57 protein-coding genes, 3 tRNA genes and 1 pseudogene (2 of these 61 cut by a window edge) are annotated in these 55,680 nt (G+C 67.4%); 42 read left to right on the plus strand and 19 right to left on the minus strand.

What is annotated here, in order from left to right; translation table 11 throughout:
- On the minus strand, positions 1 to 1,467 hold the 5' portion of the coding sequence (locus GVV86_RS00790) for a catalase (protein WP_159800852.1). It extends 21 nt beyond the left edge of the window; 1,467 of the gene's 1,488 nt are visible here — the first part of the coding sequence; it begins with the start codon at positions 1,465 to 1,467; the stop codon falls past the left edge of the window.
- On the minus strand, positions 1,464 to 1,970 hold the full coding sequence (locus GVV86_RS00795) for a Fur family transcriptional regulator (RefSeq protein WP_159800854.1): 507 nt from the start codon (positions 1,968 to 1,970) through the stop codon (positions 1,464 to 1,466). Before GVV86_RS00795 ends, GVV86_RS00790 begins: the two co-directional genes overlap by 4 nt.
- Before the next feature lie 91 nt (positions 1,971 to 2,061).
- Between GVV86_RS00795 and GVV86_RS00800 the strand changes: the two genes are divergently transcribed.
- The 3 genes from GVV86_RS00800 (at position 2,062) to htpX (ending at position 5,111) form a co-directional block, all read left to right on the plus strand.
- On the plus strand, positions 2,062 to 2,754 hold the full coding sequence (locus tag GVV86_RS00800) for an esterase/lipase family protein (RefSeq protein ID WP_159800856.1): 693 nt from the start codon (positions 2,062 to 2,064) through the stop codon (positions 2,752 to 2,754).
- Positions 2,755 to 2,832: 78 nt separating this feature from the next.
- Positions 2,833 to 4,113, plus strand: a complete 1,281-nt coding sequence (locus tag GVV86_RS00805) for an MFS transporter (protein WP_159617750.1) — start codon at positions 2,833 to 2,835, stop codon at positions 4,111 to 4,113.
- Between the two features lie 116 nt (positions 4,114 to 4,229).
- The gene (htpX, locus tag GVV86_RS00810; protein ID WP_159617749.1) at positions 4,230 to 5,111 is read left to right on the plus strand and encodes a zinc metalloprotease HtpX; all 882 of its coding nucleotides are present in this window, start codon (positions 4,230 to 4,232) and stop codon (positions 5,109 to 5,111) included.
- Positions 5,112 to 5,252: 141 nt separating this feature from the next.
- Here htpX and GVV86_RS00815 read toward each other — a convergent pair whose 3' ends face one another.
- Positions 5,253 to 6,251 carry a glycosyltransferase family 2 protein gene (locus tag GVV86_RS00815; RefSeq protein ID WP_159800858.1) on the minus strand — a complete coding sequence of 333 codons (999 nt, stop codon included), beginning with the start codon at positions 6,249 to 6,251 and terminating at the stop codon, positions 5,253 to 5,255.
- A gap of 1 nt (position 6,252) precedes the next feature.
- Entirely contained in the window at positions 6,253 to 7,104 is an 852-nt protein-coding gene (locus GVV86_RS00820) for a glycosyltransferase family 2 protein (protein WP_246669829.1), read from the minus strand.
- A 1,102-nt stretch (positions 7,105 to 8,206) separates the two neighbouring features.
- Here GVV86_RS00820 and GVV86_RS00825 point away from each other — a divergent pair.
- From GVV86_RS00825 to GVV86_RS00865, 9 genes are all read left to right on the plus strand, one after another.
- Positions 8,207 to 9,058: a glycosyltransferase family 2 protein gene (locus GVV86_RS00825; protein ID WP_246199712.1), complete on the plus strand. Its 852-nt coding sequence runs from the start codon at positions 8,207 to 8,209 to the stop codon at positions 9,056 to 9,058.
- A 106-nt stretch (positions 9,059 to 9,164) separates the two neighbouring features.
- Positions 9,165 to 10,256, plus strand: coding sequence for a hypothetical protein (locus GVV86_RS00830; protein ID WP_159617747.1), 1,092 nt, complete (start codon positions 9,165 to 9,167; stop codon positions 10,254 to 10,256).
- A gap of 10 nt (positions 10,257 to 10,266) precedes the next feature.
- Complete coding sequence (locus GVV86_RS00835; protein ID WP_159800860.1) at positions 10,267 to 11,085, plus strand: glycosyltransferase; 819 nt, start codon at positions 10,267 to 10,269, stop codon at positions 11,083 to 11,085.
- Entirely contained in the window at positions 11,075 to 12,364 is a 1,290-nt protein-coding gene (locus GVV86_RS00840) for a lipopolysaccharide biosynthesis protein (RefSeq protein WP_159800862.1), read from the plus strand. Before GVV86_RS00835 ends, GVV86_RS00840 begins: the two co-directional genes overlap by 11 nt.
- Entirely contained in the window at positions 12,361 to 14,139 is a 1,779-nt protein-coding gene (locus GVV86_RS00845) for a glycosyltransferase (protein ID WP_159800864.1), read from the plus strand. Before GVV86_RS00840 ends, GVV86_RS00845 begins: the two co-directional genes overlap by 4 nt.
- Complete coding sequence (locus GVV86_RS00850) at positions 14,136 to 14,471, plus strand: hypothetical protein (protein WP_159800866.1); 336 nt, start codon at positions 14,136 to 14,138, stop codon at positions 14,469 to 14,471. Before GVV86_RS00845 ends, GVV86_RS00850 begins: the two co-directional genes overlap by 4 nt.
- Positions 14,468 to 14,725 (plus strand): hypothetical protein, encoded by a 258-nt coding sequence (locus GVV86_RS00855; RefSeq protein ID WP_159617742.1) that lies wholly within the window; start codon positions 14,468 to 14,470, stop codon positions 14,723 to 14,725. Before GVV86_RS00850 ends, GVV86_RS00855 begins: the two co-directional genes overlap by 4 nt.
- Positions 14,722 to 15,774 (plus strand): metallophosphoesterase family protein, encoded by a 1,053-nt coding sequence (locus GVV86_RS00860; protein WP_159800868.1) that lies wholly within the window; start codon positions 14,722 to 14,724, stop codon positions 15,772 to 15,774. Before GVV86_RS00855 ends, GVV86_RS00860 begins: the two co-directional genes overlap by 4 nt.
- A 116-nt stretch (positions 15,775 to 15,890) precedes the next feature.
- Positions 15,891 to 16,877, plus strand: a complete 987-nt coding sequence (locus GVV86_RS00865; RefSeq protein ID WP_159800870.1) for a metallophosphoesterase family protein — start codon at positions 15,891 to 15,893, stop codon at positions 16,875 to 16,877.
- Positions 16,878 to 17,003: 126 nt separating this feature from the next.
- Here the strand turns inward: GVV86_RS00865 and GVV86_RS00870 are convergent, their stop codons facing one another.
- A complete protein-coding gene (locus GVV86_RS00870; protein ID WP_120164599.1) occupies positions 17,004 to 17,492 on the minus strand; it encodes a YajQ family cyclic di-GMP-binding protein in 489 nt (162 codons plus the stop codon).
- Positions 17,493 to 17,728: 236 nt separating this feature from the next.
- On the opposite strand from GVV86_RS00870, the gene GVV86_RS00875 reads away from it, so the two are divergent.
- Positions 17,729 to 17,810 (plus strand) — tRNA-Tyr (locus GVV86_RS00875).
- Between the two features lie 65 nt (positions 17,811 to 17,875).
- Here the strand turns inward: GVV86_RS00875 and GVV86_RS00880 are convergent.
- Positions 17,876 to 18,997: a tyrosine-type recombinase/integrase gene (locus tag GVV86_RS00880; RefSeq protein WP_159800872.1), complete on the minus strand. Its 1,122-nt coding sequence runs from the start codon at positions 18,995 to 18,997 to the stop codon at positions 17,876 to 17,878.
- Complete coding sequence (locus GVV86_RS00885) at positions 18,984 to 19,565, minus strand: helix-turn-helix domain-containing protein (RefSeq protein WP_159800874.1); 582 nt, start codon at positions 19,563 to 19,565, stop codon at positions 18,984 to 18,986. The genes GVV86_RS00880 and GVV86_RS00885 overlap by 14 nt, the downstream gene beginning before the upstream one ends.
- A gap of 87 nt (positions 19,566 to 19,652) precedes the next feature.
- Here GVV86_RS00885 and GVV86_RS00890 point away from each other — a divergent pair, with 87 nt between their 5' ends.
- The 7 genes from GVV86_RS00890 to GVV86_RS00920 all read left to right on the plus strand — a co-directional run bounded on the left by GVV86_RS00890 (position 19,653) and on the right by GVV86_RS00920 (position 25,730).
- The gene (locus GVV86_RS00890) at positions 19,653 to 19,856 is read left to right on the plus strand and encodes a helix-turn-helix transcriptional regulator (protein WP_159800876.1); all 204 of its coding nucleotides are present in this window, start codon (positions 19,653 to 19,655) and stop codon (positions 19,854 to 19,856) included.
- A 100-nt stretch (positions 19,857 to 19,956) separates the two neighbouring features.
- Positions 19,957 to 20,289: a hypothetical protein gene (locus GVV86_RS00895; protein ID WP_159800878.1), complete on the plus strand. Its 333-nt coding sequence runs from the start codon at positions 19,957 to 19,959 to the stop codon at positions 20,287 to 20,289.
- Positions 20,286 to 21,254, plus strand: a complete 969-nt coding sequence (locus GVV86_RS00900) for a tyrosine-type recombinase/integrase (RefSeq protein WP_159800880.1) — start codon at positions 20,286 to 20,288, stop codon at positions 21,252 to 21,254. The genes GVV86_RS00895 and GVV86_RS00900 overlap by 4 nt, the downstream gene beginning before the upstream one ends.
- Positions 21,255 to 21,298: 44 nt before the next feature.
- Entirely contained in the window at positions 21,299 to 22,306 is a 1,008-nt protein-coding gene (locus GVV86_RS00905) for a hypothetical protein (protein ID WP_159800882.1), read from the plus strand.
- Positions 22,307 to 23,407: 1,101 nt separating this feature from the next.
- Positions 23,408 to 24,238 (plus strand): hypothetical protein, encoded by an 831-nt coding sequence (locus tag GVV86_RS00910; RefSeq protein WP_159800884.1) that lies wholly within the window; start codon positions 23,408 to 23,410, stop codon positions 24,236 to 24,238.
- A 30-nt stretch (positions 24,239 to 24,268) separates the two neighbouring features.
- The gene (locus tag GVV86_RS00915; RefSeq protein ID WP_159800886.1) at positions 24,269 to 24,652 is read left to right on the plus strand and encodes a hypothetical protein; all 384 of its coding nucleotides are present in this window, start codon (positions 24,269 to 24,271) and stop codon (positions 24,650 to 24,652) included.
- A 346-nt stretch (positions 24,653 to 24,998) separates the two neighbouring features.
- A complete protein-coding gene (locus GVV86_RS00920; RefSeq protein WP_159800887.1) occupies positions 24,999 to 25,730 on the plus strand; it encodes a phage integrase SAM-like domain-containing protein in 732 nt (243 codons plus the stop codon).
- Positions 25,731 to 25,812: 82 nt separating this feature from the next.
- On the opposite strand, the gene GVV86_RS00925 is transcribed toward GVV86_RS00920, so the two are convergent.
- Complete coding sequence (locus GVV86_RS00925; protein WP_159800889.1) at positions 25,813 to 26,166, minus strand: hypothetical protein; 354 nt, start codon at positions 26,164 to 26,166, stop codon at positions 25,813 to 25,815.
- Between the two features lie 263 nt (positions 26,167 to 26,429).
- Between GVV86_RS00925 and GVV86_RS00930 the strand changes: the two genes are divergently transcribed.
- From GVV86_RS00930 to GVV86_RS00955, 6 genes and pseudogenes are all read left to right on the plus strand, one after another.
- Positions 26,430 to 27,029, plus strand: coding sequence for a Panacea domain-containing protein (locus tag GVV86_RS00930; RefSeq protein WP_159800891.1), 600 nt, complete (start codon positions 26,430 to 26,432; stop codon positions 27,027 to 27,029).
- Positions 27,030 to 27,047: 18 nt separating this feature from the next.
- On the plus strand, positions 27,048 to 27,539 hold the full coding sequence (locus GVV86_RS00935) for a GNAT family N-acetyltransferase (protein ID WP_159800893.1): 492 nt from the start codon (positions 27,048 to 27,050) through the stop codon (positions 27,537 to 27,539).
- 389 nt (positions 27,540 to 27,928) lie between these two features.
- Entirely contained in the window at positions 27,929 to 30,073 is a 2,145-nt protein-coding gene (locus tag GVV86_RS00940) for an acyltransferase family protein (RefSeq protein ID WP_246669830.1), read from the plus strand.
- A gap of 114 nt (positions 30,074 to 30,187) precedes the next feature.
- Positions 30,188 to 30,865, plus strand: a complete 678-nt coding sequence (locus GVV86_RS00945) for an HNH endonuclease family protein (RefSeq protein WP_246669831.1) — start codon at positions 30,188 to 30,190, stop codon at positions 30,863 to 30,865.
- Positions 30,866 to 31,179: 314 nt separating this feature from the next.
- Positions 31,180 to 31,566 (plus strand): annotated as a pseudogene (locus GVV86_RS18945) (M15 family metallopeptidase); the annotation flags it as partial.
- Positions 31,567 to 32,542: 976 nt separating this feature from the next.
- Positions 32,543 to 32,887, plus strand: a complete 345-nt coding sequence (locus GVV86_RS00955) for a YtxH domain-containing protein (RefSeq protein WP_159800897.1) — start codon at positions 32,543 to 32,545, stop codon at positions 32,885 to 32,887.
- 57 nt (positions 32,888 to 32,944) lie between these two features.
- Here GVV86_RS00955 and GVV86_RS00960 read toward each other — a convergent pair whose 3' ends face one another.
- Positions 32,945 to 33,166 carry a hypothetical protein gene (locus GVV86_RS00960; RefSeq protein ID WP_159617736.1) on the minus strand — a complete coding sequence of 74 codons (222 nt, stop codon included), beginning with the start codon at positions 33,164 to 33,166 and terminating at the stop codon, positions 32,945 to 32,947.
- Between the two features lie 121 nt (positions 33,167 to 33,287).
- Between GVV86_RS00960 and GVV86_RS00965 the strand changes: the two genes are divergently transcribed.
- The gene (locus tag GVV86_RS00965) at positions 33,288 to 33,584 is read left to right on the plus strand and encodes a hypothetical protein (protein WP_159617735.1); all 297 of its coding nucleotides are present in this window, start codon (positions 33,288 to 33,290) and stop codon (positions 33,582 to 33,584) included.
- Here the strand turns inward: GVV86_RS00965 and GVV86_RS00970 are convergent, their stop codons facing one another.
- Positions 33,585 to 34,088: a DUF6314 family protein gene (locus GVV86_RS00970; RefSeq protein WP_159800898.1), complete on the minus strand. Its 504-nt coding sequence runs from the start codon at positions 34,086 to 34,088 to the stop codon at positions 33,585 to 33,587.
- Between the two features lie 11 nt (positions 34,089 to 34,099).
- Positions 34,100 to 34,882: a helix-turn-helix domain-containing protein gene (locus tag GVV86_RS00975; protein WP_159800900.1), complete on the minus strand. Its 783-nt coding sequence runs from the start codon at positions 34,880 to 34,882 to the stop codon at positions 34,100 to 34,102.
- A 196-nt stretch (positions 34,883 to 35,078) separates the two neighbouring features.
- On the opposite strand from GVV86_RS00975, the gene GVV86_RS00980 reads away from it, so the two are divergent.
- Positions 35,079 to 35,471: a thioredoxin family protein gene (locus GVV86_RS00980; protein WP_159617732.1), complete on the plus strand. Its 393-nt coding sequence runs from the start codon at positions 35,079 to 35,081 to the stop codon at positions 35,469 to 35,471.
- A gap of 147 nt (positions 35,472 to 35,618) precedes the next feature.
- On the opposite strand, the gene GVV86_RS00985 is transcribed toward GVV86_RS00980, so the two are convergent.
- Positions 35,619 to 36,593, minus strand: coding sequence for a DNA-3-methyladenine glycosylase family protein (locus tag GVV86_RS00985; RefSeq protein ID WP_159617731.1), 975 nt, complete (start codon positions 36,591 to 36,593; stop codon positions 35,619 to 35,621).
- 263 nt (positions 36,594 to 36,856) lie between these two features.
- Between GVV86_RS00985 and GVV86_RS00990 the strand changes: the two genes are divergently transcribed.
- Both GVV86_RS00990 and GVV86_RS00995 read left to right on the plus strand, forming a co-directional pair.
- The gene (locus GVV86_RS00990; protein WP_159800902.1) at positions 36,857 to 38,233 is read left to right on the plus strand and encodes a cystathionine beta-synthase; all 1,377 of its coding nucleotides are present in this window, start codon (positions 36,857 to 36,859) and stop codon (positions 38,231 to 38,233) included.
- A 22-nt stretch (positions 38,234 to 38,255) separates the two neighbouring features.
- Positions 38,256 to 39,422: a cystathionine gamma-synthase gene (locus GVV86_RS00995; protein ID WP_159617729.1), complete on the plus strand. Its 1,167-nt coding sequence runs from the start codon at positions 38,256 to 38,258 to the stop codon at positions 39,420 to 39,422.
- A 32-nt stretch (positions 39,423 to 39,454) separates the two neighbouring features.
- Here GVV86_RS00995 and GVV86_RS01000 read toward each other — a convergent pair whose 3' ends face one another.
- A complete protein-coding gene (locus GVV86_RS01000) occupies positions 39,455 to 39,895 on the minus strand; it encodes a hypothetical protein (protein ID WP_159800904.1) in 441 nt (146 codons plus the stop codon).
- Positions 39,892 to 41,103 carry an amidohydrolase gene (locus GVV86_RS01005; protein WP_159800906.1) on the minus strand — a complete coding sequence of 404 codons (1,212 nt, stop codon included), beginning with the start codon at positions 41,101 to 41,103 and terminating at the stop codon, positions 39,892 to 39,894. The genes GVV86_RS01000 and GVV86_RS01005 overlap by 4 nt, the downstream gene beginning before the upstream one ends.
- 98 nt (positions 41,104 to 41,201) lie before the next feature.
- On the opposite strand from GVV86_RS01005, the gene GVV86_RS01010 reads away from it, so the two are divergent.
- From GVV86_RS01010 to GVV86_RS01030, 5 genes are all read left to right on the plus strand, one after another.
- Positions 41,202 to 41,843, plus strand: coding sequence for an MOSC domain-containing protein (locus GVV86_RS01010; protein WP_159800908.1), 642 nt, complete (start codon positions 41,202 to 41,204; stop codon positions 41,841 to 41,843).
- Positions 41,844 to 42,181: 338 nt separating this feature from the next.
- Entirely contained in the window at positions 42,182 to 44,089 is a 1,908-nt protein-coding gene (locus GVV86_RS01015) for a DEAD/DEAH box helicase (protein ID WP_159800910.1), read from the plus strand.
- Between the two features lie 128 nt (positions 44,090 to 44,217).
- Positions 44,218 to 44,289: transfer RNA gene (locus GVV86_RS01020), tRNA-Thr, on the plus strand.
- A gap of 54 nt (positions 44,290 to 44,343) precedes the next feature.
- Positions 44,344 to 44,417: transfer RNA gene (locus tag GVV86_RS01025), tRNA-Met, on the plus strand.
- Between the two features lie 569 nt (positions 44,418 to 44,986).
- Positions 44,987 to 45,979 carry a hypothetical protein gene (locus GVV86_RS01030; protein ID WP_159800912.1) on the plus strand — a complete coding sequence of 331 codons (993 nt, stop codon included), beginning with the start codon at positions 44,987 to 44,989 and terminating at the stop codon, positions 45,977 to 45,979.
- A gap of 119 nt (positions 45,980 to 46,098) precedes the next feature.
- On the opposite strand, the gene GVV86_RS01035 is transcribed toward GVV86_RS01030, so the two are convergent.
- Entirely contained in the window at positions 46,099 to 46,773 is a 675-nt protein-coding gene (locus tag GVV86_RS01035) for a class I SAM-dependent methyltransferase (RefSeq protein WP_159800914.1), read from the minus strand.
- Positions 46,770 to 47,798 (minus strand): NAD(P)/FAD-dependent oxidoreductase, encoded by a 1,029-nt coding sequence (locus tag GVV86_RS01040; protein WP_159800916.1) that lies wholly within the window; start codon positions 47,796 to 47,798, stop codon positions 46,770 to 46,772. The genes GVV86_RS01035 and GVV86_RS01040 overlap by 4 nt, the downstream gene beginning before the upstream one ends.
- Before the next feature lie 106 nt (positions 47,799 to 47,904).
- Here GVV86_RS01040 and GVV86_RS01045 point away from each other — a divergent pair, with 106 nt between their 5' ends.
- Entirely contained in the window at positions 47,905 to 48,486 is a 582-nt protein-coding gene (locus GVV86_RS01045; RefSeq protein WP_159800918.1) for a helix-turn-helix domain-containing protein, read from the plus strand.
- A 79-nt stretch (positions 48,487 to 48,565) separates the two neighbouring features.
- Here GVV86_RS01045 and GVV86_RS01050 read toward each other — a convergent pair whose 3' ends face one another.
- Positions 48,566 to 49,714: a low temperature requirement protein A gene (locus GVV86_RS01050; RefSeq protein WP_159800920.1), complete on the minus strand. Its 1,149-nt coding sequence runs from the start codon at positions 49,712 to 49,714 to the stop codon at positions 48,566 to 48,568.
- A gap of 209 nt (positions 49,715 to 49,923) precedes the next feature.
- Here GVV86_RS01050 and GVV86_RS18430 point away from each other — a divergent pair, with 209 nt between their 5' ends.
- The 6 genes from GVV86_RS18430 (at position 49,924) to GVV86_RS01080 (ending at position 54,747) form a co-directional block, all read left to right on the plus strand.
- Positions 49,924 to 51,375: an ATPase gene (locus GVV86_RS18430; protein WP_201291317.1), complete on the plus strand. Its 1,452-nt coding sequence runs from the start codon at positions 49,924 to 49,926 to the stop codon at positions 51,373 to 51,375.
- A 119-nt stretch (positions 51,376 to 51,494) separates the two neighbouring features.
- Positions 51,495 to 52,418, plus strand: coding sequence for a DUF2797 domain-containing protein (locus GVV86_RS01060; protein ID WP_246669832.1), 924 nt, complete (start codon positions 51,495 to 51,497; stop codon positions 52,416 to 52,418).
- A gap of 20 nt (positions 52,419 to 52,438) precedes the next feature.
- A complete protein-coding gene (locus GVV86_RS01065) occupies positions 52,439 to 52,675 on the plus strand; it encodes a hypothetical protein (protein WP_159617719.1) in 237 nt (78 codons plus the stop codon).
- A 76-nt stretch (positions 52,676 to 52,751) separates the two neighbouring features.
- Entirely contained in the window at positions 52,752 to 53,204 is a 453-nt protein-coding gene (locus tag GVV86_RS01070) for a MaoC family dehydratase N-terminal domain-containing protein (protein WP_159617718.1), read from the plus strand.
- On the plus strand, positions 53,201 to 53,641 hold the full coding sequence (locus GVV86_RS01075) for a MaoC family dehydratase (RefSeq protein ID WP_159617717.1): 441 nt from the start codon (positions 53,201 to 53,203) through the stop codon (positions 53,639 to 53,641). Before GVV86_RS01070 ends, GVV86_RS01075 begins: the two co-directional genes overlap by 4 nt.
- Entirely contained in the window at positions 53,638 to 54,747 is a 1,110-nt protein-coding gene (locus GVV86_RS01080; RefSeq protein WP_159800922.1) for a UDP-N-acetylmuramate dehydrogenase, read from the plus strand. Before GVV86_RS01075 ends, GVV86_RS01080 begins: the two co-directional genes overlap by 4 nt.
- A gap of 124 nt (positions 54,748 to 54,871) precedes the next feature.
- Here the strand turns inward: GVV86_RS01080 and GVV86_RS01085 are convergent, their stop codons facing one another.
- Positions 54,872 to 55,300: a hypothetical protein gene (locus GVV86_RS01085; RefSeq protein ID WP_159800924.1), complete on the minus strand. Its 429-nt coding sequence runs from the start codon at positions 55,298 to 55,300 to the stop codon at positions 54,872 to 54,874.
- 48 nt (positions 55,301 to 55,348) lie between these two features.
- Positions 55,349 to 55,680 carry the final stretch of an aspartate-semialdehyde dehydrogenase gene (gene asd, locus GVV86_RS01090; protein WP_159800926.1) on the minus strand. It continues 814 nt past the right edge of the window, so 332 of the gene's 1,146 nt are visible here — the last part of the coding sequence; the start codon falls outside the window, past its right edge; it ends in the stop codon at positions 55,349 to 55,351.

Below are 55,680 nucleotides of genomic sequence, written 5' to 3' on the forward strand. Positions count from 1 at the left end.
CTCCGACGCCGGGGTTTCGCCGGAGCCGAGGTTGGCCCGCAGTTTGGCACCGAGGTCGGCGTCGACGTTGGTCCAGTACTGGATGGCCCGCTCGCGGATCTCGGAGCTGACCACGCCGCCGACGGCGCCGGTGATCGTCTCAAGGAACCGGGCCCGGGCCGCGTCGTCGAAGACTTCGCGGTAGAGCGTGCCGGCCTGGCCGAAGTCGTCGTCCTCGGCGTGCAGGGTGTGGGCGGCGCGCACGAGCTCGCCGTCATTCTCCCAGCCGCCGTGCGGACCGTAGATCGCCGGGTCGGCCGCGGGGCCGCCCACCGAGTTCGGCGCGTACACCGGGGTGGAGGCGGAGTTGAAGTGGTACCGGCCCGCGCCGTCCTTGGAGTAGTTGCGCACCTCGCTCTTGGGCATGTTCACCGGCAGCTGGGCGTGGTTGGTGCCCACACGGTAGCGGTGCGCATCGGCGTAGGAGAAGATGCGAGCCTGCAGCATGCGGTCGGGGCTGGCGGCGATGCCCGGCACGAAGTTTGACGGCGCGAAGGTCGCCTGCTCGATCTGCGCGAAGTAGTTCTCCGGGTTGCGGTTCAGGGTGAGCTTCCCGACCGGGATCAGCGGGTAGTCGCCCTGTGGCCAGACCTTCGTGAGGTCGAACGGGTTGAACCGGTAGTCCTTCGCGTCGTCGTAGGGCATGACCTGGACCTTGAGGTCCCAGCTCGGGTGGTTGCCCTTGGCGATGTTCTCGGCGAGGTCGCGCAGGTGGTGGTCGGCGTCCGAGCCGGCCAGCGACTCGGCCTCGTCCACGGTAAGGGTCTCGTGGCCCTGGTTGGACTTGAAGTGGTACTTGACCCAGAACTTCTCGCCGGCCTCATTGATCCACATGTAGGTGTGCGACCCGTAGCCGTTCATGGTGCGCCAGGAAGCGGGCAGGCCGCGGTCGCCCATCAGCCAGGTCACCTGGTGCGCGGATTCCGGGCTCAGGGTCCAGAAGTCCCACTGCATGTCCGCGTCGCGCAGATTCGTGCCGGGGAGGCGCTTCTGCGAGTGGATGAAGTCCGGGAACTTGATGCCGTCGCGGATGAAGAAGACGGGCGTGTTGTTGCCCACGAGGTCGTAGTTGCCCTCGGAGGTGTAGAACTTCAGGGCGAAGCCGCGGGGGTCGCGCCAGGTGTCGGGGGAGCCCTGCTCGCCGGCGACCGAAGAGAAGCGCAGCAGCGTCTCGGTGACGGCGCCCGTCTGGAACAGCGCTGCCTTGGTGTACATGCTGACGTCCTCGGTGGTTTCGAAGACACCGAAGGCGCCGCCGCCCTTGGCGTGGACGACGCGCTCGGGGACGCGCTCCCTGTTGAACTGGGCGAGCTTCTCGATCAGGTAGTGGTCGGTCAGCGGGATCGCTCCGTCGCGGCCGACCGCCGAGGAGTTGCTGTCATCGACGACGGGCGCCCCGGACTGCGTAGTGCTGAAGTTGGCGTTCACTGTGCTCCTGTTTCTGTGGTGCTGCTGGGGTAAATCGTTGGGCCGGTGGCGGGGGCGCGGCAGTCGCCGCACAACCCCTGGTAGAGGACGTCGGCGATCTGGATGGTCATCCCGGCCGAACCGGGGGACCACTGCGGGGTCAGGCACGGGGCGTGGCCGACGGCGCATTCCACGTCCTCGATCCGTCCGCAGCCCGTGCACACCGCGTGGTGGTGGTTGTCACCGACCCGGGTCTCGTACCGGGCGGGGGAGTGGGGGGTCTCGATGCGGCGCAGCAGGCCCAGGGCCGTGAGGTCGGCGAGGATGACGTACACCGACTGCACGGCGATGTGCGGCAGTTCCTGGCGCACGTCCGCGGCGGCGTCGTCGGCGGTCGCATGGGGGGAACGCTCGACGGCGGTAAGGACGGCGAGGCGCTGCCGGGTCACCCGGCGTCCGTGGCCGCGCAGCTCCTGCGACCACTGCGCCTCGCGCGCGGTGGGATGCGGAGCGGTGTCGGTCATGGAGGGAGTCAACCACTAATTCTGAGGGATTCATAATAAGGTCCGTCTAACTTGCGTCCCGTCGAGGGGTCTGGCTGGGTACGGTGGGACGATGGATCTGTTGCGGCGGGCGTGGGCCTGGACACTCGATTATGCGTACGTCGGCTTCTGGCAGCTTCACGGACTCCTCGTGCGCGACGACCCGGCGCGGTACCTCGTTGCGGGGCCGGAGTCCGCCCAGGGCCCGGCGAAGCTGCCGGTGCTGCTGATCCCGGGCGTCTACGAGCCGTGGCAGTTCATGCGCCCGGTCGCCGCCCATCTGCACCGGGCCGGGCATCCGGTGCACGTCGTGGAAAAGCTCGGCTACAACCGCGGCTCCGTGCCGGCGATGGCGGCGCTGGCCGCCGAATACATCGAGGAGCGCGACCTGCGCGACGTCGTCATCGTCGCCCACAGCAAGGGCGGACTGATCGGCAAGTACCTGATGACCCTGCCCGGAACCCGCGTCAGCCGGCTCGTCGCCATCAACACCCCCTTCTCGGGCTCGGTCTACGCTAACTTCTTCGTCCTGCCGAGCATCCGGGCCTTCGCTCCCCGGAACCGCACCCTGGTCTCGCTCGGGAGCAACCTCGAGGTCAATTCCCGCATCACCTCGATCTACGGGCGTTTCGACCCGCACATCCCCGGCGGCAGTTTCCTTAAGGGGGCGCGCAATATCCAGCTCGAGACCATGGGCCACTTCCGGCCGATCGCGGACCGCCGGGTGCTCAAGGGGGTCGACGAGGCGATCGCCGCCGCCGAGTAGCACCGCCGGGCGTAACCTCCGGACAGGCCCGGCGGCGGTAGTTGCCGGTGCGAACCACATCGCGGCTACACTTTTGTAGTGCCCAAACTCCTCGCCGACCTCACGCCACTGAAGGAGAGCAGGGCCTTCCGCCGGCTCTACATCGGCACGACCCTCTCCGCCACCGGCACCCAGCTCACCCTGGTGGCCGTCAGCCTCCAGGTCTATGCCCTGACCGCCTCAAGCCTGAGCGTGGGCCTGCTTGGACTCTTCGCGCTGGTGCCGCTGGTGGTGGCCGGGCTGTACGGCGGCGCGATCGCCGACGCCCACGACCGACGGACGGTGGCGCTGTTCTCCGGACTCGCCCTGTGGCTGACGACCATCGCCATCGCCGCGCAGGCCTGGGCCGGCCTCAACAACGTCTGGCTGCTGTACCTCCTGGTCGCGGTGCAGAGCGGCGCGGCAGGGGTCAACCAGCCCACCCGCAGTTCGATCATTCCGCGGCTCGTGCGGCCCGAACTCCTGCCCGCGGCCAATGCGCTGAGCATGCTCACCTTCGGCCTGGCTTTCACGGTGGGACCGCTGCTCGCAGGCGTTCTGGTGGCACAGGTCGGCTACGCCTGGACCTACACGATCGACGCCGTCACCTTCACCGCGGCGCTCTGGGCCATGTTCAGCCTCCCGCCCATGCCGCCCGAGGGACCAACCCGGCGGGCGGGGCTGTCCTCGGTGCTCGAGGGGTTCAGATTCCTGGGCACCCGCCCGAACATCCGCATGACCTTCCTCGTCGACCTCGCCGCCATGATCCTGTCCCAGCCGCGGGCGCTGCTGCCGGCCATCGGCGCGGTCCTGATCGGCGGCGGCGAATTTACCGTGGGCATCCTGCTCGCGGCCGTGGCGTTCGGCTCGGTGCTGGCGGGACTGTTCTCCGGCCCGCTCGGCCGGATCCACCGCCAAGGCCTGGCCGTGCTGTGGTCCATTGTGGGCTGGGGCGCCTCGGTGAGCGCCTTCGGCCTCGTGGTCGTCGCGGCCGGAGCCACCGGACCCGGTGCCGGCGGTGCGGTGACGCCCTGGATCATCCCCGCCGCGCTCTGCCTCGTCCTCGCCGGCATCTCCGACTCGGTCAGTTCGGTGTTCCGCAGCACCATCCTGCAGTCCGCCACCCCCGATGCGATGCGCGGGCGGCTGCAGGGCGTCTTCATCGTCGTCGTCGCCGGAGGCCCGCGCCTGGGCGACATGGTCGCCGGCGGCGGCGCCGAGTGGCTGGGGGAAGGCTGGACGCCGGTGATCGGCGGCCTGCTGTGCATCGCCCTCGTGGGGCTGCTGGCGAAGTGGCAGCCCCGTTTCGCCCAGTACGATTCGCGTAACCCGCAGGCCTGAAACCGCGGCGCGTGCCGCTTCGACCGTCCACTCCGGGCGGCCGTAGGATCGGTGGAACACGGCGCCGCGCCCGCCCGTTCTTCCTAGACAAGACCCTTCGAAGGAGATGCCGTACAGTGCACAGACACTTCAACGGAGCCAAGACCGCGCTGTTGTTCGGCTCGCTCATGGGACTGTTTCTGCTCTTCGGTGCGGTGATCGCGGGTGCCACCCGGAACTCGTCCTTCCTGCTGATCTTCGCCCTCATCGGGGTCGGCTCTGTGGCCTACAGCTACTGGAACAGCGACAAGCTGGCGATCCGCAGCATGCGCGCGGTCGAAGTGAGCGAGCAGCAGGCGCCGGCGATGTACCGGATCGTGCGCGAGCTCAGTGCGCGGGCGAACCAGCCCATGCCGCGGCTCTACATCTCACCGACCCTTGCGCCCAACGCCTTCGCCACCGGCAGGAATCCGCAGAACGCCGCGGTGTGCTGCACCCAGGGCATCCTGCAGCTGCTCAATGAGCGCGAGCTGCGCGGGGTGCTCGGGCACGAGCTCATGCACGTCTACAACCGCGACATCCTCACCGGCTCCGTCGCCGCCGCCGTCGCCGGGGTGATCACCTCGCTGGCGCAGATGTTCGCCTTCACCGGCCTGATGGGCGGGAACCGCAGTTCCGGCGGGAATCCGATCGCCGCGCTGCTGCTGGCCTTCCTCGCCCCGATGGCGGCCGGGCTCATTCAGATGGCGATCGGCCGGACCCGCGAGTACGACGCCGACGAGGACGGCGCGCGCCTGACCGGCGACCCGCTGGCGCTGGCCTCGGCGTTGCGCAAGCTGGAGATGGGGACGCAGCGGGCACCGCTTCCGCAGGACCAGCGGCTCGTCAATACCTCGCACCTGATGATCGCCAATCCCTTCCGGGGCGGGGGAGTGCAGCGCCTCTTCGCGAGCCATCCGCCGATGCCCCAGCGGATCGCGCGGCTCGAAGGAATGGCCGGCCGGCCCCTCGGCCGCTGACCTCGGCCGCGGTGCAACCGGCGGACCACGCCGCCGTCTTCCGGGGCGGACGGCGCCGCCGTCTTCCGGGGCGGACGGCGCACTTGCCGGCATCCGGCCGGAACGGCTCCCGCCGGCGCCGGTGGCAGAGAGCTTAAGCCCTCACTGGACGGTTCGCCATTCGGCAGCGGCAGGTACTGGCTCGGCCGGGCGGGTGCGGGCGAGATGGGCGAGCTGACGTCCCCGGAGATATCCTCCGGTGGTGATGCCAAGCACTGCGACGACGGCTCCCGCGCGGCCCAACCCGGCGCTGTCCTTGCCTGTGCCCCAATCCCGCAGTCCGGACAGGACGGCGCGGGGAAGGATCCTCCGGACATAGTGCCGTTCGGACCTCAGGGCGCGTTTGTGGCCCACAAGATGGCTCACCTGGGCCTTGGAGAGCCCTTCTGACCAGGCTCGTGCCGCCATGTACCGGAAGGTTCCCCTGGTGGCGGGGACGTGGTGATGGACCACGGCGGTCGGATCGTAGACGATGCGGGAGCCCGGGGAGGCGATGGTGGCCCGGATGCAGATTTCCGTCTCCTCGCAGCCGAGTGGCTTGAGGGTCTGCCGGCCGAGGTCCTGGTTGAAACCGCCGACATGCTCGAGGATTTCCCGCCGGAAAGACATGTTCGCACCGATCAGGTTGCGGACTTCGGTCGCCATCCGCGGCAGGCCCCGGTGGCTGCATCCCACGATCCAGTCGAGTTCCTCGCTGAAGTATCCGGGACGGCCCGCTTCCCAGACTGGGTCGACGTGCCCGCCCACGGCGAGCACATCGGGATCGTCGTAGAACGAGATCAGGCGTTCAATCCAGTTCGGGGCCGCCTCGGCGTCGTCGTCGAGGAACGCAACAATGTCCGACGTCGCGTGGGCGATTCCGGTGTTGCGCGCACCGGCCAGCCCGGGCTGGCCGGTGCTCTCCACAATCGTCACGGCACTGAAATTCGCAATGAGGTGCTTATAGAGGTTCTTGTTGTGGTCGACGACGATAATGATCTGCTGCAGGGGCACCGTTTGGGCCCGTACCGACTCGACGACACGGGTCATGAGCTTCAGCCGCTCCTGGGTGTAGGAACAGATGACCACGGAAACCGTGGGGCGTACTCCAGTGGGCGACATATCAGGCACCTTCCGCGAGGGTAAGCACGCTACGGGGATCGGTTGGAGTCCGTGAGTGACGGACGCTGGGATAGGTGTATTTCACCCGCCGGAGCGCTTCGGGGCGGGCCCCGCCGGTGGGTGCGTCCCAGGCCGCGCACTCCCGTGCGAGGGTGCGCAGCACCCTCCACCCATCACGGAACGTCTGCAGATTCGAGGCGCCCGAAATCCGGTTGAATTCCATGCTTGGAACCTCTGCGATACGAAGTCCTCCCCGCGCCGCCTTAACGATCAGTTCCGTCTCGATCTCGAATCCCTCGGATTCCAGCTGCAGGACCTCAAGGCACTCCCGCCGGAAGGCGATGTAGCCGTAGCAGAGGTCCGAGTAGTTGCTGTGCAGGACCACGTTGGCCAGCCCGGTCAGGGCATGGTTTCCGGCCCGCCGCAGCCAGGTCAGGTCCTCGGAGCCGCCTCCGGTCACATGCCGGGAGCCTTTGACGAAATCGAAGTCGTGCTGCAGCGGAGAGACGAACCAGCCGATCTCCTGCGGGTCCATGCTTCCGTCGGCGTCGAGCATGACGATGATGTCGCCTGAGGCCGCCGCGAACCCGGCCCGGAGGGCGCAGCCCTTGCCGGCACGGGGTTCGGACACAACCAGGACGTCGACGCGAAGCGCCCGGGCCACATCGACCGTGTGGTCCTTTGACCGGCCGTCGACGATGACGACCTCGTCCACGTAGGACGGCATGCGGCGAAGCACCCATGGGAGGTTCATTTCCTCGTTCAGGGTCGGTATCACCACGCTGACCGAGGCCGTCGGGGATGGCGCGGTGCGGTTGGATAACGAGTTGGGGCCGGGGTACGGGATAGTCACGATCTCACCACTTTGCAAGCGAACGGTTGTGTCTGGCCGGCGGCCATGGGGGCGGGCCGGACGGGTTCAGTACCCGGCTTCAACCCTCGCGCTGGGCGCCCGTCCTCCAGGAGAACCCGGGCCCTGGGCGGGTGAAGCAGATGTACAGAAGGTGAACCGGAGGTGCTGCCCGGTGGAACCACACTAGAACTTGATCTTTGGAGTGTCGTCGAAACTGCCTACCCGACTTGATTTAGGCGTTACCCGGGCTGTGCGTTCATTACTTGAAGAAGTCGCCAAACCCGTAAGTTCGCTCGGTGGTGATTACTCGCGCCCTGCCGCCAAGTACTTGTCTTGGTGGTATACCGGAGTTCCGGGCGGCGTTTACACGGACCAGCTCCTGTAGTCCCTCCAGGAAAGCCCTGCACCTTGGCGGTTGGGCTCCCGGACGCGACGGAGACGTCCGGTGATCGATCACCCGCGGCTCCCTGGGCTACCGGGAAGCCTTCATCAAGGAAGATTCAGGCCGGCCGGAGCGCTTTGGACAGCCGGGCCGGTCGCTGCCCGCGGAAGCACCGGAGGTTCTGCCGTATATATCCAGCGCGATTTACCCAACGCGCTGATCGGAGACTCGGTGGGCTGAACCCATCGAGAAAGCGGGACAGCGGGACAGCGGGGCGGCGGGACGGCGGGACAGCGGGACGGCGGGACAGCGTGACAGCCGTGACAGCGCCCGGGGAGTCCGGCGTCAGCCCGAGATAAGTAACGGGCCGTAGCGCACGAGTACGCCTCCGACCATTTCTCCAAGTAGCGAACGAGAAGCTCAGGTAACGGCTAAATCAAGTCGGGTAGGCAGTTTCGACGACACTCCAAAGATCAAGTTCTAGTGTGGGTTTCACCAAGCAGCACCCCTGGTTCACCCCTTGTACACCTAGCGTCACCACCCAGGGCCCGGGGTTCTTTTGGAGGACGGGCACCCGGTGCGACCTCGAAAGTGCGACCTCGAAAGTTGGAGCCGAGTAATGGGAATTGTCATCCGCAAGGACTGTTCGCCGAGCCCGTCCGGCCCGCTCCCCATGGCCGCCGGCCAGACACAACCGTTCGCTTGCAAAGTGGTGAGATCGTGACTATCCCGTACCCCGGCCCCAACTCGTTGGCCAACCGCAACGCGCCATCCCCGACGGCCTCGGTCAGCGTGGTGATACCGACCCTGAACGAGGAAATGAACCTCCCATGGGTGCTTCGCCGCATGCCGTCCTACGTGGACGAGGTCGTCATCGTCGACGGCCGCTCCACCGACAATACTGTCAAGGTGGCACGTGCAGTCCGGGGGGATGTCGTGGTCGTGAATGAGCAGCGGAGGGGCAAGGGTGTCGCGCTGCGGGCCGGGTTCGCGGCGGCCTCCGGCGACATCATCGTCATGCTCGACGCCGACGGAAGCATGGACCCGCAGGAGATCGGCTGGTTCGTCTCTCCGCTGCAGCACGACTTCGATTTCGTCAAAGGCTCCCGGCATGTGACCGGAGGCGGCTCCGAGGACCTGACCTGGCTGCGGCGGGCCGGAAACCATGCCCTGACCGGGCTGGCCAACGTGGTCCTGCACAGCAACTACTCGGACCTCTGCTACGGCTACATCGCCTTCCGGCGGGAGTGCCTTGAGGTCCTGCAGCTGGAATCCGAGGGATTCGAGATCGAGACGGAACTGATTGTCAGGGCGGCGAAGGCCGGCCTCCGGATTGCCGAGGTCCCTAGCCTGGAGCTGGACCGTATTTCCGGGGCATCTAATCTGCAGACTTTTCGGGACGGGTGGCGGGTGCTCCGGACCATGGCCCACGAGTGCCTCGTGTGGGAGGCCCCCACTGCCGGGGCCCGCCCGGAGGTGCTGCGGCGGGTGAAATACGCCTATTCCAATGTGAGCTTCCCTCGAACACCCACGGATCCGCAGAGCGTTCTTCACTTGATGAGCGCGAGTTGACCCGTTTAGAGGTCACCGCCGGGTAGCACCGCGGGAACCAAAGCACGTCCGACGCCGTGCACCCCAGATTTACCACTCAACCGACACCTTCCAGACAGGGGACGATATGCGCACCGGGCGTACAAAGGCACTGCACTTCGACATCCACGGCCGGGTGAGGATCCGCGTCGACGCAAATGCGCCGTCAGCGACCCAGCTCCAGAGCATGTTGGCGTGTTTCGCTACCGACACCGAAGGGCCGGCCGACATCATCGTCGATAGCCAGCCGGAGCCGATGCCGGAGGCGGGTCTGCTCGAGCACGAGCTCGCGTACACGGAGACCAGCGTGCGTTTCCAACACGATCGGGTCCAGATCGTCAGGGAGCCCGAGCAGTGGCGCATTCACGGGGCGGGCGAGTTGCTGACCTCCGTGGTCCCAGTTCTCGACGCCGCGATGGTCGGCCAGGGTGCCGCCATGTTCCATGCGGCAACGATGGCCTACAACGGTCATGCGATCGCGCTTCCCGCCGCCGGAGGCACCGGTAAGACGAGCACCGCGGCCAAGCTGATGAGGCGCGAGGGATGGTCGTTCATGGGCGACGACTGGGCCTTCCTCGCCGAGGACGGCACGCAGCTCGGTTATGCGAAGCCGATGTTCATCAAACCGCACCACCGGGCCATCTACCCGCACCTGTTCGAAGGTGTCCGGAAGCCCCTCGTCCCCTCAGGGCTTTCCCAGACCGTCGGCCGCCTCACCACACTGGTGCACCCGTACGTCATTCGTTATCCGCGCGTCGCGGACTTCTCCCGCAAATGGTCGCCGGAGCACCGCATGGTCGATGCGTCAAGCGCGTTCCCCGGACGGGAGGTGACAACCTCGGCCCCGCTCGCGGTCGCCGTCTACATCGAGCGCTTCGAGGGCAGCCGGTCCCGGATCGTCGAGCGGACGAAGGACTGGATGGTCGACCGCATGATCGGCAACTTCCACATCGAGATGGCGGGCTTCTCGCAGCGGGTCGTGACCAGCTTGGCGGCCACGTCCGTCATCTCGTGGCGCGAGCACTTCGCCGCAAAAGGGGTCGTGCTGAGCAAGGCGCTCGACGGTCGGCCCTGCTACCTTCTGCAGGTGCCCTCCGCGTACTCGGCGGACCAGGCCTCGGACGACATCGTTCGTTTCCTTGAGGAGATGCTTCCTTCGGTCCTCGACGAGCAGTCCTGAGGAGTGAACAGTGGATTCCAGCCCCAGCGAGGTCACCGCTGTCGTTCCGGCCCGTAACGCGGAGAGCATGCTCCCGCGATGCCTCGAGGCCCTGAGCCAGTCCGGTGTCGCCGAGATCATCGTGGTGGATGGATGCTCCACCGACCGCACCGTCGAAATTGCCACCGCGGCGGGTGCCCGGGTCCTCAGTGACGAGGGCCGGGGCCTGCCGTGGGCCCGAACGCTCGGTGTGAAGAGCAGCAGCACCCGGTGGGTCCTGCTCGTCGACTCCGACGTCGTGTTCGGGCCGACGGGGGTCGCTGACTTGCTTACGGAACTGGTGGAGGAGGGCTACGACGCACTCCAGGCCGGTCTGGAAAGCGTCGCTGGACCGGGCTACTGGGGGCAGGCGCTGGCCCATCACCACCGCACCGGCCGCAGCCGCAACTGGTTTGGACTGGTGGCAACGGTCATCGACCGGGAGCTGATGCTGGGCGTGGGCTTCGACGACTCGTTCAAGTCGGGGGAGGACATCGAGCTGCGCTGGCGGATGAGGCAGTCAGGCATGCGAACGGGCGTGTCACAAAAGGTCCTGGTCGAACACCGGTTCGCCGCCGACGACTTTGACTTTGCGCTCGATCAGTTCCTCATGGATGGAAAGGGCCTCGGGCGGATGATCCGCAAGCACGGCTGGCGCGGTGCGAGGTTGGCTCTGCTGCCCGCCGCCGCGGCCGTCCGGGGCAGCGCCCTGAGCCTTGCCGGGGGCCAGCCCCGGTGGCTGCGCTACTACCTCGCCTTCTGCTGGTACAACTACGCGGGCATGGCAAAGGGCCTCGGTCGTGTGGGCTGAGCGGGCCTCCGCGGTCCCGGACCCCTCGACGGTCGTCCGGCGTTCCGCCCTGCACAGCTCGATCGGCCTCGTCGTGGCCAAGGCCGCCGCGACGGGTACGGGTTTCGCCTTCTGGATCGTGGCCGCCCGCGCGACAACCGACCATGAGGTCGGGCTCACCACCGCGGCGGTCTCGGCGGTGATTCTCTGCACCCAGCTCGCGGTGCTGGGAACCGGGTCGGCGGTGATCGTCTCCGTGGGGCGGGGGGAGTCACCCGCGCGGGTGTTGAATTCCGCGTTCGGCATCGTGGCGGTGACCGGCACCGTGCTGGCCCTCGGCTTCCTCTTTCTCCAGTTGATGACCGCCAACGCGGAGACAGCGTCCACCTCGATCCTCTTCTGGGTCACGTTCCTCGTGGCCGTCGTGGCAGGGACGATGTGCACCGTGCTGGACCAAACGCTGGTGGCACTGGGCCGCGGCGCCAGCGCGACGACCCGGTACACGGTGAGCGGCGTGCTCTCCTTTGGGGCGGCAGCGCTTCTTGCCTGGTGGAGGAACGGCGCCGCCGCCGACATCCTGATGGTCTGCTGGACCTTCGGATCGGTTGTGGCCTTCCTCATCGGCATGATTCAGCTGCGACGACTGATCGGCTACCGGCCGCGGCCATCCCTGCACCTGGCGCACAGCCGTTCACTGCTGGTTCTTGGCATCCCAAACCAGCTGATCACGCTCACCGAGCGCGCCCCCGGGCTGATCCTGCCGCTCCTGCTCGCGCAGCTGGTATCGCCGGCGACCGCTGCCTACTGGTATCCCGCATGGATGATGGCGTGGGCCGCGTACACCGCTCCAATGCTGATGAGCATCGTCCAGTTCTCCGAAGGTGTCCGCGACCCCGGCCGGCTCGTGCCGAAATTCTTAGCGAGTTTCCGGTGGTCACTTGCCTTGGGATGCATGGCTGCCGTCGTCCTCATCGTCTTCGCCCGCCCGCTGCTCCACCTGCTCGGGGAGAACTACGCCGACACGTCCACCGTCGCCCTTCGGTTGTTGGCGGTCGGAGTGGTGCCGTACGCGGTGCTTCAGGCCTATAACGCCGTGTGCCGAATCCGCGGGCGCTATGTCGAGCCGATCATCGTTGGCGTGATGGTCGGAACCGCGGTCTCCACAGCAGCGCTGCTGGCCGCCGAAAGGGGCGCCAGCGCCATGGCCCTCGCATTTCTGCTGGCGCTCTCCGCCGGGGCCGCGGTGATCGGCCTCCGGCTGGTTGCCATCCTTCGACACGTCAGGCGGGAGACGCGATGATCGATGAACTTGAAGTGACTCGACCCACCGGGGGGCGCTGGAAACGCCGCGATGTGCTGTGCATCGTGGCGGGAGTCGTGTCGCTGGCCCTTGCCGCGGGCGCCGCCTCCACGGTGTCCGTGCCCGTGGAGAGCGATCTAGGGCTTATCGCCGTGCTGCCCTTCCCGTTCTGGATCGGGGTCCTGATCCTGAACATCGCCTTCTTCGTGGCGCTGCGGGGGGATGCCGATGGCCCGGCTCGCCGCCCGGTCATGATGTCCCTCCTCGTGGTCTTCGTGCTCGTGCTCTTCGGGACCGCGATCTTCGTGACGGACGTACCGCGGGGTGAGGTCGCGTTCCGTCACCTTGGAGTCTCCGACGCCCTCTCGCAGGTTGGGGTGGATCCCGGCATCGACGCCTACTTCAACTGGCCGGGCTTTTTCGCCCTGCTGGCGACAATGCTCGCGGCGACCGGTCTCGACCCGGTGACCGTGGCCCTGTGGGCACCGGTGTTCAACGTGGCTCTGTGGCTCACTGCCGTGGGCGCGGCAACGCGCTTCCTCACGAGCGATCCGCGACGGCGCTGGCTGGTGCTCTGGCTCTTCTGCCTCGGCAACTGGCAGGACCAGGATTACCTGTCTCCCCAGGCCTTCGGCTTTTTCCTGTACATCGTCATGATCGGGCTGCTCGTCGGCCCGCTGGCCGCCCGGCCCGCCCCCTTCCGCGGTTTCCGACCGGCGGACCTGGCGGAGTGGTGGCGGGGACGGGCGCCCGCCGACTCCCGCCCGGGACACCGGGTGGGCGCCCTGGTGGTGGCCCTGCTGCTCATCGTCGTCATCTGCGCGAGCCATCAGTTGACACCGTTCATGATGGTCGTTGCCATCACCGCCCTCACTCTGAGCGGACGGGTCTGGCCCAGCCGGCTCCCGCTGATCGCCGGCATCGTGCTGGTGCTCTGGCTGGTCTACCCTGCGAGTCCATACCTCGTCGGGCACCCGCCCCTCGAGGATGCGGGGCTGGGGGCCGCGATCACGTCAAACGTCGTCGACCGGGTGAGCGGGACCCCGGGACACGTGGTCGTGGTGCAGCTCCGGGTCCTTCTCACCATCGTGCTGTGGACGCTCGCCGCGGCGGGGGCGGTGCGGGACTGGCGCAGAGGCCGCCTCGACATCCGGGTCATCCTTCTCGCCCTCGCCCCGGTGCTGATCTTCCCCGTGCAGATGTACGGCGGCGAGATGCTCATCCGTATCTCGCTGTTCGCGCTGCCGTTCATCGCCCTGCAGGCATGCTCGATCCTGCTTCCCACGGAGGGCAGCGCACGTCCCTCCTCCCGCGCGACGGGAGCGCTCGTGCTCACTTGTTTCCTGCTGGCGGCGCTGACAGTGACCGGCCGGTTCGGCAACGCGCAGTATGACGTCTTCGCCGACAGTGAGATCGCCGCTATGGACGCCGTGGAGGAGATGGCACCGCCCGACTCGGCGATCATCTCGGCCGCGCATCCGACGCCGTGGCGCGAAGACGCCTACCTCGATCACCAGTACCGGACGATCGAGGACCTGTGCCAGCAGGACCTGACGCCGGCGACGTGCGCCCCAACCGTCTATGAATACGCCCGGCGCAATGCCCAGGGCGCCTACCTGGTGCTGATGAGTTCGGGCGAGGCGAGTCTGGTCATTCAAGGGGACACCACCGCCCCCGACTTCGCCGAAATGGAGAGGTGGCTGAGGACCCAGGAGGGTGTGCAGCTCTCGTTCAGAAACCCCCACGTGCGCGTGTACGAGGTGGTGCCAGAATGAACGGCGTCAGCCGGCCGACCGTGGCGCTCGGTCTCGCGGCCGTTGTGCTGTCGGTGGCGACCGTTGTCGGGCTGCCGGCACCGCTGCAGGCGGTCGCCGCGATAGCTGTCCTCGTCCTCCTTCCGGGGCAGGCACTGGCCCGACTCACGCAGGTGACCGACCTCGCGCTTGGCGCGGTGCTCGTCCTGGCGATCGGCCTGGCCACGCTGACGGTGGTGTCAACGGCGATGTTCTACCTCGCGCTGTGGTCGTGGCAGGCTTGCGTCGTCACGATGGGCGTGATTACCGTCCTCGCATGCATAGTGCGCGCACGGCAGGAGGTGGCTTGGTGATGGAGGAACTGGAGGATCTGGTCGCGTCGAACGGCCTTGTGTTCGAAGTGGCGGGGCTGTTCGTGGCCGCCGTGCTGCTCGTCACCCTCGTCACGATCGAGGTCCGCCGCGCCGGACCGGTCACCGGTCCAGACACCGGGCAGCGTGCAGGCCCCGCCATCTTCAGCCGAAGGGAAGGCCGCGGGCTCATCGCTGTCATGTGGGTGTTGTGCGTGCTCCTCTTCCTTCCTCGCGTGCTGGAGCTGCTCGCGTGAGCAGTGGGGCGCGGTGGTGGCTTCTCAGCGACCTCCATCTGGGCGTATCGGATGACGACCCCCGGAGCCCCGGCAGGATGCTGGCCGAGTTCCTGCGCCGCGAGGTGCCTGCATCCTCCGGAGGTCAGCAGCACGTCGCCTTCGTGGGTGACACGTTCGAGCTGGCCGGGCTGGCGGAGCATGAGAGCCAGTCCCGGCTCAAGTCCATCCTTGCCCGCCACCCGGCCACATTCCAGGCGCTTGAGGCGTGCGCGGCGCGCGGCGTGCAGCTGCACTTCCTCTGCGGCAACCACGACGCCGACCTGGCCCGGCCCTCGGTTGCCGCCTGCCTGTCAGCGCTGCTGTCACCCCTTGAGCCCACGCGGGTCAGGGTGCACCCGTGGATCCTGCACGTGCCCCACGTGCTCGTGGCCGAGCACGGGCACCAGCACTACGCGCTGCACCGGACACCGGAGGTGCTCCGCGTGGCGGTCAGCGACACCGATGAGCTGCACCTGCCACCTCTTGCCGCCTGGCATGCCCATCCGTCACGGTCGCGCCTGCGCCGTGCCGGAGCCGTTGCCCGAGCCTGCGTGGGATCCGAGCGGGCGGAACGCCGCATCCGGCAGCCCGCGTACGACGAGCTGTTGCAGACCGAGTCGCTGCGGCTCGCGCTCGACGGGGACACCGTCCGGGATCTGGCCCGCCTGTCCCGGTTCCGGACGGTGTCGGCGATCCCGGCCACCGCGATTCGCATGGTGCGCCGCCGCACCGGGCGTGCGGTCAGCGGTGAGGAGGCTCCCGCTGCAGCGGGCTCCATCACACGTACCCTTGCGGCGCACGGCTTCGGGGTGGCCTGGTACGTTTCGGGCCACACCCACCGGGCAATCGAGTCGACGGTCACGGCGTCCACCACCCGGTACGTCAACACCGGCACGTGGAGTTCGGACGTCCGCGGCCCCGGACCTGACCAGTCGGACCGTCGGGCGTTCCCGCACGCGGTGATCGATGTGGACTCCGACGGCGCCACCAGCGGCGGGCTGCGGTACTGGCGCCCGGACGGAGGCTGAGCCGTGCCGATACCAGCACCCATGGGAGGACCGATGTGGTCTCGCTATGCTTGGGGCGAAAGCCCGACCTGCTGTTCGAATGTTCGCCTCCGGGAAGATTTCTAAGGGGTTATCGGATGCACTCGGCGCTCCCTCGTCTGACACCCCGCCGGTGGATAGCCGCAGTCGTCGCCGCACTTCTGGCGGTCTCCACTGCGGGGTGCACCAGTGAGTCCGAACCGCCCGAGGAGGTTGAGATCGCGGCTGTCGGCGACATGAACGGCGTCGGGACCTACGCAACTGACAGCCCGTCGGGGCGGAACGGTGCGGCGATCACCGAACTTGTGGAGACCGACGAGATCGATGCGTTCCTGGGGCTCGGGGATTTCCAGTACGACACCGCGTACTGCGAGGACTACGTGAAGTATTGGCAGACCCTGTGGGGTGGCACGAAGTCCAAGCTGTACTGGGTGTCCGCCCCCAACCACGACTGGGAACCGGGCCGCAATGAAGACCTCGACAACTTCATGAACGACCAATGCCCGGGGAGTATGGGGAAGTCCGCGATCAACCAGGAGAGGGGGTGGATCTTCAACGGGGAACCGTATTCGAAGGACTTCGGGAACTGGCATATCGCGTTCCTGTCCTCCGCGCCCTGGCGGTACGACATCCCGGAAGCCGAAAAGCTGACGGAGTGGCTGGACGAGGACCTCGCTGCTGCCAAAGAGGCGGGTAAACACCTGGCCGTGGTTCACCACGAACCGTACTTCACCTCGAACACCGAGGCACACGAGCGGGCGTATGAGCACAAGCCGTGGATTGACGTGATGTGGAAGCACCGGGTCCGTCTGACCCTCTCAGGGTCACAACACAACTACGAACGGTCGTGTCCGGTGAACAACGCCGACCAGTGCGTGCCGGACGGGATGACCGCATTCCAGGTATCCACCGGGGGAATCGGCCTGCGCCCCTTCACGAGCAACCCGTGGTACATCTCGAAGCGGTTCAGCGACACCCACGGGTTCCTCCGGCTGACCCTGCGGGAAAACGGGTCCTTCGACTGGAGATTCGTTCCAACCTCCGGGTTCGGCACGGACGTGGGCTGGCGCTCCGCACCGCAGTAGGAGCCCCGCCGCAGCCGATGGCCTGCACCGGCTGGCGCCGCTGCCTGGACCCTCGGCGTTCCCGTGAGGTCGCGGTGCGGCGTGCCTGTCCTCTGAGCTGCAACGCCGCACCGCCTTCCGGCGAGGTCAGCGCATGTTGACGAACTGAAGGTCCGCTTCGTCGAAGTTCTTCAGCAGTGCCATGGTGGCCTGCAGGTCGTCACGGGACTTGGAACTGACCCGCAGCTCGTCGCCCTGGATCTGGGATTTGACGCCCTTGGGTGCCTCGTCGCGGATCAGCTTGTTGATCTTCTTGGCGATGTCCTGGGCGATGCCCTCCTTGATGGAGGTCTCCAGCCGGAATTCCTTCCCGGAGGGGTAGGGCTCTCCGGTGTCCAGGGACTTGAGGGAGATTCCGCGCTTGATCATCTTTGACTGCAGGACGTCGAGGACGGCGAGCACGCGCTCCTCCGAGTTCGCCTTCATGAGGATCTTCTCACCGCTGAAGTCGACCTCCGCACCCACGCCCTTGAAGTCGTACCGCTGCGCAATCTCCTTCTGGGCCTGGTTCAGGGCGTTGGCCACCTCCTGCTTGTCCACTTTGCTTACGACGTCGAACGTGGATTCGCTAGCCACTGTGCCTCCTTAGAAGTTGGATTCTTTTCCTGCTTCCAGCCTACTGGCTTGCGGGCGGCGGCGCCCGGCCGGCGTCGTGCCGCTCCGCCTGCCCATCGAAGACGCAGATCCGACGCCTTGAGCACGGTATTACCCGTTTCTTCCGCATTGTCGATGCCGATTCGATTCTGGGGCCGATGTTCTGTAAAGTTGTCTTGCCCGCGCTTGCTGCGGGTTGTCTTCATCTGGAGACGTTCGGCAGATTACCCGAGCGGCCAAAGGGGGCTGACTGTAAATCAGCTGGCACAGCCTACGGGGGTTCGAATCCCTCATCTGCCACAGCAAGGAAAGGCCCGCACTTCACTGCAGCAGCAGGGGAGGGCGGGCCTTTTGCTTTACCCGGATCAGGCGCGTGCCCACATTTTGCCCACACTCGCCAGCGAAACAGCGTGATCCAGGGCGTCCGAAACGGCGTTCAGGTCCTCATCGAAGAGGTCCGCGTAGATGTCGAGCGTCATGGCCGCGGAGCTGTGCCCGAGCATCCTCTGGACCGCCTTCACGTTGGCGCCGGCCGACACCGCGAAACTGGCCGCTGTGTGCCTCAGATCGTGCGGAGTGATCCGAGGTACCCCTGAACGCCTGACAGCGCCCGAGAACCAACCGCCGCGGTCCTCCTGCACCCGCGTAGCCCGCAGGTAACCCCCATCTTCGCCGGGGAACACCAGATCGTCTCGCCCCTTGCCCTCGCACTGCACAGCCAGGCGCTCCGCGAGGAAGCGAGGGAAGGGAACGGCGCGGCGCTTGTGGTTCTTCGGGGTGCCCACAGCGATCCGCCCGCCGACGTCGACGGCATTCTCCTCAACGTTGATCCGCCGCTTCAACATGTCCAGATGCCGCACCCGCAAGCCGACAGCCTCACCCCAGCGCAGCCCGCAGTACGCCAGAACGAGCACCAGCGTCCCGTGCTTCGCTTCCGCCGCGAGCGCGTGCACCTGCTCGTGCGACAGATAAACGTGCGCGCGCTTGCCCTTCCTGGGCAGATCCACGCCTCGAGCAGGGTTCGACAGGATCCGCCGATCGTCCACCGCGTCATCAAGCACCGCGGCCAGCACCCCGTACGCTCGAATGACAACCGTCGCAGACTTCGGCTTGCGCTCGCCGTCTCCCGTCGTCATGCCGGCGATCCATTGCTGCACGGCCGTCTTGCGCACCTCGCTCACAGCGACACCACCCCACGCCGGCAGCACATGGTTCCGCAGCGCCGCCTCAACCGGTCGGTAGGACGACGGCTTCAGGTGCGTCTGCCTGGTCAGCCACTCGGGGCCCAGCTGCGCGATCGTCGCCCGGCCGGCCGATGCCTCGATGTACTCGCCCTTCAGCTTGGAGACCTCCACCGACGCGGCGAACGCTTCGGCGTCGCGCTTGGTTCTGAAGCCGCGCTTGTCCGTCTGTTTCCGGTCAGGCCTCCGGTAGCGGACGCGGTAGCGCCGGCCCGCCGTCGTCTCATACGCCTCAATCGTCGCCACGGCGCGGATCCTGACCAATCGGCTTCGTTGGCGTTTGTGCGCTTATCCACTGTTTCAGTGCACCTACATCCGCAGCGAGGGTCTTCAGTTCGTGGTGCAGCTCGTCGAGGTTTTGGCTCAGGACTGTCTGACGACCCGGTGGCCGCGCCCTGAGCGCGTAACGAATCAGAGATTCCCGTTCAGTGTGCGGGAGGTATGGGCCGTCTCCGTCAGACCAGTCCCAAATCTGCGAGAGCGGCGCGGCGAACTTCTGACCCGTTGGACGATATTCACGTTCACTGTCATCTGGGGGGAGTAGTAGCGCGCTGGCGTTCACCCCAAAGATGCCTGCAAAGGCCATGAGCTCGTCCACATCGACGCGACGTTCACCGGCTTCGATGCGCCTCAATCCGAGCGGCGGGATCGGCCGGCCCACATCGGATAGCCATCGAGAAATTTCAGCGAAGGACACGTTGCCTCGCAGTCTCCGCACGTTCTCCGCGACCGTTTTGCCTGTCTCGCCCAACTCGGTTTCTTTACCTGCCATGCGGACAACAGTAACGATCAAAAATGAAGTATCCAAGATCACGGTTGATCTTTTGTGGGCAGCATGCTTTGATGAACATCGTGCGATCAAACAAGACGCACATTAGATCAAGCTTGGAGGACCACCATCATGACTTCCGAACTCCTGACCCCTGCCGAACTAGCGGATCGCCTCAGCACCAGCGTTGCGCAGCTCGCAAACTGGCGCTATCAGGGAACCGGCCCCCGATTCATTAAGACGGGGGCGAAACTGGTCCGCTACCGGGCGGTCGACGTCGAAGCGTGGCTCGACGCGCAGACGCGCCAGCAGAGCGGCACCCCAGTAAGTGCCTGACGCGCGGCGAGCGCTCGCCGAGATGAACAGCGTTTCCAGTGATCGATTCCGCGAGGAACGCACTGAGAGCGCCCCACTGAACGTCCAAGGGGATAGAAAAATGACTAGCTGGTCTCAGATCACAGCCGGAGCAGTAACCAACGAAACGGAACCGCCGACCGGATTCGTCCGCGCCGAGGGAAACCCGGATTTCATCAACGACTTCGAGCTGTTCGATGGTCCGACGAGACGTGAGCCCCGGCTGAGGATCACTGTCAGCTCCACATGGTGCCCGCAGGATGGCATCCGTCTTTGGATTGCCACCCCTGGCGATGCTCTGACGATCGAGCAGGCTATGTGGCTCTCGGAGAACCTCCCGGAGATGCTCGAGGAGATCCGCGCCGCGGGACAGACCGCGCTCGCCGCGGGTCGCGTTTTGAGCAGCGCCTCATGAGTGCGCCGGCCATCCTGAAGCGCGGGGCCCGCGGACGTATGGAGCCCTTCAAGCGGCCGCAGATCGAACCGGTCGCCCCGAAGCTTGTCCTGGTCTCTGATGATGCGCCGGCGCATCACGAGTCTATGGACGCGGTATTGGAGCAGTGGCGCCGCTGGCAGGAGGCTCAAGGCCTATCCCAGCGCACCATTGGTGACAGGGAGTATGCAATGCGGTTTTTCTTCGAGTTCGCGGCCGCGGAACCGCTGGCTATAACCCCCGATCAGATCATGGCCTTTGTGGGACGACAGGAGCTTAGCCAGGCCACCCGATCCACATATCACAAGCACCTCCGCGCTTACTGCCTGTGGCTGTACAAGACCGGCCGCAGCGAGGATATCCCGACGAGCCGCACGCCTACGCCGAAACAGCCGAAAGGCCTGCCCCGGCCTATCACTATGCCGGAGTTGGAGCGGCTGTTGGGGACAATCGGGCGGCGCCGTACACGCATGATGGTTCTGCTCGCCGCGCTTCAGGGCCTGCGGATCCACGAGATAGCGAAAATCCGGGGCGAGGACCTCGACCGGCATGCTAAAACGCTCCGCGTCGTGGGCAAGGGATACAAAGCGGCACTCCTTCCGCTGCACGACGTCGTGCTCGACTTCGCTCGGCAGTTCCCCGCATACGGGCCCTGGTTCCCGGCCTACCCGAGCCAGTCGGAACGGCAGTACGAAACGATCAAGCCTCACGCGGTGGGGAAGGCTATCCGGCAGTCCATGCAGCGGGCCGGCATCAACCAGACGCCGCACGCCCTCCGCCACTTTTTCGCCACCACGTTGGTCCAGAACGGCACGGACCTCCGCACTGTCCAGGAACTAATGCGCCACGACTCTCTGCAGACCACTCAGATATACGTCCAGGTTTCAGACGGACAGCGAAGGGCGGCGATGGACAATTTCGAGCTCCCCGAGAGCATCGCCACCTGAGCACAGCACCCACGAACTATCACCACGAAGATCAGGAGAAACGTATGACAATCAACCGTGCAGGACTAGGCGTCCGCAATGTAGGACCAATTGGCTCCACACCGCGGGAGTCCCGCCTTTTTGCGGCCGCCACTCTCGCGGAAAACTCCCCGGGAGTGCCCCGCTCGGGACTGCTGGACCCGTCGACTCCGTCCATCGTGACCGGCACTGGGTCGATGGCCTACAGCATCGCCCCATGCAATCCGGTTATCAACCGCACCGCGAATGAGGGCGTGTATATGCCAGCCTTCACCGGGACGACCGGCGTGCAGACAACCGCAGCCCCAGGATCGGGCGCCAGGTACGACCTGATCTACGTGAAGCAGAATGACACAGAGAAGGGCGACCCGGACAACCTCGCTGTCGTGGGCGTCGTCCAGGGAGTCTCCGGCGCCGCTCCAGCCCGGCCCACCCAAGGTGTGCCGGACGGAGCACTCGTGATCGCCGAAGCCCTCGTCCAGGCCGGAGCGACGGCGACCTCCGGTGCGCTGGTCTCCATCGACAATGTCTTCCCCTACACAGCCACCCGCGGGACGATCATCACCGTCAGAGGCACCGCCGAACGCAACCTGATCACACCTTTCGAGGGTCTGAGCGTCCGCCGTCTCGACCAGAACGTGGTCGAGACCTACCGGTCCGGAGCATGGCGCTCACCCCTTCCCGTGAACATCACCTCACTCAAAACCGGCTGGTCCAAAACCATCCTCACCGGCGACGCCAGGCCCCGGGTATGGTCCACGGACGGAATCACCGCCCACCTCACCGGGGCACTGCAGTTCAAGGGTGGCGGCGTGCAGATGTGTGATCTCCCCGCCGGATACGCCCCGGAATCCTCGGCAAACCCTTTCGTCTTCCTCGGCACGGTCCACTGCTCCAACGGCAACGGGGGTCCCGGCGGACCCATCCTCGAGCTGTGGATCGAAAACGGCACCATACGCATCGGATACCAGTCAGGGTCCATCCCATCCGACACCCGCGTTCCGCTGCACGGAACATACCCGCTCAAGGGCTAACGCACCCAATCCGCCACCCCCTTAGGTTCCGCACCGACCAACCACCAAGAAAAGAAAGGAGGATCGACAGTGAACACCTCATGGACCCTGCCAGCGCTTGATCTCGCTCTATGGCTCGTAGATCGCCTGGTCAATCGTGAGACCACCACTACAGCCAACGGAACACGCCTGGTCGAGCAGCCCACACAGGCAGCTCCCAGATACTCGCAGGCAACGGAACAAACGTCCGGCCTGCGCAGCACTCCGGGCTGTAGGAGAGTCTGCGAAAGCGCGACCGGAGCCCGCGCCCCGCCCCGTATGGCAGCAGATTGAATCCTGAATCCAGACATAGGACTACCGAAGCGGGAAACGTCGGGTCGGGTAGGGACGGGTAGGGAAACCCATCTGCAGGGTTCAGCAGAATCCGCAGAACGCCCAACTACAGGCGCTAACGGTTCCGGGACGGGTAGGGACGGGAAGGAAGCCGAACCTCTATGCCCCGTCTACAAGTCAACGGACTTGCCTCGCCCCCTCGACAGGGCCGCTGCCCCAGGTCACCGGCCGGAAGGAGTCTCAGCATGTTCACACCAGATCCCATCTGCCGGCACTGCCTCCGGCCGCGCCACCGCAGCCTCATGGCAACAGCGGATGAGTGCAGCGAATGCCTGGCACAAGCCACGCAGTACACCAACCCCGGCCCCGGCCGGCAAGCTGTCCGCCAGGCGCTCGCCGGTTACAGGTCGAATCATTCCCAGCGAAAGGGCCACGCATGGCAGGGGACTCTGTAAAGGCCGAGTCTGTCCAGCTGCAGGAGTCTCCCGACTCGGCGTACTGGCAGCACCGGGCGCGCGTCGCTGAGACAGAGCTTGCCTCCCGCGTCCCGTTCTGGCTGGCCCGTGGCCGGCTAAAGGCCCGCTCGCACACATGGTTCCACGAGGACGGGACAGAAACGCCAGGCGTTGCGCTCCTCGATGATCAGGGCCGACTCCGCGGCCACCTCACAGCACCACAAGCGCGCCGACTCCATCACGACCTTGGCAGACTCCTCAGCCGGGAGCTCTCAACGATGACCGAAGGACAAAAAGCATGATCCACAACCTAGACCTAAACTGCCGCGCCAGCTTGAAAGAGTTGGTTGCGCGCCTCGAAGCCCACGACGTCGACGTCCCCGGGCTCCAGCGCTGGCACGAGCTGACGGAATTCGCTCGCATCAACCGCCAGCCGGAACCTGAGCCCCCGGCCGATATCCTTGGGCAGACCGTCGAGCAGACAGCCGCGTGGGTTGATGACCGGGCACTGTACGAAGCACGGCACACCAAACCCGGAAAGCTGCACCTTCCCCCGCAGATGACCGCGCTCGCGCAGCTTCAGAAGCGGCTCGACCCGGCGTTGAAAGAGCGGATCAGGAAGAACGCCGTCAGCATCATCGACCAGCTGCGCCCCGAGTTTGATCAGGCCGCACGCATGATGCGGCATGCCAGAGCTCTGGGAGTCGATCCCCGCGCCACGATCACCACTCTGTTCCACGCATCCGATGAGATGCGCAACGCGTGGACCGCGGCCAAGCAGGCCGCTCCGGTCCTGGACGGGATCTTCACCACCCGCCAGATGCTCTCCACCGTGGCCGACGTTCCCCCGACGCTCGACTTCGAGGTCGGCCGCGCCCGCCGCGTGGCCTTCCAGGACGGGCGCGACACCTCGGGGTTCAACTGGACAGTCACCGTGGTGAAGCCCGAGGTAGCCGGGATGGTCATGGAACCGATCAACCATGACGCTCCTTGGGAGAGGTGGCTGGCAATCGCTCCCCACCTCGAACTGTCCTACCCCGGCGAGGAGAAGAACGACCGCACGACATTCGAGCGGCAGTCAGGAATGACAGTCGAGCAAGCGGTCGCCGTCGCCAAGGCCCAAGGCGAAACAGCCGCGGCTGAAGTCGCTGCACTCAACGCCTAGCCCTAACTCAAACACTGAAGGAGAAGCCTCATGGGATCACTCACCGCCGCAATGCACCGGGCCGAGCAGCTCACGCACGCACGGCAGCAGCAGGCGCTACCTGCCGTCATTGCCAATGCCATGGCCGTGGCCCTGCGGCCGCGCACCACGGACGGATCCAAGCACCCACTGCCCAGCACCACGCCCGCAGCGAGCCAAGCCACCACGCCCGCAGCGGACCAGTCCTCGATCCTCCGCGTCGCGGCAAGGGCCCGCGCCCAGCGACGCACTCAGCGGCACAAGGAACAGGCCCTGGCAGCGCAGGACGCGGCCTACAAGGCCGTTTACGGGGACGATGGCACTCAGCCGGTCCCCGAGGCCGTCTCAGAGCCTGTGACGGACGCTGAGCTTTACGCTAAGGCCTGGCCACAGTAGCGGCCCGGTGGGCCGCGGTGATCTTCCGGTCGCCGTGGCCCACCTCCGCTTGCGCGGACGCTCAATAAAATCCAGCGGAATCCGCGGCGGGCCCCTCCGGGCGCGCACCGGCCTCTCCCCCCGGTCTCCCTTCCAAGAACACCCCCCAGATTCCGCGAATTGGCGCGGAAAACGGACCCATAGCCCTGCACGAGAACACGAAAAGGACCGCACACCTTGGGTAAGCAGAAACACGACATCGGAGTACAGAAGAGGGCCAAAGCACTGGCCGAACGAAAGCGCCTCCAGAGCCTACGCAGGGAACCGCGAACGTCGAACCGTACCGAAGTGGAACCACAGTCCGCAAATGCCTGAGCTGCTCCTCGGCGAGCTGGAGGACGTCGAAGACGAGCGGGTCACCCGGGCCCAGCTGTACAGAATCTTTGAGAGCAACCCCCAGCAGGCGGGCCGGCTGATGACCGTTGCTCAGGCCTACCAGCTGGAGGCCTCCGGCACCCCATGGCCGGTCTCTGGTGATCGCACGTCCACGCAACCGCTGTGCCCCACCCCCCGCAAGCTCACAGCCTCGGTCTTCTCTGACATCCCCCTCGCGGAATTGACGGTAAAGCGCTGGCTGGAACTGTGGCTCAGTGCCGTTGAGGAAGAAGCCCAGGACGATGCTGCGGCCGAAATGTACACAGGAACCGATCGCAAGACGCTGCGGGAGACAGCGGCCGGTATGCGTGCGATCGTCTTCGCAGCCCGCCGGCAGCAGGTCACCGATTACCTGCTGCCGCAGCTGGAGAAGCATCTTTTGATCCACTTCACCGAGGCCGACGTCGAGGCGCTCGGGGCCATGCTGAGCACCATCCCTGGGAAGCGTGCCGCGACTCTATCCCGCAGCACTCTCCGCTCCGTCATGACGCACCTGAAGAAGGCGCTCCAGGCGGCCTACGAGAAGGAGCTCATCGACTCGAATCCGGCCAAAGACTTCATCCGGTATCTCGGCATCGAGCCGAAATCTGCCGAGTGGTGGGCGGATTACCGCCGCCGGTACCAGGCCAGGCTCGACGCCGCAGACGACGCAGACGTTGAATGATTCGAGTGGCGCGCCGTCGCTCCGCTCGAATCAACGGAACGAACGCTTGGTGAACGCCGAACAGCGCGGCCACCCGACGCACTCACCCGCCGAAGTCGCCGCCAGGGGTGAGCGCCTGCCCGTCGCGCATCCTTATCCCAGCGTCGATCATGCCGTTCAATTGGCCGTGCTTCGTGTGTGTGAACCTGCGAGGTACGCCGCATGCTTCGGCGAACTCATGGAGGTCAAGGTTCGGGTCGGCGTGCTTGAGAACCTGGGCGGCGACCCACATCACGTTGGTTCGGATCGCGTCGGCTTCAGCTGGCTCGAGCACTTGCTTGCCCCGGTTTGTGTCATGGTCCCGGTGATGGCCTGCTCGATCTAGCCTGTACGGCGCGTCTGACCAGTCGTGGTTTGCAATTTCGGCGGCAAATTCGGCCGCGAGGCGATTCAGCATGGTTCCTCCGATTGGAACAGTTTCGGCTCTCCCCGATGGAAAGCTAAACCACACCGTACACCTCTCCGTGCACCTTGATGCAGCCCCGCGCCTGTGAAGGGCAAGCGTCTATGCGTGAGAAATGCGTCGGTTTGCACAGCTTTGTGCATGTATAGTGACAGGCAAGTGAAGATCCTGGGGAAGGATCGACCGAGGCAACACCTTGCAACCGAGCCCGCATGAGATGCAGAGGGCTCATTTTCGTTATCTGGGGAGTGATTCGAATGGCCATCGTCGATGATGGGGCGTCCGTTCTGTTTAGTCACCACCTGCAGGTTGATGAGGTCTCCAACTTCTTTCTTAAGATGGACGCTGCCCGGGAAGAGCCCGATGTGACCCATCTAAAGCTGCAGAAGCTCTTGTACTTCGCGCAGGCCAACTTCTTGGCGTCGACTGACCAGCGACTGTTTGACGAGGATCTTGAAGCGTTCCGGCATGGACCGGTCGTTTACAAGGCTTACCAGCGGTTCTCGGGAAGCGACCAGATCATTGTGGCTAGAGACTCGTCTTTCCAGGACGTCGCAAGTCCTCACGTACCTGCTGATTCAGAGCGCTTTTTGCATCGAGTTTGGAATCAGTACAAGGATTTCTCAGCTGGTCAGCTGAGAAATCTGACTCACATGCAAGACCCATGGAGGGACAATTACGTCGAAGGGGCGTATCGCGAGCTTATTCCCGACAAAGATCTCGCGTCCTACTTCCGGCAGAAAGTGGCAGCGAAGGACCGAGTGTTTCATGAAGCGGTCGTCCTCGTGCCCGCCGGGTTCGTTGAAGCACTGGACGAAGATGACATTGCTGCTCAGATGCGGAGTTTCTGGGCGTAAATGGCGTATCCATGGAGCGTGGTTGAGGAGCTTCACCCTGACCACAAGGTGAAAGATTTCGAGTGCGGACTAGACTCTGTGGACGATTGGTTTCAGACCAAGGCCATGAACAACCGTCATCAGATCGCAACCCACGTCTGCCTCGACGCCGCTGCCGACATAGGCGCCTTCTTCGCACTGAAGACAGTCATTGTCGCTACCGAGGGCATGCCCAAAAAGGTGGTGAAGGATTCCTCGGACGGCCAGTCAGTAGGTATCCTGCTGTGTCAGATGGGCGTGAGCACTGATGTGCAAGGCCAGGGTCACGGCAAGCAGCTTCTGAAGCTCGCCATCTCTCAGGCCGTAGAGGCTCACCGCATCAGTACAGTGCAACTTTTCGTCGTGGACGCCGAGAACGAGAGTCTGGTGAAGTTTTACCAGACGGCCGGCCTGCAGCTTGTGCCCAACACTCTCCGCCTAGTTGCGCCCATCCGCGCTCTCGAGAAGGCGCTCGCTGCTGCTGCTAGGTAGCGACGGCATTCTGCCCACATTTTGCCCACACTTTGCCCACACTTAGGTAGATGCAAGGTGATGTGCCGTGATCAAAATCGGCATGTTTCCGGGGCTTGCAACCCTGACCTGCGCCGTTGAAAGGTTTCGAATCCCTCATCTGCCACAGCAAGGAAAGGCCCGCTCCACCCGGCAAGCACGGGATGGAGCGGGCCTTTCGCATGTCCGGTCCGACTAGCTGCGGCAGCGGCGCGTGGGCTTCCTCCGCCCCGGCCCGGTCGGCGGCCCCGCCGTTCCGCGCCGGTCGTTTCGCGCCGAGGGATCAGCACATGGGAAGATAGGCGGCAACGGGAGCACGTCGTCATGCAGGACGCGGAGCATCACCCTGCAAGACGACGAAAGGATTCCCCGTGAGGGACGACCTTCTGGACCCCCCTGCTGTACCGGCAAGCACACGGGCACCATTTTCCCCAACTGCTACATCAGGGCCCCGCGGCCGCCGCCGGGCCATCGGCGGACGCCACTTCGCCGCCCCGCCGACAAGCCGCGGGACACCGGGCATCCGGCAGGGATTCCGCCCCGAGGTGCAGGGTCTGCGCGCTCTCGCAGTCCTCATGGTGGTCACGTACCACATCTGGTTCGACCGGGTGTCCGGCGGCGTGGACATCTTCCTGCTGATCTCGGCGTTCCTGATGACCCTCACCTTCGTCCGGAAGTCCGAGGCAGGCACCCCGTTCGGCCTGATTCGGCACTGGCTTCACCTGTTCAAGCGCCTGCTCCCCGCCGTCGCCGTCGTTCTTCTGGGAACCCTCGGCGCCGCGCTCGTGCTGCTTCCGCGGGCCCAATGGACCCTCGTACTTGAACATTCCTGGGCGTCGTTGTTCTACTTCCAGAACTGGCTGCTGGCTGCCGAGTCCGTTGACTACTACGCGGATACCAGCGTCGCCAGCCCGCTCCAGCATTTCTGGTCCCTTTCCATCCAGGGCCAGGTCTTCGTGCTGTGGCCGCTGCTCTTCCTCGGCGCGTCTCTGGCATCGAAGGCTTTTCGCCTGCGGTTCAGGACCGTGACCGCGGTGCTGTTCGGCGTCGTCTTCGCGGTGTCGCTCGCTTTCTCCATCTACGAAACCAACACCAACCAGGCCTACGCGTACTTTGATACGCGGGCGCGGCTGTGGGAGTTCGCCCTGGGCACCCTGCTGGCGCTGGCGTTGCCCTACCTGAGGCTCCCCAGGGTCCTCGCTGTCGCCGCGGGCTGGTTGGGACTGGCCGGGATGCTCAGCGCCGGGTACGTGCTGGACGTCGAAGGGGAGTTCCCGGGGTTCGTCGCGCTGTGGCCGCTGCTGTCGGCGGCGCTGGTCATTTCGGCCGGCCAGACCGGCAGCCGGCTGGGCGCCGACCGGCTGCTCTCCTGGGGGCCGCTGGTGAAGATGGGCGATCTTTCCTACGCGCTCTACCTGTGGCACTGGCCCATCCTGGTCATTTACCTGGTGTACCGGGGGCGCGACGCCGTCGGGCCGGTCGGAGGCACCGGAATCATCGTGCTGTCCCTGATGCTCGCCTATGTCACGACGCGCCTCGTGGAACGCCCTCTGCGGAACCTTCCCAAGGTGGAGGCGAGCCGGGTGCGGACCCTGGTGGTGATCGCGGCCTGCCTTGGCCTCGTCGCGGTGCCGGTGGGCGCCGTACAGCAGGTAATGCGCGTGCAGGCGGCGAACCTGATCGCCGAGGCCGACACCCAGAACCCAGGCGCGTACTCCCTGATGGCCGGGTTCGTCGACCGTTCAACGGGGGACACTCCGCCCATTCCCGACCTGGGCAGCCTGAAGGGGGAGTGGGGGGCGCTCGCCGGCGAGTGCGAAGGAGAACATGCTCCCGACGGCGACGCGACAGTGATCCGGGTGTGCGCCTTCAAGCCCGCCGAGGGCACACCAAGCAAGGAAATCCTCGTGATCGGGGACTCCCACGTCGAGCAGTGGGTGGAGCCCCTTGAGCTCCTGGCGGAACGCCACAACTACCAGCTGACCACCCTGCTTCTCGGCGGATGCAATTACGGCACGGCCAGCGAGACCCGGTCCGCCGGGTGCAACAACTTCAACGAGGCCGCCACGGCCTACGCCCTGAAGATGAGGCCGGACGCCGTGCTCACCATGGCGACACGGTCGGACAAGAAAACCAGTGCGGAGCGCGCCGTCGCGGGCCTGCCGGAGGTGGCTGCCGTCCTGGGGGAGGCCGGTATCCGTGTCGTCGGACTCCGCGACAACCCCCGGTTCACCTTCAACATGATCCGGTGCGTCGAGGAGCACGGCGCGGAATCCGACAAGTGCACCTTCCCGCTCAGCGAGAAACTCGCGGCAACCCCGCCCGTGCCGCCCGCGGAGGCCTCCAACGGAGCGCTTCGGTTTGTCGATATGACCGACCTGATCTGCCCCGACGGCACCTGCAGTCCGGTGGTCGGCAACGTCTACGTCTATCTTGACGACAACCACCTGACGACTACCTACACCAAGACGACGCTGCCGGAGTTCGAGAAGCGCTTCCACGACGCTCTGCGCTGACGCGCAGGCCAAGTTTTCCCGCAGTTTTCACCCACCGACGCCCTACAGCCCGGCAGAGGGTGGGATGCTTATTCGAGTGCCTGTTGGAGGCACATTGTCTTTCAGGAATTGAGCATGAACATCAAGTCCGGGTTCCTGGCGCTGCTCGCCGCGGGCCTCCTCGTCACCGCAGTCGAGCCTGCCGCCGCGCCGGCCTCCGCCGCACCTGCTGCCGCATCAGCCGACGTCACCACGCTTCAGGAGGCAGCCCGGTCCCTTCCCGTGGCAGCAGAAGACAATCTTGGCTTCGACCGCGACCGCTACTTCGGCCACTGGGTCGACGCGGACGGCGATTGCCAGGACACCCGCGCCGAGGTGCTGGTCCAGGAGAGCAAGGGTTCGCCCAACTACACCTCAGCCCGGCGCTGCACGGTCGCGAACAGCCGGTGGGTGACCGGTTTCGACAACCGGACCCATAAGTCGGCCACCACCGTCCAGATCGACCATACGGTTCCGGCCCACGAGGCCTGGGGGTCGGGGGCACGCTCATGGACTCAGGACCGCCGGGTCGCCTTCTACAACGACCTGGGCTATCCGGGCTCGCTCAACGCCCAGCCGGGGACCCTGACCAGGGCCAAGCAAACGTCGGGCCCCGAGGGATGGGTTCCTCCGTCGAACCGCTGCGCCTACATCGCGCAGTGGATCACAGTGAAGACGCGCTGGGGCCTGACAGCCGACAGCACCGAGAAGGCCGCACTCGTCCGGTACGCCGACGCGTGCCCGCCGTCCAGGCTCAGTATCACCAAGATCTGACCGCAGGCGCTGCGCCGGCGGGTGTCCCGGCCCTCCCATTCGGGGGTGGCAAAGAGTATTCTGAGCGCCAAGGTCGCTGAAGCGGGAGGGCTGGCATGCGGGCTTCCAGGGAGAGCGGGCTCAATGGAGCCGCCCGCCGCACCGTCGTCGTCTTTATTGTTCTGCTGATGTGCCTGATCGGGGTGAGCCCGGCCCGCGCGGCCCCGGTGTCGGACCCGAACAACTACTGGGTGCTCGTCAACAAGACCCGGCCGCTGAACCCCCTGCGGTACGTCCCTCCGGACCGGGTCAACTGGGCCGGCACGGGCCACTGGATGCGGCGGGATGTCGCCTCGTCAGTCACCCAGCTCGTCAGCGGTGCCCGCTCTGCGGGTCACTCGCTCGGCGTCGTCAGCGCCTACCGCTCGTACGATGAGCAGGCGGCCCTGTACAACCACTACTTGCGGATCTACGGCCAGGCCGAGGCCGACCGGATTTCCGCCAAACCCGGCTACAGCGAACACCAGACCGGCCTCGCCGTCGACGTCGGCAACGCCGCGGGGCAGTGCGAGCTCGCCGGCTGCTTCGGAGACACCCCCGGCGGCCGCTGGGTGGCGGCCAACGCCCACCGGTACGGCTTCATCGTCCGGTACCCGAAGGGCTACACGCACATCACGGGCTACACCTATGAACCCTGGCACCTGCGCTATGTCGGCGTGCCGTTGGCGACCGACATGAAGAACCGCGGCATCCCGACGATGGAGCAGTACTTCTCGGTGCCGGCCAACCCCTCCATCCGCAGCGCCGCGGACGTTGCTGCCGCCGATTCCGCCGGGACGCTCTGGAACTATCCAGGAAACCTGCGGGGAGGATTCGCCCCCCGCACCAGGATCGGCTCCGGCTGGACCGGGCTGAAGTCCGGCTTCGTCGCCGACTGGAACTCCGACGGGGTCAATGACCTGGTGGGTCAGTGGAAGACGGGAAGGCTGACGGTCTACCTTGGCCGCGCCTCCGGCGGATTCCTCAGCCCCATGACGGTCGGAAGCGCGGGATGGCAGTCGATGACCATCACCGTAGGCAAATGGCACAACGGGCATCGGTATCCAGGGGTGGTCGGATACGACTCGGCCGGTACGTTGTTCTACTACCCGAATCCCGCTGGCGGCGCCCTCGGAGCGCGTCAGGCGATCGGGAGCGGCTGGCAGGGCTTGAAACTGACGATGGCCGACTTCGACAATGACCGGCGGGAGGACATGCTGGCCACACGGGCGTCCGGAGCGCTGATCCTGTACCGCTCCGACGGTGCGGGCCGGTTCGTCTCCGAGCCGCGCCGCCAGGTTGCCTCGGGGTGGAACGCCATCGTCCAGTCGCACGCCGCCGCCGGCTTCGACGGCGCCGGAACCCGAGGGCTGATCGCCAAGGCGACCGACGGACGGTTGCTCTACCACGGACTCGGAACCAATAAGTTCCTGGGCAGCAGGCAGGTCGGGTCCGGGTGGGGTCCCCTCAGCGTCTTCCGCTGATGCTGTCCCGCGCCCGGGGACGCCGGGCCCGTCGCGGGCGCGCGGGATTCTCCGGGTGGGTACGCGATTCTACGGGAGGGTGCCCCGCAAATCCAGAAGAATGAGCCAAATGCGCCGCCGATGCCGCTGGTCTAGATTCAAGGAGACAGCGTCCATCTGCGAACGGAGCACCACGATGAAAAACAAGCTTGTTTTCGCCTCGGGCATGGCCGCCGGGTATGTTCTGGGCACGCGGGCCGGCCGGGAGAGCTACGAGAAGATCCGGACCAAGGCCAACCAGCTGTGGAACAACCCCAAGATCCAGAGCACCGTCTCGAGTGCCACCGACACGGTCAAGGACAAGGCCCCCGCCGTCCAGGGGAAGCTTACGAGCGTCCTGAAGAAGCGGGGCAACGGCTCGGACTCCAAGGACACACCGTACTCAGGCACCCCCGTCGCCGTCGTACCGCCGCCCGTGACCGATGAGGGCCTCTCCGGGACCGGGCTCGACGACCTCAACTCGCGTCCGCCGCTGAGCTGATCCGGGCACCCTGCAATACGGGTCCGGCGGGCACAGTGTGTGCCGGCCGGGCCCGTTTCAGTGTCCTTTGGAGCGCAGAATCTCCAGGTGCTCCCGCCGGGCGGCCGCATTCAGGGGGCCGATCAGTGCGAGGTACAGGCCCAGCGCTATGAAGAACGCCATCCAGAAGTCAACGAAGACCATCAGGACGGCGCCAAGCACGACGGCCGCGGCGAACCCGAGAGCAGCCCATTTTGTCAGGCGCTTCGCCATCGGCGGCAGCGAGTCATAGGCCTTCATCGGCGGTTCCTTCCTTCCCGACCATTCTAGTTTTCGGGTCCCCGGCCGTCGCGCTTTTCCGGGGGAACCCTCGGCAGGGCAACCCCTCGCCGGTGTCACCGCACAGGTCTACCCTGTTGGCATGGCACAGGCTTCGGGGTGGCACGGGATTCCGCCGGCCGCCGACCGGTACGGGCCGCCGCTGCAGTTGGAGCGGCCCGCTGTGGCGGTGACCGAGTCGGTGAAGGCCCCTGCCCTGTGGGCCCGGCTCACCTATGCCGACGGCACCGTCCGCACCGTTAAGGGCTTCGCCATGGCCTGGACCACCGACGCCGTGCGGGTCCAGTGGATCGAGCATTCTCGGGCGCGCGAAGCCTGGCTTCCGGCCGATCAGTGCACCCGCAGGGAACTGCCGGCCCCCGGGAGGTACGCCGCCTGATCACCAGGGACCGGCGCCTGACCGGGGCTGGCTCTCCCGCGTCAGCTCCGTCGTCAGCAGCTGGTCCTTGGCGGGCCCGGTGACGTCCCACTGGTACCTCAGCCGGTCCTGCGCCAGTGCGGTGTACTCCACCCGGTAGGTGTCGGGGGAGCACCAGTGCTCATCCCGCCAGGAGCCTGCGGTGAGGCCGAGGCGGTGGAAGGGCCTGCCGTCCTGGAACAGGACCTCCCACGGCGCCCCCTGCCCGCCGGGAACAAGAAGGTACTGCCGGTTTGCGGGGCCGGTGAAGGGCGGAACCGACCGGCCGGCGCAGAGACGGGCGCCGGGCCAGTGCACGGTCCCCTCCTCGCGCCAGGACAGCCCCGGGCCGTCGTCGGTCACCGGCTGGACGGTGAGGGTTCCTGTGAACGTGCCCTCCGTGGAATCGGCGCGGTTGAGCAGGCTGCGGCGGACGCGCCAGGTGCCGAGCAGGTAGGAGCGAAGATCGGGAACCGGGACATTCATGGCACTCAAGCCTAGTCCGGCGGAGGTTGGCGAGAAGGACCGGCAGCCGCCAGGAGGGCCGCCGTACGCTCCTGGACCTCCGTGCGTCCCCTGCCGGTGAGGCGGACCTCGGCCGTGTCCCGGGGGGAGATGAGGCGCTCCTGCGCCGTGAGGAGGCCCTGCTTCTCAAGTCCTGCGGCCACGGCCGCCAGCTCGCCAGGGGGAAGGCCGACGGCGGCGCCCAGGCTGGACGGGGAGGCGCAGTGAACCCGCGTCAGGGCGGTGAGGAGGGTGAGGTGCCGGTCGCGCTGGGGAACCGGCGGGTCAACCGCGCGTGCACCGGAGCCCAGCGCCACGGACCGAACGATGAGGAACAGGGCGCAGGCGACCAGCGGCAGGACCGCGGTGAAACCGGCGGACAACGCATCGGAAATCCCGGGGGGCGCCCCGCGGAAGTGCTGCAGGTACGCCGTGCCAAGGAGCACCGACGCCGCGATGGCCGCGGTTTCGATGACCGGAAAGTGCCGCGGGCGGATGGTGCGGTGCCGGCGCAGCAGGAACGGCAGGGCCACCCCGAGGATGGCAATTGCCACGAGGAGAACGGCGAGCGCGGTTCCTGTGAGCTGTGAGGCCCGCACGCCGAGGAAGGACGCCGCGAAGTAGCAGGCAATTCCCGCCGCCACCACTAGGAGGAGCCAGCCCTCGGGCGCAGTCGACGTACCGTGGAGACGCGCGGCCGCCGATGCGCCCGCTTCGAGCGTCCTGCGCGCCTGCACCGCATGTGGAGCGGCAGCATTTGCCGGGGAGTCGCTCATGATTGCCTAGGGCTGGAGTTGTATACCTGCCACGCTATGCCTGCGGCGGGCCCGGCGCAAACACAGGCATCCTCCATCGTGTCCGGCGGCAGCGGAGGTTTTCTGCCTGCGGCGGCCCCCGCGGCGAGCCCGGCGGGAGGCTTCATCGACAGCGAACACGGGCGACACCGCCCGGTGGACTCGTTACGGTTGAACCATGGCAACCATCGACATCACCGAGGCAAGCTTCCCCGAGACCATCGAGAAGAACGACATCGTGTTCGTCGACTTCTGGGCCGACTGGTGTGCCCCGTGCACCCGGTTCGCCCCCGTCTACGACGCCGCCTCCCAGCAGCACGACGACGTCGTCTTCGCCAAGGTCGACACCGAGGCCGAGCAGTCCCTCGCCGCCGCCGCGGGGATCACCTCGATCCCGACGCTGATGGCGTTCCGCGAGCAGGTCCTCGTGTTCTCCCAGCCCGGCGCGCTGAACTCCTCGCAGTTCTCCGAGCTCGTCGACGCCGTCAAGGGCCTGGACATGAAGGCCGTCCACGAGCAGGTCGCCCAGCAGCAGGCCGCCGCCCAGGCGGATCCCGCCGACGGACAGTAAGGCAGGAACAGGCTCCACCCAAGACTCTGGTTCATGCCCCCACCTCCACTCGGAGGTGGGGGCTTGAACGTTCCCCGGACGTACAGCTGCTCCGGAGGGCAGTGAATTAGAGCTGTGAATCAGGGCTGTGAGCCGGCGCCGACGGGGTCAGCGCCGGCGGTGGTCCTCGGGCCGAAGGCGCGGTCCGAAAGCCTGCTTGCGGAAGCCGCTGGCGTAGAGCATGCGCACCACCCGTTGACGGTTCCCCGCCCACGGGGCGAGCAGCTTGAGCATCCCGGCATCGTCGGTCCGCCGCCCGGTGAGGGCGGCCCCGACGAACGAGGCAAGGTGGTAGTCCCCGACCGAAATGGAGTCCGGGTCCCCGTGCGTGCGCTGCATGACCTCGGCCGAGGTCCAGACGCTGATCCCGGAAACCGAGGAGAGACCCCGGCTCACCAGCGGGCCGGCGGGCACCGCGGCGAGGCGCTCGAGCCCCGAGGCGACGAGCGACGCCCTGAGCAGCGTGGCCGAACGGCGGGGGTCGACGCCGGCTCGGTGCCACTCCCAGGAGGGGACCTTCCGCCACTGTTCGGCGGTGGGTGGCAGGCGCAGTTCGGGGGGAGCGGATCCGCCGGCGTCCGGGGCGGGATCCCCGTACCGTTCGAGCAGGTACCGCCACGAGCGCCTTGCCTCGAAGGTGGTAACCCGCTGCTCCAGCACGGCCCGGGCCGTGGCGTCGAGGACGCGCCCGGTGGAGGGCAGGCGGAGCCCGGGACTGAGGTAGCGGCCCTTCCTGGCGAGCTCGGGCAGCGTGGCCCGGAAGTCGGGGCTGTCGAACCCGCTCCAGTCGTCCTCGCTGCCGAGCATGCGCGGAAGCCCGTGGAGGGCTGCTTCGGCGCCGGGGCCCCAGGCTGTGGCTTCGATCCGGGACGAACGAAGAGTGCCGCGCTGCCGGAGGCGCAGGGTGGTGGCGCCGTCGGCGGTGCGGAAGGCGAGCCAGTGGGCGCTGCCGACGGTGCGGAAGGCCGGGTCGTACGCGCCGCACTGAAGCGGGCCGATCGTGCCGGCGAGGTGGTAGGGGCCGCCGGGCTCCCAGACCGTCGTGACGCCGGGGGAACCGACGACAACGGGGGAACTGCTCATTCCACCATGGTGCCACGGACCCGGGCGCCCCCGGCGTGCCCGCCGCGCGACACTCCGCCGGATGGCAGGACCGGTGTGCTCCATGACGTCGGGGCAGCCCCAAGACGTCCAGCGCACCCAAAAGCGACAAACGCGCGCGATTAATCCGGTGCGTCTGTCGCGAAGTGGTCCGTTCGTCGGAAAGGGGACCTGCGGGCACAAGTTTGGGTCCCTGTGTTTCAGGCCGCACTCCGGCTGGAGCGCCACCCGGTAGCTTTAGGACTATGAAGTATGCGAACTCGGTTGTTGACCTGATCGGCAACACCCCCCTGGTCAAGCTCAATAAGGTCACCGACGGCATCGCGGCGACGGTGCTGGCGAAGGTCGAGTACCTGAACCCCGGCGGGTCGGTCAAGGACCGCATCGCGGCGAAGATGCTCGACGCCGCGGAGGCCGAGGGCAAGCTGCGGCCCGGCGGCACCATCATTGAGCCGACCTCGGGTAACACCGGCGTCGGGCTGGCCCTGGTGGCCCAGCAGCGCGGCTACAAGTGCGTCTTCGTGGTGCCGGACAAGGTCGGTGAGGACAAGCGCAACGTCCTCGCCGCCTACGGCGCGGAGGTCGTGGTCACCCCCACGGCCGTGGCACCGGACAGCCCGGAGTCCTACTACGGGGTCTCCGACCGGCTCACCCGCGAGATCCCCGGCGCGTACAAGCCCGACCAGTTCTCCAACCCCAACGGACCGCTCAGCCACTACGAGACCACCGGGCCGGAGATCTGGAACGACACCGACGGGCGGATCACCCACTTCGTCACGGGCGTCGGCACCGGCGGCACCATCACCGGCACCGGACGCTACCTCAAGGAGGTATCAGCGGACCGCGCCGGCGGGCCGGTCCGGGTCATTGGAGCCGACCCCGAGGGCTCGGTCTACTCCGGCGGCACCGGGCGCCCCTACTTCGTCGAGGGAGTCGGCGAGGACATCTGGCCCGCCTCCTACGATCCCTCCGTGCCCGATGAGATCATCGCCGTCTCCGACGCCGAGAGCTTCGCCATGACCCGGCGCCTGGCCCGCGAGGAGGGCCTGCTGGTCGGCGGATCCTGCGGCATGGCGGTGGTCGCGGCGCTGCGTGCGGCCAAGGACCTGACCGCCGACGACGTCGTAGTCGTCCTGCTGCCCGACGGCGGGCGCGGCTACCTCGGAAAGATCTTCAGCGACGGCTGGATGGAGTCGCACGGCTTCCTCGACGCCGGCGACGACGCGCCCGTGGCCGAGGTGCTCCACGCGAAGGCCGGCACCCTGCCCGACCTCGTCCACACCCGCCCGGGCGACACCCTCCGCGACGTCATCGCCCTGATGACCCGGTACGGGCTCTCCAGCGTGCCGGTGCTCTCGCACGAGCCGCCCGTGGTGCTGGGCGAGGTGCTCGGATCGGTCGATGAGCGCTCGCTGACGGGGAAGATCTTCACCGGCCAGGCCAAACTCTCCGACAGCGTTTCGGCCCACATGGGCCCGAAACTGCCGTTGATCGGCTCACTGGAGTCCGTTGGCACGGCGCGGGAGCGCCTCGAGCACAGTGACACAGTCCTGGTCACCCTCGCCGGGGCGCCGGTGGGAATTTTGACCCGCCATGACCTGCTGACCTATATGAGCAGCTAACCCCTCGACCACCAGGAGCAGCGTGACGCACTCAAGCAATTCAGGCTTCAACACCCGCGCGATCCATGCGGGCCAGGTTCCCGACCCGACCACCGGGGCCGTGATCCCGCCCATCTACCAGACGACGACGTTCGCCCAGGACGGCATCGGCAAGCTGCGCAACGGCTATGAGTACGGCCGCGGCACGAACCCGACGCGCGACGCCCTGCAGTCCCAGCTGGCGGCGCTCGAGGGCGGAACGCATGCGTTCAGCTTCTCCTCGGGCCTGGCCGCTGAGGATTCGCTCATCCGGGCGGCGCTGCGGCCCGGAGACCACATCGTGCTCGGGAACGACGCCTACGGCGGTACCTACCGCCTGATCGACCGGGTGCTCTCCCAGTGGGGCATCACCAACAGCGCCGTCGACATGGCCGACCTCGACGCCGTGCGCGCCGCCGTCGCCGGCGGGCAGACCCGCATGGTGTGGGTTGAGACCCCCTCGAACCCGATGATGAAGATCACCGACATCGCCGCCGTCGCGGAAATCGCCCACGCGGCCGGTGCGCTGCTGGTCGTCGACAACACCTTCGCCTCCCCCTACCTGCAGCAGCCCCTGGGCTTCGGGGCCGACGTCGTCGTGCACTCGACCACCAAGTACATCGGCGGGCACTCCGACGCCAGCGGCGGGGCCGTCATCGTGAAGGATGCCGAGCTGGCCGAGAAGGTGGGCTTCATCCAGTTCGCCGTGGGTGCGGTGTCAGCGCCGATGGAGGCCTGGCTGACCACTCGGGGCCTGAAGACCCTGGGCGTGCGCATGGACCGGCACAGCTCGAACGCCGCGTCGATCGCCCGGTGGCTCACCGAGCAGGAGGGCGTGGAGCGGGTTTACTACCCGGGGCTGCCGGAGCACCCGGGCCACGACCTCGCCGCGGCGCAGATGAAGAGCTTCGGCGGCATGATCTCGGTGACCTTCACCGGTGGGGAGCCCGCAGCGCGGGCGGTGGCCGAATCGACGAAGGTCTTCACCCTCGCGGAGTCACTGGGCGGCATCGAGTCGCTCATGAACTACCCCTCGGCCATGACGCACGCCTCCGTGAAAGGCACCGATCTGGCGGTGCCGGAGAACCTCATCCGGCTCTCCGTGGGCATCGAGGACCTTGAGGACCTCATCGGCGACCTCGAGCAGGCCCTGGCCGCCCTCCGCGGCTAGCAGCCCCGTCAGCGGAAGGAAGGGCTGTCCGGTCAGGTACCGGGCAGCCCCCGCTTTTTCCTGGCCTTGGGGTCGGTCACCTGGAAATAGGCACTGCTGGCCGGCAGCCACATCAGCACCACCGCCAGCAGCATCACGACGGCGATGACCGACAGGCCAGGCGTGCCGCGCACCAGCACCGGAAGCCCGGCGATGATTCCCACGGTGCTCAGCAGTTCACGGGCGCTGCGCCGGCCCCGGCGCAGGCGCAGCAGGAGCACGAGCTGCAGGACGGCCAGCGCGCCCAGCACGGCTGCGAGCCCGGTGAGCGCGGTGCTGTCCGAGCCGGGCAGAGCGGCCGAACCGGCGAACGAACCCGCCGACACGAGGAGCAGCACCGCGGCCACCAGCCACAGCAACGAGGCCGCCCGGAGCGTCCGCGGGTGGCGCGGGCGCGCCGGGTCCTGCCTTCCCGCGGCGGGGGCGCGCCTCATGCCCCGCGCGGGGTGACGACGCCGGCGCGCGCCTCCGTGTCGTAGGCGTAGACCTTCCGCCCGCCGATCCACACGCCCAGGGCCCGCTGCATCACATCGAGCGGGTCACCGCTCCAGAGCACGATGTCGGCGTCTTTCCCCACCGCGAGCGAGCCGAGCCGGTCGGCCAGCCCGAGCACCTTGGCCGGGTTGAGGGTGATCGAGCGCAGGGCCGTGGTGCGGTCGAGGCCTTCCTTCATGGCCAGGGTGGCCTGGTGCACCAGAAAGTTGATGGGAATGACGGGGTGGTCGGTGATGATCGAGATCTCGACGCCCGCCGCCGCGAGTTTGCCCGGGTTCGCCAGCGACCGGCCCCGCAGCTCGACCTTGGACTTGGTGGTGAACAGGGGCCCGATCAGCACCGGCGTGCCGCGCTCGGCCAGCACGTCCGCCAGCAGGTGGGCCTCGGTGCCGTGGTCGAGCACCAGGTCGTAACCGAACTCGTCGGCGAGCCGGAGGGCGGTGGCGATGTCGTCGGCCCGGTGGGCGTGCTGCCGCCAGGGAATCTCGCGGCGCAGGACCATGGCGAGGGCCTCGAGGTGCGGGTCGCGGGCGTTTTCGTCGTCTTTGCCCAGGTAGTTCTGGGCGTCCTTGAACGCCTTGCGGATGATCAGGGCGGTGCCGAGGCGGGTCGAGGGCGTCTTGTCCTTCCCGCCGTACACCCGCTTGGGGTTCTCGCCCAGGGCGGACTTCAGGCCGCTGGGGGAGCGGAGCAGCATCTCCTCGATGTACCGGCCGTGGGTGTGGATGGCGACGGCGAGCCCGCCGATCGGGTTGCCGGAGCCGGGGTTGACGTTCACGGTGGTGATTCCGCCGGCCAGGGCGTCGTCGAAGCCGGGATCGTACGGGTTGATGGCGTCGAGAACCCGCACCCCGGCCATCACCGGGTCGGTCATCTCGTTGGTGTCGTCGCCGGCCGAGCCCTCGCCCTCCTCGTGGGTGCCCAGGTGGACGTGGGCGTCGACGAAGCCCGGAAGCAGCCATTTACCTGCCGCGTCCAGGGTTTCCATCCCGGACGGTGCCTCGACGCCGGCGCCGAGGGCGGTGATCCTTCCGTCCTCGAGGACGACCGTCCCGTCGAAGGGGTCGCCGTCGATCGGGACGACATGGGCGTTAAGGATGGCCAGGGCCGGCGCGGGCGCTGCGCCGGAGGTTCGAGGGGTGGTCATGAGGGGACCTTTCGCGCTCGTCGGTGGTTCACCCAACATACCCGGAGGGCGCCCCGCCCGGAGCGGACCTGCGGCGCGCGGACGCATAGGATGACCGCATGAGCCAAGGGAGAGTCCTCGCCGTCTGCCTCGTCCACGGGCTGCTGCCGACCCGCGACACCGTCGGCGTGAGCGCCATCGACAAGCGTGCCGTCGCCGGGCCGGTGAAGGTGCACCCGCTGGGGCTGACCGGTGACCTTCAGGCCGACCGCAAAAATCACGGCGGTCCCACCAAGGCCGTGTATGCCTACGCCCAGGAGGACGCCGACTACTGGAGCGGTGAGCTTGGCCGCGCGATTGAGCCGGGACTGTTCGGGGAGAACCTGAGGCTCGCGGGAATCGACGCCAGCAACGCGGTGATCGGTGAACGGTGGAGCATCAACGGCGTGGAGTTGGAGGTGACGATGCCGCGGATCCCCTGCGGCAACTTCGCCCGGCACCTGGGCGAGTCCGGCTGGATCCGGCGCTTCACCGCCGCGAACCGCCCGGGAGCCTACCTTCGGGTGGTGAAGGGCGGATCGCTGCAGGCCGGGGAGGCGGTCGCCGTCACCTCGCGCCCGGCCCACGGAGTGACCATCGCCCAGGTGTTCGGCGGGCTCGACGCCGCCGCCGGCGAGAGCCTGCTGGAGGCCGGGGCGCAGGAGCTCACGCTCGCCCCGCAGGTCCGCAGGGCAGCGGTGCAGGCCCTCGCCGGTGCCTAACGTGCCCAACGTCACCCGACCATCCGGGCCCGAAGGGCAGAGGCCGGGGCCCGCATGCGGTAGGATAGAAACATCCCCCACACCGGTATTCCCTTAATTTCCGCCCTTTTCAGGCGGATAGGTTGTGTTGGGGCTCGTCGAGATTTCCGCGAGCAGATTCATCAGGGAGCGCCGGCTAGAAGAAAACGTCACACATTTCAGCTCTTGGAGCAGGAAGCCCAGTTGTGACGGGAAGTCCTGCCGCGGGATTGAAACAGTGCCGGATTTCGTTGTAAGCACGGCACCAGTTGGCTCCCGCCTTCCAGGCCGTCCGGCATCTACCTGAAGGTCTTTCCTCCATGCCTGAAAATCTGTCCCCCGAAATCTCCGAAAACGTTGACGCCCCGGCTGCCGATGACGCTGGAGAGCTGCTGTTCACCGACCTCAACCTCGACGCCCGCGTCCTCGCCGCGCTGACCGACGTCGGCTACGAGAAGCCCTCACCCATCCAGGCCGCCACCATTCCGGCGCTCCTCGAGGGCCGCGACGTCGTCGGCCTGGCCCAGACCGGCACCGGAAAGACCGCAGCATTCGCGGTTCCCGCGCTGTCGAAGATGGCCGAGCTGGCCGACATCAACGGTGTCAGCAAGAACACCCAGGTCCTGGTCCTCGCCCCGACCCGCGAGCTCGCGCTCCAGGTCGCCGAGGCGTTCACCTCCTACGCCCGCCACATGGACGGCTTCACCGTGCTGCCCGTCTACGGCGGATCCCCCTACGGACCCCAGCTTGCGGGCCTGCGCCGCGGCGCCCAGGTTGTCGTCGGCACACCCGGCCGCGTCATCGACCACATCTCCAAGGGTTCCCTCGACCTGTCGGCCCTTGAGTACGTCGTGCTCGACGAGGCCGACGAGATGCTCCGCATGGGCTTCGCCGAGGATGTCGAGCAGATCCTCTCCTCGACCCCGGCCGAGAAGCAGGTGGCGCTGTTCTCCGCCACCATGCCCCCGGCCATCCGCCGCATCGCCAAGAAGTACCTGAACGATCCGGCCGAGATCGCGGTCAAGGGCAAGACGACCACCGGCACCAACACGCGTCAGCGCTACCTGCAGGTCATGGGCCCGCACAAGCTCGACGCCATGACCCGCATCCTCGAGGTTGAGGACTACGACGGCATCATTGCCTTCGTCCGTACCAAGATGGCGACCGAAGACCTGGCGGACAAGTTGCGTTCACGGGGCTTCTCGGCCGCAGCCATCAACGGAGACATTCCCCAGCAGCAGCGCGAGCGCACCGTCGAGGCCCTGCGTGAGGGCAAGATCGACATCCTCGTGGCCACCGACGTCGCCGCCCGCGGGCTCGACGTAGAGCGTATCTCGCTCGTGGTCAACTACGACATCCCGCACGACACCGAGTCCTACGTCCACCGCATCGGCCGCACCGGCCGCGCCGGGCGGTCGGGTGACGCGATCCTGTTCATGACACCGCGCGAGAAGTACCTGCTGCGCTCCATCGAGAAGGCGACCCGCCAGCCGGTCGAGCAGATGCAGCTTCCCTCCTCGGCGACCATCAACGAGCTGCGCCTGAACAAGTTCGCCGAGAAGATCACCAAGACCCTCGCCAGCGAGGATGTCGCGGCGTTCCGTGACCTCATCGCGAGCTACGAGCAGGAGCACAACGTTCCGGCCGCCGAGATCGCCGCCGCGCTGGCCGTCATGGCCCAGGGCAGCAACCCGCTGCTGGTGAAGGACATCCCAGTGGCTCCCGCCGGGCAGCGCGAGCGCTCGGAGGGCCGCAAGGACGCCTTCGGCTCCCGCGGGCCGACGCGCACCCTCACCGAAGGCAATGCCACCTACCGGATCGCCGTCGGACGCCGCCAGCGCGTCATGCCCGGCTCCATCGTGGGTGCCATCGCCAATGAGGGCGGGCTCTCCTCCTCGCAGATCGGCGGCATCGACATCCGCGCCGACCACACCCTCGTTGAGCTCCCCGCGGATCTCTCCAAGGATCAGTGGCGCGCCCTGTCGAAGACCCGCATCGGCGGTGAGCTGATCCACCTCGAGCTCGACAAGGGCCGCAAGCCCAACCGCGAGCGTCCGGCCGGCGAGTTCAAGAAGCCCTTCAAGAAGGAATTCAACAAGGACTCGAAGGACTTCAAGAAGCGCGACGGCGACACCCGGTTCTCCAGCGACAGCGCGCGCAAGCCGCGGTCGGGCAAGGCTGCCGGAGCCGGTCTCGGCCGCTCCAATGCGCAGACCGACCAGTGGTGAAAATCACCTAGGCTGACCCCTTCGGATCCCCGCCACGGCGGGGATCCGAAGCGAAATCAGGGGTCCGCCCGTCAGGGTGGTTGTAGATTTCGCACAGCGGCTCGGAACTGGTAAAGTTTCTTGTCGTTGCCCCCCTAGCTCAGTGGTAGAGCGCGTTCTTGGTAAGAACGAGGTCACCGGATCGATTCCGGTGGGGGGCTCGTAAATGAGGGGCCCGTGACGATCATCCGATCGGTGCGGGCAGACTCATTTAGGGCGGTGTAGCTCAGCTGGTTAGAGCGCACGACTCATAATCGTGAGGTCGTGGGATCGAGTCCCACCACCGCTACAAAAAGCAGTCCCCGAGGCCCACAGGCCTCGGGGATTTTGTTTGGGGCCGGTTCGCAGCCCCGGTCCGGCTGCCGGGGCACGGGCTGCGGACCGTCCGGAGCGCCGGGTCCCGACCACGCAGCGTGGCCGGCCGCGTCCTGAACCCTCACGCGAGCCCCGCGCAACATAAGGAGCCATCTCTTCGCCTCAAGACCGCGAAGACGTACATTTATCCCAGTAAACCGCCAGCAGCGAACCGCTGTGCGGATCTGGCGGTTTTCATGTGATGGCCTGAACGTTGACCCCACCCGGTCGGATCAGGCCCTCCCGGGAGCCCTGCGCGCGTAGTGTTGCCACCCAACCTCACCCGGCCAGGTGCTGCTCCATCCGATGTCCGAACATTCCGGACGTTTACCGGGTTCCCCTGACAGGCCGGCTGGTCGGCACCTGAAATACCGAACCGCCAGGCGGCCCTTCGATCTCATCGTCCGAGGCAGCTCCAGTCGATCAGGTGCAAGCGGCCAGCATTGAACGGAGTCAGCTGTGCAGATAACTCCGAGGTATCTTCAACGACCCGTACGCATGGTAGTGGCGCTACTCCTTGTGGCGAGCACCGCACTCGGCGCCCCCGTCGCCCCGGCCGTGGCCGGTACTCCTGACCCCCTCACCTGTGCGGGTTATCCCGAGAAGCGTCACTTCGTCGATGCCCAGTCCTGGTGGCTGCCCACCGAGGGAGCGGCGCCCGCAGGCACAGACCATGGCCATATCCATGTGGGAGCCTGTGTTCCCGAACGCGAAACCGTGACCGGACCCTTCACGCTCGATATCCGGATGATTCTTCATGATCCCGGCCTCCAGATGGTCAATACCGGCAAGACCTCGACGCCCTACGTGTCGGTTGTCATGAAGAGTTCGTCTGCCGAGAAGACGCAGTCCAAGCTCTACCAAACGGGTTGGACGTGCCCCACTCCAGGTACGTGCACCCGTTGGGGCAAGGTGAGGGTTGATCCGTCCGTATTCTCGACCGATGGTCTCAAAGAAGCGCGGCTGCGTTTCTTTTCTGACGTTGCAGACCCTGCTGCGGGCGGCACGACAGCCACAGCCCGCATGACCGCCTCCCTCAACTTTCAGTACACTGTCGATCTGTCGCCGACCCGCACCGTGAGGGATGTCTCCCGGGATCCCTATTTGCGCGGTAAGGGATGGTACTCAGCGCCCGGGAGCGATCTGGCGGAGGGCGGCTACTGTGAAGCCGCTCTCATGACTGTTCCGGTTCCAAATGCACCCGTCAGCGGCACGTGGTCCCCCGCCGTCAAGATGGTTTGGCACGGCGATGCGGAGGACCCGCCCGTTACGGCCCACGAAGTCCGCATCGACCCGGATCTCCATGCCAACGTTCCCGGTCTGATCCTCCGGCGAGCGGGCGGGGAGTATGACGGGCGAATCAGCATCGACACCACCCGGCTGACCAATGGCACGCACAGGCTGTTCCTGCGCGCCGACTGCAATGACCGGCACGGCCGCAACTCGACCACCTCGGGCATCCTGATCGTGCCTTTTGAAGTTAACAACGGCAAGTAGGAAATCCCCCCCGCGACGCACGAGAAGGCTTTCCTGGCCGGGAGGGGCCGCAGCCGGAGCTGCTGCCCCGGCTCGGGCCCCTCCCGTCGAGGCGTGCGCCTGCGCCTGCGCCGGCGGCGTTACACCGGGCCCGCCGCAGGCGGCGCCGGTGCCCGGCTGGTGTTCAGCCGTCGGGCCTGGAGCACCGTGTCCCGGACCACCGCAGCGTGGCCTGCAGCGTCGTCGACCGCACGCGGCCGCGCCTCGGAGGCGGTGACGTCCCAGCCGCCGTCGAGCAGAGGGATGAGGTCCTCCGCGGTGTAGAACAGTTCGGGCAGCGGCGGCCGCCGCGCCGCCGTCTGCAGGTCCGAGGGGTGGTGGCCGACAATGAGGAGCGTGCCGCCCGGCGCCACCGCGTCGGCGAGGCCCGCGAACAGCACCGAGCGCGCCGGCTCCGGCAGCTGCATGAACTGTGCCGAGACCAGGTCGAAGCCGCCCGGTGCCGGCGGTGCCTCAAGAAGGTCGGCGTGCACCCAGTCGACCCGGGCGGCCACCGCGGTGTCCTCGAGCCGGGCCTGCTCACGGGCCCGGCCGAGGGCGACCTCGGAGATATCGACGCCGGTCACCCGCCACCCGCTGCGGGCCAGCCACAGGGCGTCGGCGCCCTCGCCGCAGCCGACATCGAGTGCGCGCCCGGGAAGCAGCGCGGAGGCCGTTGTGACGAGGTGGGGATTCGGGTTCCCGCTCCAGATCCTGCGCTGCTCCGTGTATCTGCGGTCCCAGAATTCCTGGTCCATTTCGATGTGAAGATTCATGAGTGTGCGCCGCTCTTTTGACCGATGGACTCATTCTGCCCCGCAGTGGAGGCTCCGTCACGGCCAGACTCCCCGCCGGCTGCGCGGCGGGCGGCCACGGCGGCCGCCGCGTCCTCGGCGATGAGGTCCCCGTTGATCGCCGCACCGGCCCCCAGCCCGGCGGCGGACGAGGCCATCACCTGGGCCACCGGGTCCGCCACATTGCCGGCCGCCCACACCCCGGGAACGGAGGTGCGGCCCTGCGGGTCGACCTCGGCCGAGTAGCCGATGCCCATGGGGTGTTCGGAGATTCTTACGCCGAGGGACTCAAGCAGGGCCGACCGCGCGGCGAAGCGCGGCGCCACCACAAGGGCGTCAAGCGGAAAGCCTGAACCGTCCTCGAGTTGCACCCCCGACAGTGCTCCGGCGGGGCCCCGCACCGAAGCGACCCGGCCGTCGACAACCCGGACCGACAATGCGGCCAAAAGCTCCCACTCATCGTCGGTGAGCTCCGGTCCGGTGTGCAGGAACAGCGTGACGTCGTCGCTGAGCTGCCGGAACATCTGGACCTGGTGCATCGCCATCGGCCCGGTCGCCAGGACGCCGATGGCCTGACCGCGGGCCTCGTACCCGTGGCAGTAGGGGCAGTGGATGACGCCGGAACCCCAGTGCGCGGCGAGCCCCTCGACGTCGGGCAGTTCATCGGAGAGCCCTGTCGTCACGAGCAGGCGCCGGCCGGAGAGGCGCCCGCCGTCCTGCAGGGTGACGGTGAACCCGGCCGGATCCTTCTCGACGCGCACCGCCTCCGCATCGATCAAGACCGATCCGTAGGACGCCGCCTCGGCGCGGCCTGACGCCACGAGCTCGAGCGGCGGCACGCCGTCCCGGGACAGGAAGTTGTGGACCCCGGCCGCGGGGGCGTTCCGCGGTGACCCGGAGTCGATCACGGCCGTGGTGCGCAGCGAGCGGCCGAGGGCCACCGCCGCGCTGAGCCCGGCGGCGCCGCCGCCGATGATCACGACGTCATAGCGCGAAGAGTCCTGCATGATGCTTCTCCTTTTCCTGGGCGCCTACGGTCGGCGCCCTCGTATCCACTGTCCCGCCGGGTGGAAGTGCTGGCAACCTTCCTTGCCGATATGGCAAGATGCGGAGATGGAAAGCGATCTTTCATCAGTTTTTGACGCCATGGGCCCCCGGCTGCGCGCGCTGCGCCAGCAGCGGGGGCTGACCCTCGGCGAGGTGTCCGAAGCCACCGGCGTTTCCGCGAGCACCCTGTCCCGCCTCGAGGGCGGCCAACGGCGCCCCAACCTCGAACTGCTGCTGCCTCTGGCCCGCCTGTTCCAGGTCCCGCTCGACGATCTCGTCGGTGCGCCGACCACCGGGGATCCGCGGATCCACCTGCGGCCCATCCGCCACAGCGGCATGACGGCCCTTCCCCTGACCCGCAGGCCCGGCGGGCTGCAGGCATACAAGATGGTCCTTGCCGCCGATGCGCGGAAGGGCGAACCCGAGCTCCGCGTACACGAAGGATATGAGTGGCTGTACATCCTCAATGGGCGCCTGCGCCTCGTGCTCGGCGATAAGGACTTCGTCCTCGGGCCCGGCGAAGCCGCCGAATTCGACACCCATACCCCTCACTGGTTTGCCTCCGCCGATGAATACCCGGTGGAGTTCCTTAGCCTGTTCGGCCATCAGGGGGAGAAGATGCACGTCCGGGCCCGGCCCAAGGCCTAGCAGCCGGCGGGGCTGCCCGGCCGCCGCAGGGGAAGGTGGCGCCGCGCGGCGGAGGCGCCCGACGTACGGGCGCACCGCGTTACGCCGAAGAGTGGCTACGGCGGATCTCCGCGCGTTTCTCCGCGTAGACGGTGGTCTCCACCACGACGAGCAGTGCGCACAGTCCAAAGACAAGGCCCAGCGCGGCCAGCGGCGCAAACCCGGAAGCGGCCGGGATCAGGGCCAGCAGGACGGCGGCGGTGCTGAGCCGCCATGTTTTCCAGTATCCGCCGACCCTGCGCCAGAACGCCGCGTGGGCGAGGAGGTACAGGGCCGTCCCGCCCAGCAGTGCGCTGGCCCCCAGCCAGCCGTAGCCCGATGGTTCCTCGACATGGGCGAGGGCATCCTCAACGCCGAGCGCCGACAGGACGACCCCGGCGATCAGCGGGAGGTGGAGGTAGGTGTAGGCATCGACCGCGAGAGCCGCCCGCGCCCGGCCGCGGAGCCGCGCCAGCACGTGCTCGGCCGCGATCGCCATGACGTCGAAGTACAGCCACCACAGGCAGATGGACAGTCCGACGCCGAAGACCGCGCCCAGGATCATCAGGGTGCTCACCGGGCGTTCCGAGGCGCCGACGCCGATGGCGATGATCGACTCGCCCAGGGCGAGGATCACGACGAGCCCGTACCGCTCGGCCCAGTGCGCGGCGGAATGGACCCGCCAGTTCCCGCCGGCGGAGGTGAGGTAGGTGAGGGTGATATCCGCGGCGAGGCCGGCCAGCCAGAACCAGGTCTGGGACGGCCCGCCGACGAGGGCTCCGGTGATGATGAGGGCGGAGCCGGTGAACATGGCGCTTGAGGTCTTGATCACCTGGCGCCGGAGCGGCACGTCGTCCCCGGCGGCGATAAGGTACAGCCCGATGTGAACCAGCCGCACGACGAAGTAGCCCAGCGCGAACACGAGGGGTCCGTTGAGGCCGCCCTCCATGTCGTGGAAGGCCTCGGGGATGGCCAGGGCCGCGATGAACATCGCCATCATGGCGACCGACATCCCGAGGCGCACGATGCCCTCGTCGACATGGGTCTGGTTGGCGAGCCAGGAATAACAGACCCAGGACCACCAGAGGATGCCGAGGATGATCATGCCCTGAAGCACGCCGAAGCCGGTGTGTTCGTGGGCCATGAAGGCGGTGACCTGGGTGAAGGCGAAAACGAAGACAAGGTCGAAGAAGAGTTCGAAAGTCGTCACCCGATGGGACTCGTCCGAAACCCGGACCTGACGCATGGACCGGAAAGCGGGAAACATAGGGAAAGCATAGATTGCAGGCCGGGCGGAGTCGCCGATCCGCACCCTCTGTTACTCGCCTGCACCATCGACGATCAGGGTACTAATAGGATGGGCGAAGGCAATGACCGCTAAGCAGCCGCCCCGTCAGGTGTGCGGGGGGATGGACTTACATGACCGAACGTGACTCCGCGTGGAGTGCCGACAGCACGAACGACACCTTCCCCACGAGGGCCAGCCGGCGCCGCCAGTCCCTGCTCGAGGGGGAGCCGGAGGCCCGGTGGGAGACGCTGTCCGCCGGTGAGGAGCCCGATGGCACCCCAGTGGCGTACGGACCCGATGCGGAGCCGGACCACGCCCCCTCGATCGCCGCCCGGCTGACCGGGACGGTCCCCTACGGCACGGTTCCCTACGAGCCGGAGCCCTTCGGCCCAGAGCTCTCCGACGCCCGACCGTTCGAGTCCGGCTTCTCTGACACCCGACCGTTCGAGCCCGAGCCCGGACCCTTCGAGCCCGAGTCCGCCGAGGCCGGATTCATCGAGCCGGAGTCCACCGACACCGATCTGCCCGGCGCCGAACCGGGGGAGTCCCGGCCGCTTGAGCACGGCCGGCCGCCGCGCGGAGCGTTCGGGTCCGAGCCCGTGTCGGAGCTTCCCCCGCAGCCGGCCGACCCTCCGGCCACCCGCCAGCGCGCCTCCGCGGCGCGGACGGGCCGCCGCTCCTTCCTCACCCCCGACACGGCAGTGGTGCCCGCCGAAACCGGGCTGCGGGGAGCCCTGACCCGTATCGGCGTGCGGATTCCGCCGTCCGCCGCGGAACTGACGGTGCGGGCGCACACCCGCGCGGTAAGCCAGCACTGGCCGGGTCCGCGGACGATCGCCGTCGTAAACGGCAAGGGCGGGGCCAACAAGACCCCGACCACCGTGATGCTCGCGGCGGTGTTCGCCCGCAACGGGGGCGGGCCCGTCCTGGCCTGGGACAACAACGAAACCCGCGGCACCCTCGGGTGGCGGACCGAGCAGGGACCGCATGAGGCCACTGTGCTCGACCTGCTTCCGCAGACCGGTGCCCTGCTCGCCCCGTCCGCCCAGTCGGCGCTGCTTGCCCGCTACGTCCACCACCAGACCGAAGACAAGTACGACGTGCTGCGCTCCAAACCCGACGTGCTGGCCTCCGAGCAGAAGGTCACCTCGCGGGACTTCGACGCCCTGCACGAGGTCGCCTCAAAGTACTTCCGGCTCAATGTTGTGGATTCGGGCAACGACGAGACGGCCGAACGGTGGCTGCGCATGCTCCACCACACCCATCAGCTGGTCATCGCCACCACCACCCTCGAGGAGCACGCCGAGGCCGGTGCCCTCCTGCTTGAGGCCCTGCGGGCACGCGGAGGCGACTACGAGCAGCTCTCCCGCAACGCCGTGGTCATCGTCAGCCAGTCCGACAAGAACGGCACCGCGACCCAGGCCCAGGCGATCGCCGCCGGCTTCACCGAACTGGCCCGCAGCGCCGTCACCATCCCCTTCGACCCCGCCCTGCTGAAGGGCAGGATCCGCTACGGCTCCCTGCGTCCTGCCACCCAGCGGGCCTGGCTCGCCGCGGCGGCGGCAGTGGCCGAGGGCCTCTGAGTCACCGGTCCACCGCCGACGCCCGGGAGGATGCAGGGCGTCGACGCGGCCGGTCGGGCTCCCGGAGCGCACGGGTCCGGGGCGGCGCCGCGGGCCCGCCGGTGACCTAAGCTGAATTGGTGATTCCCGGCGGACGCTACCTGTGCAGCGGGGTGGCCTGGCACGGCGAGGTGCCGGCCCTGGTCCTTGCCGACCCGGACGGCGTCCGGACGGACCTGCCGCTGCGGCCCGGCTCCCGGCTCGGGTACCGCACGCTCGGCCCCGCCGGCGCCCGCTACTGCCTGGGCTCCTACCGGGTCCGCGACGCCGAGACCCGCACGCACGTGCCCTGCCCGCAGCAGGCCGAGGCCGAGCGGGGCTACCAGTGCGGTCCCTGCTTCGCCCAGGACGACCTGCGCTTCATGCACGACTTCCACCGCTCGGGCATCGCTCCGGACGGTCTGAAACGCTACCTCGACGAGCCGCACTGGCTGTATGTGGCGACCTTCGCTGACGGCGCCACGAAGGTCGGCACCGCCTCGGCCAAGCGCAAGCGCGGGCGGCTGGTGGAGCAGGGCGCCGTCACCGCCTCGTACGTGGCCCTCGCGGACAACGGGCGGGTGGTGCGCGTCCTCGAGGACGAGGTGACGCGCAGCGTGGGCCTGCCGCAGGCGGTGCGCTCGGCGGCGAAGGCCGAGGCACTCCGCCGGCCGCTGCCCCCGGAGCGGCTCGCCGGAATCAACACCGGCTTCGCCGAGTCGGCCCGGCTGCTGCTGCGGGAGGGGATGGAGCTCGAGGGCTTCACCGTCGTCACCGAGGAGTTCGACCCGCCGCCGTCCTGGCAGGAGGTGCTGACGGCCGGCGGGGCCCAGCCCTACCCGGGGGACCTCGAGAGCGGGGACCACGGGTTCGTCGTCGGCCCGCTGCTGGGCTCCTGCGCCCTCGTCAGCCTCGACGGTGCCCCGCTGCGCTTCCTCGCGGACCTGTCCCGCCTCAAGGGACGGCGGATCGCACCGGGGGACTACACGACCGCCGTGCCGGCCGTCCAGGAGTCCCTCTTCTAGGGCCACGGTAGGATAAAGGGATGCTCAACACACCCTGGGACACGGGATCGGTGCTCTACCGCAGGCTCCTGATCTCCGCGCTGATCCTCACCGGCGCCGGCATCGCGCTCGCCGTAGCAGGGGCCGCAGCCGACGCCGAGGCCGCGGTGTTCGCCGCGATGCCGGTGATCGGCGCCGGCCTGCTGTGCCACATCGCCGGAATGGTGGTGCGGACCCGCGACGCCCGGCGGCGCCGGAGCCCCGCAGCGCCCCGCTGAGCTCCGACCGGCCACCGAGCCTGCCGCTCGATTACGCTTGATCCAGCCCGCCGCCCGCGAACTCCCGGAGGACCCCATGACCATCAACCCCGACCTGCAGGGACGCAGCTACCCCGCCGGTGAGGTGTACACCGTCGGGCGCGAAGCGATCCGCGACTTCGCCCGTGCGGTCAAGGCCACCCATCCCTCCCACTACGACGTCGAAGCGGCCCGGGCCCTCGGGTACGCCGACCTGGTGGCGCCTCCGACGTTCGCCATCATCGTGGCGCAGCGCGCGGACGCCCAGCTCATCACCGATCCGGGCGCCGGAATCGACTTCTCCCGGGTGGTCCACGCCGACCAGCGCTTCACCCACCACCGGCCCATCGTGGCCGGGGATGAACTGGTCGCTGCCCTCCACGTCGACCAGGTGCGGGCCATGGGCGGCGGGGCGATGATCACCACGCGCGCCGAAATCTCAACCGTGGACGGTGTGCGGACCGCCACGACAACGTCATCCCTGCTCGTCCGGGGAGAGGAGCAGCAGTGAGCATCCCAGCAGCCGAACTGACCGTCGGGCAGGAGATCGGGTCCGTGACGATTCCGGTGACCCGCCAGGACCTGGTGCGCTACGCCGGGGCCTCCGGGGACTTCAACCCCATCCACTGGAATTCCGACTTCGCGCAGGGCGTCGGCCTGCCCGGGGTGATCGCCCACGGCATGTTCACCATGGGCGCCGCCGTGCAGCTGGTCACCGACTGGACCGGCGATCCGGGCTCCGTCATCGACTACCAGACGCGCTTCACCAAGCCCGTCGTGGTCGCCGACACCACGGCGCAGCCCGGGGTCCCGGGAGCCGTCCTCGAAGTCCGGGGAACCATCGGGGCGCTGAACCCCGAGGAGGCAACGGCGCGGATCGACCTCACGGTGACCTTCGAGGGCCAGAAGGTCCTCGTAAAGGCCCAGGCCGTGGTGCGCCTGTCATGAGCCAGCAGCCCACCGGTACGCCGCTGGCGGACCTCACCACTGCAGAGGTCGGCGGGCCCGCCCGCACGCTCATCGAGGCACGCTCCGAACAGGAGATCATCGACGCCGTCCGCACCGCCGACGACGCGGGCGAGCCGCTGCTCATCCTGGCCGGCGGCTCGAACCTCGTCATCGCCGATGAAGGCTTCGAGGGCACGGTGGTCCGCATCGCCTCCGACGGCTTCACAGTAAACGACGACGACGCCACCTGCGGCGGGGTCATGGTTCGGGCGCAGGCCGGGCAGGACTGGGACGAACTGGTCGAGTACACGGTGAAGCACGCCCTCTCCGGCCTCGAGGCGCTCTCGGGCATCCCCGGCTCCACCGGGGCGACGCCGGTCCAGAACGTCGGCGCGTACGGCTCGGACGTGTCCCAGACGATCGCCACGGTGCGCACGTGGGACCGGCAGGCGTCGGCGGTGAAGAGCTTCACCAACTTTGAACTCCACTTCGGGTACCGGGACTCGCTGCTGAAGCAGACAACCGTCAACGGCTCGCCGCGCTATGTGGTCCTCGCCGTCGAGTTCCAGCTCGCGCTCGGCCGCATGAGCGCACCGGTGAAGTACGCCGAACTTGCCCGCGCCCTGGGCGTGGAGGCCGGCAAGCGGGCCTACGCCAACGACGTGCGCCGCGAGGTGCTCCGGCTGCGCGCGGCCAAGGGAATGGTCCTCGATGCGCAGGACCGGGACACCTTCAGCACCGGGTCCTTCTTCACCAATCCGATCATCGACGCCGCGGCCGCGGCGGGCCTGCCGGAGGACGCGCCCCGATACCCGGTCTCGGACCCGGACAAGGTGAAGCTCAGCGCCGCCTGGCTGATCGAGCGTGCCGGTTTCGCCAAGGGCTTCGGGCTGGCCGACGACGCCGGTTTTGCCGCGGCGGGCGGGCGGGCCTCCCTGTCGACGAAGCACACCCTGGCGCTGACCAACCGGGGCGGCGCCGCCGCCCGGGACCTGCTGGCCGTGGCCGGACTGGTGGCGGACGGGGTTGAGGCGAAGTTCGGCATCCGGCTGCAGCCCGAACCTCTGCTGATCGGGTGCGCGCTCCCGGCGCCCAGCACGCCCTAAGGGCCGCTACCCCGGTACGCCCAGGGCGCGGCTGCGCCGGCACTCTGCAAGCCCGGCACTCGGTAAGCCCGGCACTCGGTAAGCCCGGCACTCGGTAAGCCCGGCGCGCCGCTGAGAACCGCGCCTACGTGACCGAGGTCCGCCGCGCATGCTCGGCGGCGGCACGCGTCAGCAGGACGTCGCCCCACTGGGCCTTCCGGTCCACCAGCTGGCGGGTGCACAGCCACTGCGCCAGGCGGGAGGCGAGGCTGATCTGGGCCAGCCGGTCGTGGAAGTCCGCTGCCAGCCAGCGCACGCCCAAGAATCCCGGCAGGGCGTGGAGGAGCTCCGCGGCGCCCATCAGGCGCACGTACGCGGCGTCGGGGGAGAACTGGCGTTCAAGCTCAAGCAGCGCTGCCGCCTCAGGCGGCAGCGAACGCGCCCCCTCGCCCTCGAGGTAGGACCTCAGCCCGGCCTCCACGCGCCCGTACCGGATCACCGTTTCCGGATGCCGGCCGCGGGCGCTCGCTGCGAAGAAACCGGTCAGGATGCGGTCGACGTCGGTGTGTTCCATGCCGGTATTCTGCCTCCGCCCTCTGACAGTTCCACGCGCGGGTGCCGGCTACAGGTTCCCGGTACTGATGAGCAGCATCCGGCGCAACGGCTCGGCCGCCCCCCACAGCAGCTGGTCGCCCACCGTGAACGCGCTGATGTACTTCGGGCCCATCTCGAGCTTGCGGATGCGTCCCACGGGAATCTCCAGCGATCCCGTCGCGGCCACGGGGGTCAGTTCGGCCACGGAGGCCTCCTTGGTGTTGGGCACCACCTTCACCCACTCGTTGTCGGCCGCGATCAGGCGCTCGATCTCGGCCACCGGCAGGTCCTCGGTCAGCTTCAGGGTCAGCGCCTGCGAGTGCGAGCGCATGGCGCCGATCCGGATGCACAGCCCGTCGA

It is taken from the genome of Arthrobacter zhaoguopingii, from assembly GCF_009828595.1.
Lineage (GTDB): Bacteria > Actinomycetota > Actinomycetes > Actinomycetales > Micrococcaceae > Arthrobacter_D > Arthrobacter_D zhaoguopingii.

Excerpts from the sequence above, each read along its gene's own strand:
- GVV86_RS00795 (WP_159800854.1), bottom strand. The coding sequence starts at position 1,970 with ATGACCGACACCGCTCCGCATCCCACCGCGCGCGAGGCGCAGTGGTCG.
- GVV86_RS00800 (WP_159800856.1), top strand. The coding sequence starts at position 2,062 with ATGGATCTGTTGCGGCGGGCGTGGGCCTGGACACTCGATTATGCGTAC.
- GVV86_RS00815 (WP_159800858.1), bottom strand. The coding sequence starts at position 6,251 with ATGTCGCCCACTGGAGTACGCCCCACGGTTTCCGTGGTCATCTGTTCC.
- GVV86_RS00830 (WP_159617747.1), top strand. The coding sequence starts at position 9,165 with ATGCGCACCGGGCGTACAAAGGCACTGCACTTCGACATCCACGGCCGG.
- GVV86_RS00845 (WP_159800864.1), top strand. The coding sequence starts at position 12,361 with ATGATCGATGAACTTGAAGTGACTCGACCCACCGGGGGGCGCTGGAAA.
- GVV86_RS00850 (WP_159800866.1), top strand. The coding sequence starts at position 14,136 with ATGAACGGCGTCAGCCGGCCGACCGTGGCGCTCGGTCTCGCGGCCGTT.
- GVV86_RS00865 (WP_159800870.1), top strand. The coding sequence starts at position 15,891 with ATGCACTCGGCGCTCCCTCGTCTGACACCCCGCCGGTGGATAGCCGCA.
- GVV86_RS00890 (WP_159800876.1), top strand. The coding sequence starts at position 19,653 with ATGACTTCCGAACTCCTGACCCCTGCCGAACTAGCGGATCGCCTCAGC.
- GVV86_RS00895 (WP_159800878.1), top strand. The coding sequence starts at position 19,957 with ATGACTAGCTGGTCTCAGATCACAGCCGGAGCAGTAACCAACGAAACG.
- GVV86_RS00900 (WP_159800880.1), top strand. The coding sequence starts at position 20,286 with ATGAGTGCGCCGGCCATCCTGAAGCGCGGGGCCCGCGGACGTATGGAG.
- GVV86_RS00905 (WP_159800882.1), top strand. The coding sequence starts at position 21,299 with ATGACAATCAACCGTGCAGGACTAGGCGTCCGCAATGTAGGACCAATT.
- GVV86_RS00915 (WP_159800886.1), top strand. The coding sequence starts at position 24,269 with ATGGGATCACTCACCGCCGCAATGCACCGGGCCGAGCAGCTCACGCAC.
- GVV86_RS00920 (WP_159800887.1), top strand. The coding sequence starts at position 24,999 with ATGCCTGAGCTGCTCCTCGGCGAGCTGGAGGACGTCGAAGACGAGCGG.
- GVV86_RS00925 (WP_159800889.1), bottom strand. The coding sequence starts at position 26,166 with ATGCTGAATCGCCTCGCGGCCGAATTTGCCGCCGAAATTGCAAACCAC.
- GVV86_RS00930 (WP_159800891.1), top strand. The coding sequence starts at position 26,430 with ATGGCCATCGTCGATGATGGGGCGTCCGTTCTGTTTAGTCACCACCTG.
- GVV86_RS00945 (WP_246669831.1), top strand. The coding sequence starts at position 30,188 with ATGAACATCAAGTCCGGGTTCCTGGCGCTGCTCGCCGCGGGCCTCCTC.
- GVV86_RS00955 (WP_159800897.1), top strand. The coding sequence starts at position 32,543 with ATGAAAAACAAGCTTGTTTTCGCCTCGGGCATGGCCGCCGGGTATGTT.
- GVV86_RS00960 (WP_159617736.1), bottom strand. The coding sequence starts at position 33,166 with ATGAAGGCCTATGACTCGCTGCCGCCGATGGCGAAGCGCCTGACAAAA.
- GVV86_RS00965 (WP_159617735.1), top strand. The coding sequence starts at position 33,288 with ATGGCACAGGCTTCGGGGTGGCACGGGATTCCGCCGGCCGCCGACCGG.
- GVV86_RS00970 (WP_159800898.1), bottom strand. The coding sequence starts at position 34,088 with ATGAATGTCCCGGTTCCCGATCTTCGCTCCTACCTGCTCGGCACCTGG.
- GVV86_RS00975 (WP_159800900.1), bottom strand. The coding sequence starts at position 34,882 with ATGAGCGACTCCCCGGCAAATGCTGCCGCTCCACATGCGGTGCAGGCG.
- GVV86_RS00980 (WP_159617732.1), top strand. The coding sequence starts at position 35,079 with ATGGCAACCATCGACATCACCGAGGCAAGCTTCCCCGAGACCATCGAG.
- GVV86_RS00985 (WP_159617731.1), bottom strand. The coding sequence starts at position 36,593 with ATGAGCAGTTCCCCCGTTGTCGTCGGTTCCCCCGGCGTCACGACGGTC.
- GVV86_RS00990 (WP_159800902.1), top strand. The coding sequence starts at position 36,857 with ATGAAGTATGCGAACTCGGTTGTTGACCTGATCGGCAACACCCCCCTG.
- GVV86_RS01000 (WP_159800904.1), bottom strand. The coding sequence starts at position 39,895 with ATGAGGCGCGCCCCCGCCGCGGGAAGGCAGGACCCGGCGCGCCCGCGC.
- GVV86_RS01005 (WP_159800906.1), bottom strand. The coding sequence starts at position 41,103 with ATGACCACCCCTCGAACCTCCGGCGCAGCGCCCGCGCCGGCCCTGGCC.
- GVV86_RS01010 (WP_159800908.1), top strand. The coding sequence starts at position 41,202 with ATGAGCCAAGGGAGAGTCCTCGCCGTCTGCCTCGTCCACGGGCTGCTG.
- GVV86_RS01015 (WP_159800910.1), top strand. The coding sequence starts at position 42,182 with ATGCCTGAAAATCTGTCCCCCGAAATCTCCGAAAACGTTGACGCCCCG.
- GVV86_RS01035 (WP_159800914.1), bottom strand. The coding sequence starts at position 46,773 with ATGAATCTTCACATCGAAATGGACCAGGAATTCTGGGACCGCAGATAC.
- GVV86_RS01040 (WP_159800916.1), bottom strand. The coding sequence starts at position 47,798 with ATGCAGGACTCTTCGCGCTATGACGTCGTGATCATCGGCGGCGGCGCC.
- GVV86_RS01045 (WP_159800918.1), top strand. The coding sequence starts at position 47,905 with ATGGAAAGCGATCTTTCATCAGTTTTTGACGCCATGGGCCCCCGGCTG.
- GVV86_RS18430 (WP_201291317.1), top strand. The coding sequence starts at position 49,924 with ATGACCGAACGTGACTCCGCGTGGAGTGCCGACAGCACGAACGACACC.
- GVV86_RS01065 (WP_159617719.1), top strand. The coding sequence starts at position 52,439 with ATGCTCAACACACCCTGGGACACGGGATCGGTGCTCTACCGCAGGCTC.
- GVV86_RS01070 (WP_159617718.1), top strand. The coding sequence starts at position 52,752 with ATGACCATCAACCCCGACCTGCAGGGACGCAGCTACCCCGCCGGTGAG.
- GVV86_RS01080 (WP_159800922.1), top strand. The coding sequence starts at position 53,638 with ATGAGCCAGCAGCCCACCGGTACGCCGCTGGCGGACCTCACCACTGCA.
- GVV86_RS01085 (WP_159800924.1), bottom strand. The coding sequence starts at position 55,300 with ATGGAACACACCGACGTCGACCGCATCCTGACCGGTTTCTTCGCAGCG.